Source organism: Rhodococcus sp. Eu-32 (assembly GCF_003336925.1).
Taxonomy (GTDB): Bacteria; Actinomycetota; Actinomycetes; order Mycobacteriales; family Mycobacteriaceae; genus Rhodococcoides; species Rhodococcoides kyotonensis_B.
Genome location: NZ_QGNK01000032.1, coordinates 1 through 47200 on the forward strand (window position 1 = coordinate 1; position 47200 = coordinate 47200).

At 66.7% G+C, this 47200-nt stretch carries 41 protein-coding genes and 1 pseudogene; 30 read left to right on the plus strand and 12 right to left on the minus strand.

Going from position 1 to position 47200, the window contains the following annotated elements:
• The 3 genes and pseudogenes from DK926_RS24880 to DK926_RS24890 all read left to right on the plus strand — a co-directional run.
• Positions 1-202: pseudogene (locus DK926_RS24880) on the plus strand (cytochrome ubiquinol oxidase subunit I); the annotation flags it as partial.
• A 134-nt stretch (positions 203-336) separates the two neighbouring features.
• Positions 337-1563, plus strand: coding sequence for a phosphoserine phosphatase SerB (gene serB / locus DK926_RS24885; protein ID WP_114332654.1), 1227 nt, complete (start codon positions 337-339; stop codon positions 1561-1563).
• Positions 1560-2324 carry an aminoacyl-tRNA hydrolase gene (locus DK926_RS24890; protein ID WP_243637013.1) on the plus strand — a complete coding sequence of 255 codons (765 nt, stop codon included), beginning with the start codon at positions 1560-1562 and terminating at the stop codon, positions 2322-2324. Before serB ends, DK926_RS24890 begins: the two co-directional genes overlap by 4 nt.
• 652 nt (positions 2325-2976) lie before the next feature.
• Here DK926_RS24890 and glgX read toward each other — a convergent pair.
• Positions 2977-5124, minus strand: a complete 2148-nt coding sequence (gene glgX, locus DK926_RS24900) for a glycogen debranching protein GlgX (RefSeq protein WP_243637014.1) — start codon at positions 5122-5124, stop codon at positions 2977-2979.
• Between the two features lie 31 nt (positions 5125-5155).
• Here glgX and DK926_RS24905 point away from each other — a divergent pair, with 31 nt between their 5' ends.
• From DK926_RS24905 to DK926_RS24925, 5 genes are read left to right on the plus strand one after another with little or no spacing between them, the layout of a single operon-like run.
• The gene (locus tag DK926_RS24905; RefSeq protein ID WP_068428365.1) at positions 5156-5998 is read left to right on the plus strand and encodes an ABC transporter ATP-binding protein; all 843 of its coding nucleotides are present in this window, start codon (positions 5156-5158) and stop codon (positions 5996-5998) included.
• Between the two features lie 38 nt (positions 5999-6036).
• Positions 6037-6864: an NUDIX hydrolase gene (locus tag DK926_RS24910; RefSeq protein ID WP_114332631.1), complete on the plus strand. Its 828-nt coding sequence runs from the start codon at positions 6037-6039 to the stop codon at positions 6862-6864.
• A 26-nt stretch (positions 6865-6890) separates the two neighbouring features.
• The gene (locus DK926_RS24915) at positions 6891-7670 is read left to right on the plus strand and encodes an enoyl-CoA hydratase-related protein (RefSeq protein ID WP_114332632.1); all 780 of its coding nucleotides are present in this window, start codon (positions 6891-6893) and stop codon (positions 7668-7670) included.
• Between the two features lie 52 nt (positions 7671-7722).
• Positions 7723-8751, plus strand: a complete 1029-nt coding sequence (locus DK926_RS24920) for a class I SAM-dependent methyltransferase (RefSeq protein WP_068428373.1) — start codon at positions 7723-7725, stop codon at positions 8749-8751.
• Between the two features lie 7 nt (positions 8752-8758).
• On the plus strand, positions 8759-9931 hold the full coding sequence (locus DK926_RS24925) for a class I SAM-dependent methyltransferase (protein ID WP_114332633.1): 1173 nt from the start codon (positions 8759-8761) through the stop codon (positions 9929-9931).
• Positions 9932-9946: 15 nt separating this feature from the next.
• Here DK926_RS24925 and DK926_RS24930 read toward each other — a convergent pair whose 3' ends face one another.
• Positions 9947-11215, minus strand: a complete 1269-nt coding sequence (locus DK926_RS24930; RefSeq protein WP_243637015.1) for a PQQ-binding-like beta-propeller repeat protein — start codon at positions 11213-11215, stop codon at positions 9947-9949.
• Between the two features lie 189 nt (positions 11216-11404).
• Here DK926_RS24930 and DK926_RS24935 point away from each other — a divergent pair, with 189 nt between their 5' ends.
• Entirely contained in the window at positions 11405-12181 is a 777-nt protein-coding gene (locus tag DK926_RS24935) for an acyltransferase (protein ID WP_114332635.1), read from the plus strand.
• On the opposite strand, the gene DK926_RS24940 is transcribed toward DK926_RS24935, so the two are convergent.
• From DK926_RS24940 to DK926_RS24950, 3 genes are read right to left on the minus strand one after another with little or no spacing between them, the layout of a single operon-like run.
• Entirely contained in the window at positions 12164-13411 is a 1248-nt protein-coding gene (locus tag DK926_RS24940) for a glycosyltransferase family 4 protein (protein ID WP_114332636.1), read from the minus strand. The two genes, DK926_RS24935 and DK926_RS24940, sit on opposite strands and share 18 nt — an antisense overlap.
• Positions 13408-14919: a glycoside hydrolase family 57 protein gene (locus tag DK926_RS24945; protein WP_114332656.1), complete on the minus strand. Its 1512-nt coding sequence runs from the start codon at positions 14917-14919 to the stop codon at positions 13408-13410. The genes DK926_RS24940 and DK926_RS24945 overlap by 4 nt, the downstream gene beginning before the upstream one ends.
• Positions 14920-14951: 32 nt before the next feature.
• A complete protein-coding gene (locus tag DK926_RS24950; RefSeq protein WP_243637016.1) occupies positions 14952-15752 on the minus strand; it encodes a class I SAM-dependent methyltransferase in 801 nt (266 codons plus the stop codon).
• 209 nt (positions 15753-15961) lie between these two features.
• Here DK926_RS24950 and DK926_RS24955 point away from each other — a divergent pair, with 209 nt between their 5' ends.
• From DK926_RS24955 to ligA, 8 genes are all read left to right on the plus strand, one after another.
• The gene (locus tag DK926_RS24955; protein ID WP_068428390.1) at positions 15962-16762 is read left to right on the plus strand and encodes an electron transfer flavoprotein subunit beta/FixA family protein; all 801 of its coding nucleotides are present in this window, start codon (positions 15962-15964) and stop codon (positions 16760-16762) included.
• 44 nt (positions 16763-16806) lie between these two features.
• Entirely contained in the window at positions 16807-17763 is a 957-nt protein-coding gene (locus DK926_RS24960; RefSeq protein WP_068428393.1) for an electron transfer flavoprotein subunit alpha/FixB family protein, read from the plus strand.
• 137 nt (positions 17764-17900) lie between these two features.
• Entirely contained in the window at positions 17901-18743 is an 843-nt protein-coding gene (locus DK926_RS24965; protein ID WP_114332638.1) for a GNAT family N-acyltransferase, read from the plus strand.
• Complete coding sequence (locus DK926_RS24970; RefSeq protein ID WP_114332639.1) at positions 18740-19657, plus strand: lysophospholipid acyltransferase family protein; 918 nt, start codon at positions 18740-18742, stop codon at positions 19655-19657. The genes DK926_RS24965 and DK926_RS24970 overlap by 4 nt, the downstream gene beginning before the upstream one ends.
• A gap of 61 nt (positions 19658-19718) precedes the next feature.
• On the plus strand, positions 19719-20957 hold the full coding sequence (locus tag DK926_RS24975) for a cysteine desulfurase family protein (RefSeq protein ID WP_114332640.1): 1239 nt from the start codon (positions 19719-19721) through the stop codon (positions 20955-20957).
• Positions 20957-22048 (plus strand): tRNA 2-thiouridine(34) synthase MnmA, encoded by a 1092-nt coding sequence (gene mnmA / locus DK926_RS24980; protein WP_114332641.1) that lies wholly within the window; start codon positions 20957-20959, stop codon positions 22046-22048. Before DK926_RS24975 ends, mnmA begins: the two co-directional genes overlap by 1 nt.
• Positions 22045-23064, plus strand: coding sequence for a methionine synthase (locus tag DK926_RS24985; protein ID WP_114332642.1), 1020 nt, complete (start codon positions 22045-22047; stop codon positions 23062-23064). Before mnmA ends, DK926_RS24985 begins: the two co-directional genes overlap by 4 nt.
• Before the next feature lie 51 nt (positions 23065-23115).
• Positions 23116-25251, plus strand: coding sequence for an NAD-dependent DNA ligase LigA (gene ligA / locus DK926_RS24990; RefSeq protein ID WP_114332643.1), 2136 nt, complete (start codon positions 23116-23118; stop codon positions 25249-25251).
• 4 nt (positions 25252-25255) lie between these two features.
• On the opposite strand, the gene DK926_RS24995 is transcribed toward ligA, so the two are convergent.
• Positions 25256-25906: an ACT domain-containing protein gene (locus DK926_RS24995; RefSeq protein ID WP_068428409.1), complete on the minus strand. Its 651-nt coding sequence runs from the start codon at positions 25904-25906 to the stop codon at positions 25256-25258.
• A gap of 51 nt (positions 25907-25957) precedes the next feature.
• On the minus strand, positions 25958-26101 hold the full coding sequence (locus DK926_RS26815; RefSeq protein ID WP_165839666.1) for a hypothetical protein: 144 nt from the start codon (positions 26099-26101) through the stop codon (positions 25958-25960).
• Positions 26102-26189: 88 nt separating this feature from the next.
• On the opposite strand from DK926_RS26815, the gene gatC reads away from it, so the two are divergent.
• The 3 genes from gatC to DK926_RS25010 are packed head-to-tail and all read left to right on the plus strand — an operon-like array spanning position 26190 to position 28988.
• Positions 26190-26489 (plus strand): Asp-tRNA(Asn)/Glu-tRNA(Gln) amidotransferase subunit GatC, encoded by a 300-nt coding sequence (gene gatC, locus DK926_RS25000; RefSeq protein ID WP_068428413.1) that lies wholly within the window; start codon positions 26190-26192, stop codon positions 26487-26489.
• Positions 26486-27958 (plus strand): Asp-tRNA(Asn)/Glu-tRNA(Gln) amidotransferase subunit GatA, encoded by a 1473-nt coding sequence (gene gatA, locus DK926_RS25005; protein WP_114332644.1) that lies wholly within the window; start codon positions 26486-26488, stop codon positions 27956-27958. The genes gatC and gatA overlap by 4 nt, the downstream gene beginning before the upstream one ends.
• A gap of 16 nt (positions 27959-27974) precedes the next feature.
• Positions 27975-28988: an alpha/beta hydrolase-fold protein gene (locus DK926_RS25010; RefSeq protein WP_114332645.1), complete on the plus strand. Its 1014-nt coding sequence runs from the start codon at positions 27975-27977 to the stop codon at positions 28986-28988.
• On the opposite strand, the gene DK926_RS25015 is transcribed toward DK926_RS25010, so the two are convergent.
• Together DK926_RS25015 and DK926_RS25020 are read right to left on the minus strand one after the other, a co-directional pair.
• Complete coding sequence (locus DK926_RS25015; protein ID WP_114332646.1) at positions 28985-30343, minus strand: alpha/beta-hydrolase family protein; 1359 nt, start codon at positions 30341-30343, stop codon at positions 28985-28987. The genes DK926_RS25010 and DK926_RS25015 overlap by 4 nt on opposite strands.
• Entirely contained in the window at positions 30340-30963 is a 624-nt protein-coding gene (locus DK926_RS25020; protein WP_068428425.1) for a hypothetical protein, read from the minus strand. Before DK926_RS25020 ends, DK926_RS25015 begins: the two co-directional genes overlap by 4 nt.
• Positions 30964-31148: 185 nt before the next feature.
• Here DK926_RS25020 and DK926_RS25025 point away from each other — a divergent pair, with 185 nt between their 5' ends.
• The 4 genes from DK926_RS25025 (at position 31149) to gatB (ending at position 35724) form a co-directional block, all read left to right on the plus strand.
• The gene (locus DK926_RS25025) at positions 31149-32342 is read left to right on the plus strand and encodes a histidine kinase (RefSeq protein ID WP_114332647.1); all 1194 of its coding nucleotides are present in this window, start codon (positions 31149-31151) and stop codon (positions 32340-32342) included.
• 10 nt (positions 32343-32352) lie between these two features.
• Positions 32353-33015, plus strand: a complete 663-nt coding sequence (locus tag DK926_RS25030; protein WP_068429131.1) for a response regulator transcription factor — start codon at positions 32353-32355, stop codon at positions 33013-33015.
• Between the two features lie 59 nt (positions 33016-33074).
• The gene (locus DK926_RS25035) at positions 33075-34106 is read left to right on the plus strand and encodes an ATP-dependent 6-phosphofructokinase (protein WP_068429134.1); all 1032 of its coding nucleotides are present in this window, start codon (positions 33075-33077) and stop codon (positions 34104-34106) included.
• A gap of 112 nt (positions 34107-34218) precedes the next feature.
• On the plus strand, positions 34219-35724 hold the full coding sequence (gene gatB / locus DK926_RS25040; RefSeq protein ID WP_114332648.1) for an Asp-tRNA(Asn)/Glu-tRNA(Gln) amidotransferase subunit GatB: 1506 nt from the start codon (positions 34219-34221) through the stop codon (positions 35722-35724).
• Positions 35725-35726: 2 nt separating this feature from the next.
• Here the strand turns inward: gatB and DK926_RS25045 are convergent, their stop codons facing one another.
• Positions 35727-36866, minus strand: coding sequence for a PQQ-dependent sugar dehydrogenase (locus DK926_RS25045; RefSeq protein ID WP_114332649.1), 1140 nt, complete (start codon positions 36864-36866; stop codon positions 35727-35729).
• Between the two features lie 114 nt (positions 36867-36980).
• On the opposite strand from DK926_RS25045, the gene DK926_RS25050 reads away from it, so the two are divergent.
• A complete protein-coding gene (locus tag DK926_RS25050; protein WP_114332650.1) occupies positions 36981-37886 on the plus strand; it encodes a DoxX family protein in 906 nt (301 codons plus the stop codon).
• A 52-nt stretch (positions 37887-37938) separates the two neighbouring features.
• On the opposite strand, the gene ilvD is transcribed toward DK926_RS25050, so the two are convergent.
• Together ilvD and DK926_RS25060 are read right to left on the minus strand one after the other, a co-directional pair.
• Complete coding sequence (gene ilvD / locus DK926_RS25055; protein WP_114332651.1) at positions 37939-39780, minus strand: dihydroxy-acid dehydratase; 1842 nt, start codon at positions 39778-39780, stop codon at positions 37939-37941.
• A 69-nt stretch (positions 39781-39849) separates the two neighbouring features.
• On the minus strand, positions 39850-40362 hold the full coding sequence (locus tag DK926_RS25060; protein ID WP_243637017.1) for a PH domain-containing protein: 513 nt from the start codon (positions 40360-40362) through the stop codon (positions 39850-39852).
• A 254-nt stretch (positions 40363-40616) separates the two neighbouring features.
• Between DK926_RS25060 and DK926_RS25065 the strand changes: the two genes are divergently transcribed.
• The 5 genes from DK926_RS25065 (at position 40617) to DK926_RS25085 (ending at position 46939) form a co-directional block, all read left to right on the plus strand.
• The gene (locus tag DK926_RS25065) at positions 40617-42584 is read left to right on the plus strand and encodes an acetolactate synthase large subunit (protein WP_068428439.1); all 1968 of its coding nucleotides are present in this window, start codon (positions 40617-40619) and stop codon (positions 42582-42584) included.
• Positions 42581-43084, plus strand: a complete 504-nt coding sequence (gene ilvN, locus DK926_RS25070) for an acetolactate synthase small subunit (RefSeq protein WP_068428441.1) — start codon at positions 42581-42583, stop codon at positions 43082-43084. The genes DK926_RS25065 and ilvN overlap by 4 nt, the downstream gene beginning before the upstream one ends.
• Before the next feature lie 57 nt (positions 43085-43141).
• Positions 43142-44143 carry a ketol-acid reductoisomerase gene (gene ilvC, locus DK926_RS25075; protein ID WP_174551464.1) on the plus strand — a complete coding sequence of 334 codons (1002 nt, stop codon included), beginning with the start codon at positions 43142-43144 and terminating at the stop codon, positions 44141-44143.
• A 148-nt stretch (positions 44144-44291) separates the two neighbouring features.
• Entirely contained in the window at positions 44292-45887 is a 1596-nt protein-coding gene (gene serA, locus DK926_RS25080) for a phosphoglycerate dehydrogenase (RefSeq protein WP_114332652.1), read from the plus strand.
• A 41-nt stretch (positions 45888-45928) separates the two neighbouring features.
• Positions 45929-46939, plus strand: a complete 1011-nt coding sequence (locus DK926_RS25085) for a 3-isopropylmalate dehydrogenase (RefSeq protein ID WP_114332653.1) — start codon at positions 45929-45931, stop codon at positions 46937-46939.
• The last annotated feature ends 261 nt before the right edge of the window (positions 46940-47200 follow it).

Below are 47200 nucleotides of genomic sequence, written 5' to 3' on the forward strand. Positions count from 1 at the left end.
GCCCCGTATCCGTTCCGAGCGTCCCGCGTTCGAGCTGCACTACCCACACATGGTCGAACGCATGCGCTCCGAAGCCCACGTCGGACCCGGCAGCCACGGCGGACACACCACCGAAGTACTCGAACAGGCACGCCGTGCACCCATCAGTACGAGCGACCACGAGCACTCCGGCGACCCGGATCCAGGCAGGGATCTGAAGTAGCAGGTATGCGATAGACCCGAAGAGCCCCTCCCGGTACCCGGGCGGGGCTCTTCGCTTGCAAGAATCGAAACCCACGACCACATTCGGACAGCGGATTCGCACGCGATGCGGATCCGCGCGTGAAGGGAGATCCGGTGGCGTCATCGGACACCGCTGTACTCGTGACGGTCACCGGGCCGGACAAGCCTGGCGTCACGTCGGTTCTGTTCGCTGCGCTCTCACGTCACGAGGTGACCCTGCTCGACGTCGAACAGGTCGTCATCCGGGGACGCCTGACACTGGGCGTACTGCTGAACTGCCCCCGAGATCCCGAACACCTGCAGGAAGAACTCGAAGAGGCCATGTCGACGGTCGGCGTGCACGTCGACGTCGAGATCGGCGCGGACCAGAACGGCAAGCCCGGACTTCCGACACACGTCGTCGTCGTTCTGGGCCGTCCGGTCACCGCCCGCGCGTTCAGCACCCTCTCGCGGGAGCTCGCGCGGCAGGGTGCGAACATCGACTCGATTCGTGGCGTCGCCGATTACCCGGTCACCGGCCTCGAACTGCAGGTGTCGACGACCAACACCTCGCCCGACGCCGATCGTCAGCTGCGCACGGGGCTGTCCGAGATCGCCGCGGGGGTCGGTGTCGACGTCGCGGTCGAACGGGCGGGAATCGCGCGGCGTTCCAAGCGGCTCATCGTGTTCGACGTCGACTCGACGCTCGTGCAGGGTGAAGTCATCGAGATGCTTGCCGCCAAGGCCGGTCGGGAAGCCGAGGTTCGCGCGGTCACCGAATCCGCGATGCGCGGTGAGATCGATTTCACCGAATCGCTGCACCAACGCGTCGCAGCGCTGGCAGGGCTGGACGCATCGGTGATCGACGAGGTGGGCGAGGACCTCGAACTCACTCCGGGTGCGAGGACGACCATTCGAACGCTCCGCAGGCTCGGGTATTCGTGTGGTGTCGTGTCCGGTGGATTCCGTCAGGTCATCGAAGGCCTCGCACACGAACTCGAACTCGACTTCGTTCGCGCGAACACTCTGGAGATCGTCGACGGCAAGCTGACCGGCCGCGTCGTCGGCGAGGTCGTCGACCGTGCCGCGAAGGCGATCGCTCTGCGAGAGTTCGCAGCCCAGTCCGGGGTGCCGATGGAGCAGACCGTCGCTGTCGGTGACGGCGCCAACGACATCGACATGCTCACCGCGGCAGGTCTCGGCGTTGCCTTCAACGCCAAACCCGCCCTCCGCGAGATCGCCGACACGGCGATCTCGCACCCGTACCTCGACGCCGTGCTGTTCATGCTCGGCGTCACACGCGGTGAGATCGAGGCAGCCGACGCCGTCGACGGCGGTGTGCGACGCGTTCCGATCCTGTGAGCGAGTCGCCGATCGAGGACACACCGCGGAGCACGTTCGCCGAACGACACGCAGTCCTCGCGCAGGGCTACGGGGGACGGCCGGACCCCGACGACCCCGCCGATGTCCTCGCGATGCCGATCGTGCTGAACATCCCCAAGGCCGATCCGCCGCCGCGCAGCCGGTTGCTCGAAGCGGCGGCGTCGGCCTCGGTCGCACTGTGCTTCGACGAGCGCGTCGGACCGGGCGGAGAGTGGGAAGAGTCGTTCCGCGCGTGGACGTCGTCACGCATCCGCAAGGTGGCCAGGCGAGCTCGTGGGGCCCATTGGACCGCCGCGCAGGATGTGCCCGGCGTGACCGTGGACGTCGGCGACGCGCAGGCCCGTGCCCTGGTTCCCGGACGCGTCGGCGACCTCGATTCGCGGATCAGGAGACTGCAGATCGGCGGCACCGATCTGAGTCACGACGAACCGGATCGGGTGGCCGACGACCTTCCGGTGCTCTGGATCGACCCGGCGCTCGAGATGACCGTGGGAAAGGCTGCAGCGCAGGTCGGGCACGCGTCGATGCTGCTTGCCGGAACGATGTCGACCGAGCAGTGCGAAGCATGGGCGGCACGCGGTTTCGCGTGTTCGGTCCGCGACGCCGACGCCCAGCAGTGGGCGACGGCCCGCGCACTCGTCGACGCCGGTCGCGCCGCAGCCGTACGCGACGCCGGATTCACGGAGGTGGCGCCCGGTTCGATGACGGTCGTCGGCGTCGCACCCGAGATGTGGCGATAGGGTCCACCGCTTCGAAACTGGCCGTTTCTGCGGAATCCAGTGTGCTCGACACTGAATGCATGCGTACATCGAACATCTCGTCCGGATCGGCCAGGAATCTCGTACTGCGCCTCGGCGCTCTGTACATCGGACTATGGCTGTACGGGTTGTCGATGGCCGCGATGATCACGGCAGGACTCGGCCTCGACCCGTGGGACGTCTTCCATCAGGGGATCGGTTGGCACGTCGATCTGAGCTTCGGGACCATCACGGCCGTGACGGGAATTCTGGTGTTGCTGGCGTGGATTCCGTTGCGCCAGAAGCCAGGACTGGGCACCGTCAGCAACGTCGTCGTCATCGCGATCGCAGTCGACGTGTCGCTCGCGTGGTTACCCGACGTCGATTCGCTCGCGGTACGCATCCCGTTGATGTTGGCGGGCATCGTGACCAACGGCTTCGCGACGGCGTTGTACATCGGTGCGGGCATGGGGCCCGGCCCGCGTGACGGACTGATGACGGGCTTCGTGGCGCGAACGGGCCTGTCGATCCGTCTGGTTCGCACCTGCATCGAGATCACCGTCCTCGCGACGGGTTGGCTGCTCGGCGGCAACGCCGGAATCGGAACCCTGTTGTACGCCTTCGGTATCGGGCCGATCGTGCAGTTCTTCGTCCATCACCTTCCGACGCTGCGCAGCACGAGCACGGTCGAACCCGACAGCGACAGTGGCGAACCCGCATCGATGGCCGTCGCGTCGACGGGCGTGCCGTCGGCAGTGCTGGAATCGAAGACGGCGACGAATCTTTCGGCCGCCCAGGGCGGGCACGCCAGCGATACTTCGGTCGGGCCGCCGGAGTGCAGGACGAGCAGCGAACTGGCATCGTCGACGCGATGCCCGTCCGAGGCGTAGGAGCGTACGTCGCCGCCGTCCACCCATGCCTGGATGGTGCGGATCGAATCGTCGTGCCACTGGTCGGTCGTCAGTTCGTTGCCGCGTCCGTCGAACCAGACGAGATCCGGCCTGCCGCTGGGAGTATCGCGCCCGAAGAAGAATTCCTGCTGGCGCAGTGACGGGGCGCTTCGTCTGATCCGCAACAGTCGCGAGACGAACGCGAGGAGATCGCGGTCGGCGGATTCCCAGTCGATGGCCCACGACCGATCCGCGGGTGCATCCTCCGGCACGCAGTACGCATTGTTGTTGCCGCCCTGCGTGTGTCCGATCTCGTCGCCGGCCAACAGCATCGGCGTCCCGGTCGACAGGGTCAGCGTGGCGAGCAGTGCGCGGACGTGGCGGCCCCGCGCAGCGATGACATCGGGATCGTCGGTCGGGCCCTCGACGCCGTGGTTCTCCGAGATGTTGTTGTCGGTGCCGTCTCGGTTGTCCTCACCGTTCGCGTCGTTGTGCTTGCGCGAGTACGACACCAGGTCGCGGGCGGTGAAGCCGTCGTGTGCGGTCACGAAATTGACCGAGGCCCAAGGCTTTCGGACGCCGCCGCCGAAGATGTCCTCGGAACCCGCTATGCGCGAGGCGAGTTCACGCACGCCGGTCTGTCCCGCCCAGAACCGACGGACGGTGTCGCGGTACCGGTCGTTCCACTCCGACCACATCGCGCCGAACCCGCCGACCTGATAGCCGGCGCCTGTCGCGTCCCACGGTTCGGCGATCAGTTTGCGTGTCGACAGCACGGGATCCGTCGCGATCGCAGTCAGAAGCGGTGCGCGCGCATCGAATCGCCACGCGGGGCGGCCGAGCGTGCTCGCGAGGTCGAAACGGAACCCGTCGACACCCATGTCCGTCGCCCAGTAGCGGAGACTGTCGCAGACCATGCGTACGACAGCAGGTGACGCCGAGTCGGTCGTGTTTCCGCACCCGGTCAGGTCGACGTCGTGGCCACGTCCGTCGAGAAGGTAGTAACCGGGCGCGTCGAGCCCACGCCAACTGATGGACGGACCGTCGACCGAGCTCTCGCACGTGTGGTTGTAGACGACGTCGAGTATCACTTCGATACCGACCGAGTGCAGCGCGTCGACCATCGTGCGGAATTCGGCGATCTCGGCTCCCGGCGTCGACGCGAACCGTGGATCGGGTGCGAAGAACGCGCCGGTCGAGTATCCCCAGTGATTGCGCATCCCCCGGGCACGGACGCCCGGCTCGGTGATCGTCGCATGCACCGGCAGCAGTTCGACGGTCGTCACGCCGAGGCGGGTGAGATGGTCGAGTACTGCAGGGGCCGTCAGTCCGAGATAGGTGCCGCGATGCTCGGCCGGTACGTCCGGGTGCCGGGCAGTGAACGCGCCGACGTGCATCTCGTAGACGACCGTTCGATCCCACGGGATGCCGGGCCGGGGTGCGCTCGGAGGTACGTCGGGCGCGGTAACGACCGCCAGCGGCACATGGCCCAGTGAATCCACGGTGTTCGGACGCCCGAACGGGTCGTCCTCGTAGGCGAGGAGAGCCTCCGCCGATCCGACGGTGCCGTGGATCGTGCGCGCGGCGGGATCGAGCAGAATCTTCTGCGGATTGAATCTGCGGCCGTCCGACGGGTTCCACGGGCCGTGCGCTCGGATTCCGTACTTCGTTCCTGCTTCGACGCCCTCGACGAACCCATGCCAGACGCCGTACGTACGGCTGCCGAGTGCGATGCGACGCTCGCCGCCGTCGTCGTCGATCAGGCAGATCTCGATGCCATCGGCGTCCGGCGAGTGGACTGCGAATTGCGTACCACCTTCGCCGACTGTTGCCCCGAGCGGGAAAGGGGACCCCGGTGCGGGACGGTTCGCCGAGTCGGGCTCGCCGACGGTGTGATGAACATTGGACGACACGCATACAGATCCTGCCGTGAAAGCCCGACGAATGTGGGACAAGATAGACCTCGTGTCCGAACCAGATCCCGATCTCCTCATCGACTTCGACGACGTACTCATCAGGCGAGGTGGTGTGACGCTTGTCGGCCCTGTGACCTGGCAGGTGGAGCTCGACGAGCGCTGGGTCGTCCTCGGTCCGAACGGGGCAGGCAAGACGTCGCTGATGCGCATCGCAGCCGCCGAGGTGCATCCCACCTCGGGCGTCGCACACGTGCTCGGTGAAGTGATGGGCAAGGCCAACGTCGCGGACCTCAAACCGCGCATCGGTCTGTCCTCCTCCGCGCTGGCCCACCGCATTCCGGCCGACGAGACCGTCGCCGATCTCGTCGTGTCCGCCGGGTACAGCGTGCTCGGCCGGTGGCGTGAGCGGTACGACGACATGGACACCGAGCGTGCCGTCGACATGCTCGAGAGCCTCGGTGCCGAACACCTCGCGAACCGCACCTACGGAACTCTGTCCGAGGGCGAGCGCAAGCGTGTGCTGATCGCTCGCGCCCTCATGACCGACCCGGAACTACTTCTTCTCGACGAGCCGGCCGCGGGTCTCGACCTCGGTGGACGCGAGGAGCTCGTCGCCCGCCTGGCCGATCTCGCCGCCGACCCGGACGCGCCCGCGACGGTGCTCATCACGCACCACGTCGAGGAGATCCCACCGGGCTTCACGCATGCACTGTTGCTCAAGGAGGGTGGAGTCGTCGCGCAGGGCCTCGTCGACGACGTCATCACCGCCGAGAACCTGACCGAAGCGTTCAGCCAGTCGATCACGCTCGATCGCGTCGACGGCAGATTCTTCGCGCGCCGTACGCGGGCCGGAGCACAGCACCGCCGCTGATGTGATGGCCGTTACGTAGGTCCGGTAGATTTCTTTCAATGTCCACAGCCAGCGGTGCCTCGACCCCGTCCGATCTCGCCGACGTCCCGGTGCGCGACGCGTCGACCGTGATTCTTCTGCGCGACGCGGCTGCGGGTATCGAGGTGTTCCTGCTGGAACGGGTCGGTGGCATGGCGTTCGCCGGCGGCATGACGGTGTTTCCCGGGGGAGGCGTCGACTTGTCCGACGCCGACACCGGACTCGAGTGGACCGGACCGAGCGCGTCCTGGTGGGCCGAACGATTCGGTGTGGACGAGCGCAAGGCCACAGCGCTCGTGTGTGCGGCGGCGCGGGAAACGTTCGAAGAATGCGGCGTCCTGCTCGCCGGACCGACTGCGGACTCCGTCGTTTCGGACACGCGCCGCTTTGCCGACGACCGCGGTGCACTCGAACGACGGGAGCAGACGTTCGGCGAATTTCTGACGCGCAACGAGTTGGTGTTGCGCGCCGACCTGTTGCGTCCGTGGTCGAACTGGATCACTCCGGTGGGGGAGAAGCGTCGCTACGACACCCGGTTCTTCGTCGCGGTGGTGCCGGAGGGGCAGACCGCGGACGGCGAGACCAGTGAGGCGGCGTCGGTCGGATGGCGTTCGCTGGATGCTGCGCTGGAGGACTGGCGTCGCGGCGCGACGATCCTGCTGCCTCCGACGTGGAGTCAACTCGCGGGACTGACGACGTTCGACGGTGTCGATGCCGTCCTGGCCGCGTCGCCCGACGTCACGCCCATCCAGCCGGATCTCTACCACTCCGACGGCGAACTACGCGTCGATTTTCCGGGCCAGGACGCGTACTACGCGGGCAGCACCCACCCGTGGGCAGACCGTTAGGTCCGCCTACCGGTAGCGTGAGCGCCATGGCTGAGTACGTGACTCTCGAGGTAGCAGACGGCATCGGCACCATCCGCCTGGACCGTCCCCCCATGAACGCGCTGAATCGTCAAGTGCAGGAAGAGATTCGTGACGCGGCCCGGGCGGCCACCGTCGACTCGTCGGTCAAGGCCGTCATCGTGTACGGCGGCGAGAAGGTATTCGCGGCAGGCGCGGACATCAAGGAGATGCTCGAGCTCACGGCCGCGCAGATGTCGGCCATCATCGGTGATCTGCAGTCCGCGCTCGGGTCGCTCGCTGCCATCCCGAAGCCCGTCGTCGCCGCGATCACCGGCTACGCACTCGGCGGCGGACTCGAGGTCGCGCTCGGCGCGGATCGTCGTATTGCGGGCGACAACGCCAAGCTCGGTGTCCCGGAGATTCTTCTCGGCGTCATCCCCGGCGGCGGTGGCACCCAGCGGCTTGCGCGCCTGGTCGGTCCGAGCACGGCGAAGGACATGGTCTTCACCGGTCGGTTCGTCGGAGCCGACGAGGCTCTGCGCATCGGCTTGGTCGACGAGGTCGTCGCCCCCGACGAGGTCTACAACGCCGCACGTGCGTGGGCGTCGCAGTTCACGACGGGTGCGGCCCGCGCTCTCGCCGCCGCGAAGGCGTCGATCGATCAGGGTCTCGACACCGATCTGAACACCGGTCTGAAGATCGAGGCTCAGCAGTTCGCCGCGTTGTTCGCCACGAAGGACCGCACCATCGGCATGGAGTCCTTCGTTGCCAACGGACCTGGCAAGGCGGAGTTCGTCGGCGAGTGAGGTCGGCAAAACTGGAACTTGTTCATTCACTACCGGATAGTAGGCTGCCCTCATGACTGCAAGCCCACACGACGGCAACTCCGATGCACCCGCATCGTCTGCCGCAAGCGCCGTGAACGATCCTGCTCCCAACCCGCACGCCACGGCCGAGCAGGTCGAGGCTGCCCGAAGCGACACCAAGCTCGCTCAGGTGCTGTACCACGACTGGGAAGCGGAGACGTACGACGACAAGTGGTCGATCTCGTACGACGAGCGCTGCATCGAGTACGCGCGTGGGCGTTTCGACCAGGCGGTCAGCGGCCAGCCGGGTGCGCAGGACGACCTGCCGTACGGTCGTGCCCTCGAATTAGGTTGCGGCACAGGGTTCTTCCTGCTCAATCTGATGCAGGCGGGCGTCGCGGAGAAGGGTTCGGTCACCGACCTGTCGCCGGGCATGGTGAAGGTCGCCCTGCGCAACGCCGAGCACCTGAACCTCGATGTCGACGGACGCGTCGCCGACGCGGAGACGATCCCGTACGAGGACAACACCTTCGACCTCGTCGTGGGCCATGCGGTGCTGCACCACATCCCCGACGTCGAACAGTCTCTGCGCGAGGTGTTGCGCGTGCTCAAGCCCGGTGGACGCTTCGTGTTCGCCGGCGAACCGACGACCGTGGGCAACTTCTACGCTCGCTGGCTCGGCCGTGCGACGTGGGAGACCACCACGCGTGTCACCAAGCTGCCCTTCCTCGCGAGCTGGCGCAAGCCGCAGGCCGAACTCGACGAATCGTCCCGCGCCGCGGCACTGGAAGCCGTCGTCGACCTGCATACCTTCGACCCCACCGACCTCGAGAACATCGCGCGGAGCGCAGGTGCGGTGGACGTACAGGCCCAGACCGAAGAGTTCGCCGCGGCACTGCTCGGATGGCCGGTGCGTACGTTCGAAGCCGCCGTTCCGGCGGAGAAGCTCGGATGGAACTGGGCCAAGTTCGCGTTCGGCGGATGGAAGACGCTCAGCTGGGTCGACGAGAAGGTCCTCAGGCACGTGGTGCCGCGCGGATTCTTCTACAACGTGATGATCACCGGAGTGAAGTCCGACTGATCGAATCATGAGTTACGGCTTCACCGGCGCCGACATCGACTTTCTGACCAGCGATGTCGGCGTCGCCGCATTGCGCGACGTCGACGAACGGCCGTTGGACTCGGCGTCGATGCTGTCCGACATCTCGATTCTGCGTGCCGCGCACGGAGATCGCACCGCCGCACTCGTCGAGACGACGCGTCTGCGGCGCAAGGCGGCTACCAAGATCGACGGAGCCGAGCGGTGGTTGCTGACCGACGACGCCGTCCAACAGGCGACACCGACACCTGTCGCCGTACGCCGCGCGCAGCGTCTCGAGGGTCGCGACGTACACGACGTGACCTGTTCCATCGGAACGGAATTGGCGGCGCTGTCGACGACTGCTCGAACCGTCGTCGGTAGCGATCTCGATCCGGTGCGCACACGGATGGCATCGCACAACGTCCCGGGTGTCGCGGTACTGCGTGCCGATGCCCTGACTCCGACCACTCGTGGAACGGTCGTACTCGCGGACCCGGGCAGGCGTGCCGGTGGAAGGCGCACGCACGATCCTGCAGCGCTCGAACCGCCCCTGCCGTCGTTGCTGGGCGCCTATGCCGGACGCGATCTGGTCGTCAAATGTGCGCCCGGTCTGGACTTCGACAGGCTCGGATGGGAGGGCGAAGTCGAAGTCGTGTCCCTGAGCGGCGGTGTGCGGGAGGCATGTCTGTGGTCGACGGGCCTCACCCATGACGGAGTGCGTAGACGCGCAACGGTGTTGGCGTCGGACGGTTCGTCGTTCGAGGTGACCGACGCCGAACCCGACGACATCGACGCCGGCCCCGTGGGCGAGTGGATCGTCGATCCGGACGGGGCGGTGGTGCGCGCGGGACTCGTGCGGCATTACGGTGCGCGTCACGGTCTGTGGCAACTCGACCCTCGAATCGCCTATCTGACCGGCGACTCGGTTCCCGAGGGCGTCAACGGATTTCGTGTGCTCGAACAAATCAAGTATTCCGAGAAGACACTGCGGCAGGCGTTGGCGTCGAGGCGCTGCGGCTCGGCCGAAATTCTCGTCCGAGGTGTCGACGTCGATCCCGCAGTGCTGCGACCGAAGCTCAAGCTGCGGGGAGACGTCGCCCTGTCGGTGGTCATCACGCGTGTCGAGCGTTCGGCGTTCGCGTTCGTCTGCGAAGCACGGCGCCCCGGTGGTTCGAGCTGATCCCGACGGCTCGAATCAGGGCGCGTAGGTGAAGATCTCGCCCAGATTGGTCGACGTCACCATCTGACCTTCCGGTCCGACCGACGTGCCGACCGTCGATCCCTGCGCGCCTGGAAGGGTGCTTTCGGACAGAGTCTCGCCCGACGAACCGTCGAGCGACGTCAGTACCAGATCGTCGCCGCGGCGGACGACCGTGTGGACGACACCGTCCGCGCTCTGCACGGGTCCGCCTGCCTGCTTCAGATCGTCACGGGCCCACACCTGCGTGGCGTGGTCGCCGTCGTCGCGGATCGACTGCACGATGCCGTCACCACCCGCGGGCACGATCGACCCGTCCGCCGACACGGACGGCGACGCCGACACGCCGAATCCAGCACCGTACGCCCACTTCGACGCCCCGTCGCCGGCGCCGTACGCGGTGAGACGGCCGTCGACGTCCGCGACGTAGACGGTCTGCCCGTCCGCCGACAGGACCGGGCTCGACGTGACCGCTGCCGGCAGCAGTTCCGAGGACCATCTCTCGGTGATGGAGGGAGTCGCATGCGCGTCGTAGGACAGCGACACCAGTTGCGGCGCAATGGCTCCCGGGCGCCACAGCACGAGGTAGATCGATCCCATATCGAGGTCGACAGCCGGGCCTGCGCCGACCGGGCATTCCGGGGATCCGATCGTGCAGTCGTCGAGACCCGTCGTCGGCGCGAGGAAGTTCGTGTCCGGAGACTCCAGGAAAGAAGGCGGCTCGATCAGATCGTGGATCGGCACGGTCAACTGCCCGGTCTGTGTGTCGAGCACGTTGACCTGGCCGAGATGCGTCACGGCGAGCACACTGCCGTCGCCGAGGAACTGTGCAGACCGGGGAACGCCGTACACCGGTGTCCGCCAACGTAATTGACCGTGCTCGTTGAACGACGAGAATCCGCCGTCGTCGCCGACGTACACATTGGCGACCGAGTCGACGAGAGGTGTGGCCGTCGGGACGGACGGTCCGACGCGGTTGCACCACCGCTTGCGGCCGGACTCCATCTCGAACGAGAAGAGGTTGCAGCCTGCGTCCGAGTACGTGCCGACGAACATCTGTCCGCTCGCGGCGATGGAGATCGGGGATCCCACCGCGCCACCCAGCGGGCGCGACCACTGCAGTTCGACGTCGGTCGATCCGTCGTGGCCGGTGGAGCTGCTGTTTCGAGAATCACCGTGCGCAGCGGGCCATGCTCCGGGAGCGAAGGCGTCGACGGTGTCGCTGCCTCCGCAGGCGGTGGAGGCGACCAGTGCGGCGGTTGCCACTGCCGCTGCTCGAGCGAACGTTGCCCTGCCGCCACGCACCGTGCTTTTCTCCCTCGTCTCAGGTCGCGTGCATGGTTCGCCGGGCACGCGCGTCGCACAAGAGACTATCCCGGCACCGATGTCCGCCGACGAAGCGGCCGTGCGGGGCCATGGTGGAGTGAGCGCGGCCGGTTATCTAAGGTGCTCGGTATGACGAGTATGTGGAACGCGCCGTTGCGTTCGCGCTGGCGGGGATCGAGACGGCGCGACGACGAACAGGCACGTTTCCTGACGCTCGATTCCCTGCGGTGGGTTCTGCAGAACAAGGCCTACACGCCGTGGTACCTGGTGCGGTACTACCGTCTGGCGAAGTTCAAGGCCGCCAATCCGCACGTGATTCTGCGCGGCATGGTGTTCCTCGGCAAGAACGTCGAGATCCACTCGACGCCCGAGTTGTCGAGGCTGGAGATCGGCCGCTGGGTGCATATCGGCGACGGCAATGCCATTCGGTGCCACGAAGGCTCGCTGCGGATCGGCGACAAGGTGGTGTTCGGCAAGGACAACGTCGTCAACACCTACCTCGACATCGAGATCGGCGCGTCGACGCTCGTCGCGGATTGGTGCTACATCTGCGATTTCGACCACCGCATGGACGACGTGACGACGCCCATCAAGGATCAGGGCATCGTCAAGGGTCCCGTCCGCATCGGCCCGGACACGTGGGTCGCGGCGAAGGTCACGGTGTTGCGCGAGACCAACATCGGACGTGGATGCGTGCTCGGCGCGCACGCGGTGGTCAAGGGAACGATTCCGGATTACAGCATCGCCGTCGGTGCACCGGCGAAGGTCGTGCGCAACCGCAAGGCCGACTGGGAAGCAGGCGCGGCGGCGCGCGCCGAGTACATCGCCGCGCTCGAGGACATCGAACGCAAGAAATCGCTGAAGGCAGCAGAAGCCGCCCGCGGCGACTCAGCTTCGTTCGGGTAGCGCGCGTTCGACGATGACCGGCCTGCCGAGCGGATAACGCACCTTCCGCTTGGCTTCGAGGTAGACCTGCGCGGTTGCCTCCGCGACGTGCTTCCAGTCGAAATCGACCGTCAACCGAGCACGCGCGGCCTCAGCACGTTCCTGCGCCTTGTCCACGTTGTCGAGAACCGACCGCACGGCGGTGGCCAAGCCGGCGACGTCGCCGGGCTCGAACGACAGGCCCGTCGTGCCGTGAACGATCGCTTCACCGAGCCCGCCCGCGGTCGACGCCACGAGCGGAGTTCCGGCTGCCGCGGCCTCGAGCGCGATGATGCCGAAAGGCTCGTAGCGAGAGGGCAATACGATCGCGTCGGCGCCGTGCAGCCACCCGAGGAGTTCGGTGTGATCGAGCGAACCGAGGAACGACACCGCACGTGCGACGCGGTGCGTGCGGGCCAGCTGCGACAGCCACGCGAATTGTGTTCCCTCACCGGCGATGTGAAGCGTCGTGCCGGGGTGACTACGACGGATGCGGGGGAGTGCAGCGATCGCGTCCTGGACCCCCTTCTCGTACTCCAGCCTGCCGACGTAGAGCAGCTTGGCCGGTTCCGAGCGCGGTTCGCGACGCCGAAAGCTCCACGTTCGGATGTCGATGCCGTTCCTGATGACGGTGACGGCGGCGTCCTTGATACCGAAAAGCCGTGTCACCTCGTCCTTCATCGATGTCGAACACGTGATGACGGCGTCGGAGTCGTTGGCCAGCCACCACTCGATCGAGTGGACCTGACGGTTGATCGGCCCCGAGATCCAGCCGCTGTGCCGCCCTGCTTCGGTGGCGTGGATGGTCGACACCAGTGGGACGTCGAAGTGCTCGGCGAGCGCGATCGACGGATGTGCAACCAACCAGTCGTGCGCATGGACGACGTCGGGTTGCCAACCGTCACCGAGTCCCGGCTTGCCGAGGGCGATACCCGCCCGAACCATCGCGTGTCCCATCGCAAGGGTCCACGCCGCCATGTCCTCACCGAACACGAAGTGCGCGGGATCCTCGGCGACAGCGACGACGAGGACGCCGTCCTCGATGCGGTGAAGGGTGGGGTGCGTCGAGGCGTCGGTACCCGTCGGGCGACGCGACAGGACCACCACCTCGTGGCCTGCCCGCACCAGTTCGGTCGCCAGATGATGTACGTGCCTGCCCAACCCGCCGACGACGACGGGTGGGTACTCCCACGACACCATCAGAATCTTCACTCGGCCGCCCCTTCGTCACGATGATCCCCACGCAAACGTCTGGCGTCGAGTCCGGGGAACAAGCCGTCGGCCCGATTCCACCGTTCGGCGAGTTCGGCGGCCCTGCCGACCGGACCCCGCGCGACCGCGTCGGCGATCTCCCGCAGCGCGTGCGCATGGATGTGCGCGCGGTCGCGGGCATATCCTGCGGCGGAGTCCTTGCTGACCATGAACGCCCAGTCGCTTGCCAGTGCCAACAGTGTCTCACGCAGAATCTGGTCGTCGACCCGGTTGCGCAATACGGGCCCGTCGGACTCGCGAGACGCGTTCTTGTCGATCGTGTCCAATGCCAGGGCCGAGACCTCGGCGTTCAGCGTCACCAGGTCGGCGACGGCGTCGCCCGCCCAGACACGCCAGTCCTTGCCCGATCCCCACGACGACTTCTGCAGGTCGACGGGCGTGCCGACGTAGCCACGCGTCCGAGCGTCGTCGAGCGTCCCGACGTCGATTCCGGCCTCCGGCAATGCGCGCAGTACACGCTCCAGCCACACCGGGCCCTCGAACCACCAGTGGCCGAACAGTTCGGTGTCGAAGGCAGCGACGACCAGGGCGCCTCGTCCGATTCGGTCGGACTCCTCGCGCAGGCGTCGTCGAACCGAATCGACGAAGTCGGCGACGTGCTTGTCGATGGCAGCGGATGCGCGTTCGGGATCGTAAAGTTCCTTGTCGGCGGAATCGACGGTCCGGCCCGTCACCCGTGCGTGCTTGAGCCCCGTCGCGTGGTCGTAGGTGTGGAAGTCGCGATACGCGGGGTGGCCCGGATATCCCGATTTCGGCGACCACACCCGATAACTGACCGTCAGATCGCGACCGAACGCGACGACGTCGGACTCGCGAACGGGACGGCCGAGTGTCGTGTCGCCGCGCAGCGCCGGGCCGTCGACCATGAAATGCGTCACCCCCGCTGCGGCATAACCGAATTCCATGCCCGGTGCGTAGGCGCATTCCGGAGCCCAGATGCCCGTCGGGCGGGTGCCCCATCGTGACCGGGCATCCGAAAGCCCCTCGGACAGCGAGAATTCGCGCAATCGCTCGTCGAGGAGAGGCTGGAACGGATGTGCGAGCGGGCCACCGAGCAACTCGACCGTTCCGGCGTCGACGAGTCGGCGAATCGCGGCGGAACCCCCATGGCGCCACTGTGTTTCGAACGTGTCGAGAGCGTGCGACGCGGCCCTGTGCTCACGCGTCGACAGTCCGCGATCGGTCGCCTCGTGCGCACGCAGCTGCCAATTGCCCAGCCAGTGATGCATGCCGGACAGGCAGTGCGGGTCGTCGAGTTGGGCGGCCAGCACGGGAGTGATGCCGAGCGACAGCAGGTTCGTGCGGCCCTCGTCGGCCAGCCGGCCGAGCATCTCCACCAACGGCAGATACGAGCCGGCCCACGACTGGTACAGCCATTCCTCGCCCACGGGCCACCGTCCGTGATTGGCGAGCCAGGGAAGGTGGGAGTGCAGAACCAGGGCGAACATCCCTGGCTCGGTCACCGGAGTGCGGCGTTCGCTCACTCGCTCACCGAGGTCGCAGGCTTCGTTGCGACGGCCACCAGATCGAGGCTGGCATCGATGTCGGAGGTGCGAATGTCGAAGTCGCACGAGCGAATTCCCGCGACATCGGCCGTCAGATCGTCGGGCCACGGCTCGCCCGCGAGTGCACGTTCGATCTGCGCGTCGATGAACGAACCACCGTGTTTGGTGTCCAGGGCGCGCAGGACCGAGCCGTGGTGCACGCCTGTCATCGTCTCGACCGTGAATCGAGCGTCGCCCAGCATTTCGGTGAGTTCGGCGGCATTCAGCTCACGGGTGTGGAACGGATTCAGGGGAGTGTCACGCCCGGGGGAGAACGTGATGCGGTTCGGCGTGCTGATCAACAGAACTCCGCCAGGGGCGAGTACGCGGTGGCACTCGGCGAGAAATTGAGCCTGGTCCCACAGATGCTCGATGACCTGGAAATTGACGACGACGTCGATCGAGTCGTCGGCCAGGGGTAGCTGCGCCAGGTTCCCGCGCAGCATTCCGACGCGGGGATAACGCGTCAGGACGTGCGCTGCCGCCGACGCGTCGTAATCGAGGCCGACGACGGACGTCGCGACGTCGGCGATCATGTTCGCGCCGTAGCCCTCACCGGAACCGGCCTCCAGTACGACCTTGCCCGCGCAACGATCTCGCAGGTGCTCGTAGACGACTTCGTGCCGACGGAACCAGTAGTTCTCCTCGGCGATGCCGGGAACCGTGCGCTCCCCGGTGAGGGGTAACGGTTCGGGCGCGCCGTCCACGACGGAACCTGCGTTCGATGAATCGCTCACCGACGAGAGGGTAATGCCTCTACTGCCCAGTAGGACAGCGACGGGCAGTCCCTGGCGTGGCCCTCCTGGATGTATGGTCAGGCGGGAAACGCAGTAAGTTACCCATCGGTAACTAGACATGGGGTAATCTACGGCCAGGTGCTAGAACTGCAAGAACCCATACGAACACTCGATTCAGCGGAACATGACCAGGAGGTCGACGCAGACCCATGACGAACATCGTCGTATTGATCAAGCAGGTTCCCGACACGTGGTCCGAGCGCAAGCTGACCGACGGTGACTTCACCCTCGATCGTGAAGCCGCCGACGCCGTGCTCGACGAGATCAACGAGCGCGCGGTCGAGGAAGCACTGCTCATCAAGGAGTCCAAGGGTGGTGAGGTCAAGGTGCTGTCCGCAGGCCCCGACCGCGCGACCGACGCCATCCGCAAGGCTCTGTCCATGGGCGCCGACAGCGCCGTCCACCTGAACGACCCTGCGCTGCACGGTTCGGACGCGATCCAGACCGCATGGGCACTCGCAGCGGCACTCGGCCAGATCGAGTTCGAGAACGGCGAGGCCACCGAGCTGATCATCGCCGGTAACGAGGCCACCGACGGCCGCACCGGAGCCGTTCCCGCGATCATCGCCGAATACCTCGGCATCCCGCAGTTGACGCAGCTGCGCAAGCTCGTCGTCGACGGCGACAAGGTCTCCGGAGAGCGCGAGACCGACGAAGGCATCTTCGGCCTCGAAGCCACGCTGCCCGCCATCGTCAGCGTCACCGAGAAGATCAACGAGCCGCGCTTCCCGTCCTTCAAGGGCATCATGGCCGCCAAGAAGAAGACGGTCCAGACGCTGACCCTCGCGGACATCGGCGTCGAGGCAGAGACCGTCGGTGTCGAGAACGCAGGCACCACGGTGACCTCGTCCACGCCGAAGCCTCCCAAGACTGCTGGTGAGCGCGTCACCGACGAAGGCGACGGCGGAGACAAGATCTCGGCCTACCTCGTCGGCCAGAAGATCATCTGATCGCCCACCCCAAGCAGCCAGACCACAAGAGGAGAAGCTAGAACATGGCAGAAGTACTTGTGCTCGTCGAGCACGCAGAGGGAAGCCTGAAGAAGGTCAGTCTCGAACTCATCACCGCGGCACGCGCTCTCGGTGAGCCGTCGGCAGTCGTGACCGGTCCGGCCGGCACCACCGACAAACTCGCCGACGCCTTGACCGAGGCCGGTGCCGAGAAGATCTACGCTGCCGAGTCCGACGACGTCGACGGCTTCCTGTTGACCCCGAAGATCGACGTGCTGTCGTCTCTGGCCGAGTCGGTCAGCCCCGCCGCGATCATCACCGCGTCGAGCACCGAGGGCAAGGAGGTGGCCGGACGTCTGGCTGCACGCCTCGGTTCCGGCCTGCACTCCGACGTCGTCGCGGTCAACGGTGACGGCAGCGCCGTCTACTCCATCTTCGGTGGCGCGTACACCGTCGAGGCCAAGGCCAACGGCGACGTCCCGGTCATCTCGGTGCGCCCCGGCGCAGTCGAGGCAGAGCCGAAGGCAGGCGCGGGCACCCGCGAGACGGTCGAGGTCCCGGCCCAGGAAGAAGGCGTCACCAAGGTCACCTCGCGTGACCCGATCGTCGGTGGCGACCGTCCCGAGCTCACCGAGGCGTCGGTCGTCGTCTCCGGTGGACGTGGCGTCGGCAGCGCGGACAAGTTCAACGTCGTCGAGGAGCTCGCCGATTCGCTCGGTGCCGCCGTCGGTGCATCGCGCGCCGCCGTCGACTCCGGCTACTACCCGGGCCAGTTCCAGGTCGGACAGACCGGTAAGACGGTCTCGCCGCAGCTGTACATCGCGCTCGGTATCTCCGGCGCGATCCAGCACCGCGCAGGTATGCAGACTTCGAAGACCATCGTCGCCGTCAACAAGGACGAGGAAGCACCCATCTTCGAGATCGCGGACTTCGGTGTCGTGGGCGACCTGTTCAACGTCGCCCCGCAGCTGACCGATGCGGTCAAGAAGCACAAGGGCTGACACGTCGTAGCCGAATCGGCCCCCGTACCCACTGGGTGCGGGGGCCGAACTGTGTGATACAGCCGTTCACACAACGTGTTCGGACACGTAACCCAGGTGATGCGCGGACGGTGCTGAAGCTCGTTAGACACAGCATCATGACCACTTCAGTCATGACCTCGGCCGCAGCGGAACTCGCGACCACCGCTCCCGCCGCGCCTGCCACCGACAGGTACTCGCTGGTCCTCTCCACGGACCGCTACCACCGGGAAGCCGCACAGCGGCTTCGCTACGACGTGTTCGCCTCCGAACCGGGGTTCGAGATCCCCGCCGACACGAACGGCCTCGACGCCGACCGATTCGACGACTTCTGCGACCATCTTCTCGTCCGTGACAACCTGACCGACGATTTCGTCGGCTGCTACCGCATGCTCCCGCCCGACGCCGCCGCTCGCGCGGGCGGCTACTACAGCGCAACGGAATTCGATCTGTCCGCACTCGATCCAGCGTCGTCCCGGGTCGTCGAGATGGGCCGGGCCGTCGTTCGTCCCGAGCATCGTTCCGGCTCGGTTCTCGGACTCATGTGGTCGGGAATACTGCACTACCTCGAAGTGACCGGCCTCGAATGGGTGATGGGCTGCGTGTCCGTACCGATGCAGGCCACGCCGGACGACGAACCCGGCGTCAACGTTCGCGGCGTGCGCGATCTTCTGCTGACCAAGCACGCCTCGCCGGCCGACCGGCGGGCGATCCCACACAATCCCGTCGTCGTCGACGGCCGTACGCTCGACGACCTCGTTCCCCCGGCCCGACCGTCCGTGCCGCCGCTGCTGCGCGGGTACCTGCGCTTGAACGCGACGATCTGTGGCGAGCCCGCTCACGACCCGGACTTCGGTGTCGCCGACTTCGTCGCGCTGCTCGGGCTCCGCGAAGCCAACACGCGATACCTCGACCGACTCAGAAGTGCCGCCGCGACCTACGACTCGCAGGCCGGCCGATGACACGCCGAGACGTCGCGGCGACCTCGGCCCCGCCCGAGATCGATCACGCGTGGATGCCGTCGAGCCCGTGCGGCGACAGCTGCATCGGACGTGACACGTCGGCGGCCCGGACCGTCGTAGTCGTTCTGCGAACGCTCCTCGCCGTCACGGCGCTGATGCTTCTGCCGATCCTGATTCTCGTCGGGGTGGCGTCTCCGCACGCGCGGCGGAGTGTGACGCGCTTCGGGGCCAGGATGCTGCTGTTCGCGATCGGGATCGGCCTGCGCGTCGACGACCAGCGGTCGGTGCGGGAGAAGTCCAGGACCGAGGGCGGCGCGCTCGTCGTGGCCGGCCACGTCTCGTGGGCCGACGTCATCGTGCTCACCGCGCTGCGACCTGCGACGTTCGTCGCCCGCGGCGATCTGATCGACTGGCCGGTTCTCGGAGTTCTCGCCCGCGCGATGAAGGTTCTGCCGATCCACCGACGCAGCCTGCGCGCACTGCCCGGCACCGTGGAACAGGTCGCGGACCGGCTGCGCGCGGGCGGCACGGTCGTCGCATTCCCCGAAGCGACGACGTGGTGTGGCCGTGCCTACGGGTCGTTTCGCCCGGCGATGTTCCAGGCTGCCGTGGACACCGAGACATGGGTTCAACCGGTCCGACTGCGCTATGTCGACGCTTCCGGTGAGCAGACGACGTCGACGTGCTTCGTCGGCGACGAGACGATCGGACAATCGATCTCGAGGATCTTCCGGCTCAAAGGGATCGTCGCCGAAGTCGGACTCGCGACGCCGGAACCGCCGGGAAACGATCGTCGAGACCTCGCGCGGCGGTGCGAGGCATCGGTGCGATCCGGCGATGCGCTGAGCGCCGACCTGCACGGTGTGATCGCCGGGAACGTCGTACTTCATTCGGCGATGCAGCAGGGCGCCTGACCCTCGGCGGAATCTCGCGCGTTCTTCCGGCTCACGCCGAGCGGCTATCCTGAACAGCGTTATGCCTTCTGCCCGCAGTTCGGCTGCTACCACTGCCTCGAGCGCACCCGTCTACCTCGATCATGCTGCGACGACGCCCATGTCGTCCGCCGCGATCGAGGCGATGACGGCCGTGTTCGCCACCGTCGGCAACGCGTCGTCGCTGCACGGATCGGGGCGCGCAGCCCGCAGGCGCGTCGAGGAAGCGCGCGAGTCCATTGCGGAGAATCTCGGCGCACGGCCGTCCGAGGTGATCTTCACCTCAGGCGGAACCGAGAGCGACAACCTCGCGGTCAAGGGCATCTTCGCGGCCAGGCGCGACGCCGAACCGTCGCGCACCCGGATCGTCGCGAGCTCGGTGGAACACCACGCGGTTCTCGACGCGGTGGAGTGGCTCGCCGCGCACGAGGGTGCCGACGTCACGTGGCTGCCGGTCGACGCGTCCGGACGCGTCCGGCCGGACACTCTGCGCGCCGAGCTCGCGCTGCACGGTGACGAGATCGCGCTGATCACCGTCATGTGGGCCAACAACGAGGTCGGCACCATCATGCCGATCGCGGAGCTCGCTGCCGTCGCGCAGGAGTACGGCATCCCGATGCACAGCGATGCCATCCAGGCCGTGCCCCACCTTCCCGTCGACTTCGCCGCCAGCGGACTGTCGGCACTCAGCATCGCGGCACACAAATTCGGTGGACCGCAGGGCGTCGGCGCGTTGTTGCTCGGCCGCAGCGTTCCGTGTGTGCCGCTGCTCCACGGTGGCGGGCACGAGCGGGACGTACGGTCCGGGACGCACGACACCGCGTCCGTCGTCGCCATGGCGGCAGCGCTGAAGGACACCGTCGACACCCGTTCCGCGCGCCACCGAGAGCTGACGCGGCTGCGCGAGAAGATGATCGCCGGAGTGCGGGCCATCGATCCCGACGTGATCGTCAACGGTGCGCAGGGCGACGGCGGTCTCGACAGCATCGCGCACTTCACGTTCCCCGGATGCGAGGGTGATTCCCTGCTCATGCTGCTCGACGCGGCCGGGATAGAATGTTCGACCGGATCGGCATGTACCGCGGGCGTCGCTCGCGCGAGTCATGTGCTGATCGCCATGGGCGCCGACCCGGTGACCGCGCGCGGATCCTTGCGTTTCTCGCTCGGGGCCGGATCGTCGGACGACGACGTGGATCGACTTCTGGCTGCGTTGCCACAGGTGACAGAACGTGCCCGCGCTGCGGGACTGGCGAGCGTAGGAGCTCGGGGAGGACAACGCTGATGCGTGTTTTGGCTGCGATGAGCGGCGGAGTGGACTCGGCTGTCGCGGCGGCTCGGGCAGTGGACGAAGGGCACGACGTCGTCGGCGTGCACCTCGCTCTGTCCAGTGACCCCGGCACGCTCCGGACCGGTTCGAGGGGCTGCTGCTCCAAGGAGGACGCGGGAGACGCCCGACGCGCCGCCGACGTCCTCGGCATCCCGTTCTACGTCTGGGATTTCGCCGACCGGTTCAAGGAAGACGTCATCGACGACTTCGTCGAGTCCTACGCGGCGGGGGAGACCCCGAACCCGTGCCTGCGGTGCAACGAGAAGATCAAGTTCTCGGCGCTCGCCGACCGTGCGCTGGCGTTGGGCTTCGATGCCGTCGCCACGGGCCACTACGCCCAGCTGCACGACGGTGTGCTGCGCCGCGCGGTCGACGCCGACAAGGACCAGTCCTACGTACTCGCGGTGCTGAACAAGGCCCAGCTCTCGCGTGCGATGTTCCCGATCGGTGACACGCCGAAGTCCGAGATCCGTGCCGAAGCCGCCGAACGGGGACTCGCCGTCGCCGACAAGCCGGACAGTCACGACATCTGCTTCATCCCGTCCGGTGACACACGTGCATTCCTCGGCGCGAAGATCGGCATCCGGCCGGGCAAGGTCGTCGACGCGGACACCGGTGCCGAACTGGCCGACCACGACGGAGTCCACGGATTCACGATCGGTCAGCGCAAGGGCCTCGGAGTGCAGGGTCCTGCCGCCGACGGCAAACCCCGCTACGTGACGGCCATCGAACCCGACAGCGGCAACGTCATCGTCGGGTCGGCAACGCGTCTCGACGTCTGGGGCATCACCGGCGAGCGTGCCATCTGGACCGACGGCGTCGCGCCGACCGGGCCGATCGAGTGCGTCGTCCAGGTGCGCGCACACGGAGGAACCACCGAAGCGGTCGCCGAGGCGACGTCCGACGGCGGTATGGACATCCAACTCCGCAGCGCGCTCACCGGTGTCGCGAAGGGACAGGCGGCCGTACTGTATCGGCGAGATGTGTTGGGCGACATCGTCATCGGTAGCGCCACCATCGCGGGCACCCGTTCCGAGAGCGAGTGAGCAGCAGCGTTTTCGCCGGACTCGCGACCGGAATCGGCTCGTGGCCCGGCACCGACGTGCGTGAGGCGACGGGCATCGTGCTCGGTGAATTGCCCGCCCTGCCCCATGTCGTCGAACTACCCGCCCGTGGGCTCGGCGCCGACCTGATCGGTCGTACCGGGGCGTTGATGGTCGACGTCGAACTCGATGTGCGCACGTCCGGATATCGCATCGCGCAGCGGGCGACACGGGCAGGGCGCCATGCCGAGGACCTGTTGAGTCGCGATCTCGACATACTCGAAGAGCTATGGGAGACAGGAGGTTTCGCGGCGTTTCTGCCGGTGCTGAAGGCGCAAGTCGCCGGGCCGTTCACGATGGCGGCCGAAGTCGAACTACGGAACGCGCATCGCGTGCTCACCGATCGGGGAGCCGTCCGGCATGTTGCGGAATCGCTGGCCGAGGGCATCCGTGAGCACGTCGCCGAACTACGTCGACGGCTCGGCGTCGACGTCGTCGTTCAGCTCGACGAGCCGAGTTTGCCTGCGGTGCTTCGCGGTTCGCTACCGGGTGTGAGCCGACTCGATCCCGTGCCCGCATTCCCCGAACCCGACGCGCTGGAACTGCTCGATTCCGTTCTCGGCTCGCTCGGGGTGCCTGCGATGGTGCACTGCTGCGCCGCGGGTGCACCCATCGATCTGATCCGTCGCAGCGCCGCGGACGCCGTCGCGCTCGATGCGTCGCTGCTGCGTTCTTCCGACCTGGACGCGGTCGGCGAGCTTCTGCAGGCGGGGAAGACGCTCGTCCTCGGCGTCGTCCCCGGTACGACGCCGGAACGCACTCCGACCTGGCGAGAGGCGGCGGCACCTGCGGTGACGCTCGTCGATCGGCTGGGATTCCCGAGGTCGACGCTGGCCTCTCAGGTGTCGGTCACGCCCGCGTGCGGGTTGGCCTCGGCGACCCCCGAATGGGCGCGCACCGCGCTCACGTTGGTCGAGAACGTCGCCGATGCGTTCGGTGACGCGCCGGACTCGCTGTAGGAGGTTCGTTCGGCGAGGTTTGGTGTCGGTGTATTCCGATAATCTTCGGGAGTGGACGAATCGACTGACGTACCTGCTTCGACCGACACCGCAGACGCCGTGGCTGCCGGCACACCGGCATCCAGCGAAGATCGGGAGCAGTGGCAGAAGTTGGCCGAGGAAGTGCGTGGCCACCAGTTCCGCTACTACGTGCGCGACTCGCCGATCATCTCCGACGGCGAATTCGACGCTCTGCTGCGCGATCTGAACGCGCTGGAGGAAGCACATCCCGAGCTCCGTACCGCCGACTCGCCGACGCAGCTGGTCGGGGGCGGGTTCGCCACCGAGTTCACCGCCGTCGACCATCTCGAGCGAATGTTGAGCTTGGACAACGTGTTCGACTACGACGAGCTTCGTGCCTGGGCCAAACGCATCGAGTCGGAAACCGGATCCGGTCTGCACTACCTGTGCGAGGTCAAGATCGACGGTGTAGCGCTCAACCTGGTCTACGAGAACGGCACACTCGTCCGCGGTGCCACGCGTGGCGACGGCCGCACCGGCGAGGACGTCACGTTGAACGCGCGGACCATCGACGACATCCCCGAGACGTTGACCGAGAGCCCCGATCACCCCATTCCGGCCTTGTTGGAAGTGCGCGGCGAGGTGTTCTTCCGGTTGGAGGACTTCCAGGCGCTCAACGCCGCGCTCGTCGAGGAGGGCAAAGCGCCGTTCGCGAATCCCCGGAACTCGGCAGCAGGGTCGCTGAGGCAGAAGAATCCCGCGGTCACCGCGCGTCGCCGACTGGGCATGATCTGCCACGGTTTCGGCCGAATGGAAGGGTTTTCGCCCGACTCGCAGCTGCACGCCTACGAAGCGTTGAAGGCGTGGGGTCTGCCCGTGTCGACCCACACCAGCCAGGTGGAGGGCATCGACGCCGTCGTCGAGAAGGTCGAGTACTGGGACACCCATCGCCACGACGTCGAACACGAGATCGACGGGCTCGTCGTCAAAGTCGACGAAATGGCTCTGCACCGCAGGCTCGGTACCACCTCGCGCGCGCCGCGCTGGGCCATCGCCTACAAGTATCCGCCCGAGGAAGTCACCACCAAGCTCCTCGACATCAGGGTCAATGTCGGCCGTACGGGCCGTGTCACTCCGTTCGCGTACATGGAACCGGTGCTCGTGGCCGGTTCGACGGTGTCGTTGGCGACGCTGCACAACGGGTCCGAAGTCAAGCGCAAGGGCGTGCTGATCGGCGACACCGTCACCATCCGCAAGGCGGGCGAGGTCATTCCGGAGGTTCTGGGGCCGGTCGTCGACGCACGCACAGGTGACGAGACCGAGTTCGTCATGCCCACCGAGTGCCCCGAGTGCGGGACCACGCTGGCTCCCGCGAAGGAGGGCGACGCCGACCTTCGCTGCCCCAATTCCGAGTTCTGCCCTGGTCAGCGTCGTGAACGCCTGTTCTTCGTCGCCGAGCGAGGCCGGTTCGACATCGAAGGTCTCGGTTACGAGGCGGCGACGGATCTGTTGAAAGCCGAAGTGGTGCTCGACGAGGGCGACATTTTCTCGCTCACCGAGGACGACCTGCTGAAGACGTCGATCTTCCGGACCAAGGGCGGCGCGCTGTCCGCGAACGGCCGACGGTTGCTCGACAATCTCGACAAGGCCAAGGACCGGCCGCTGTGGCGGGTTCTCGTCAGCCTGTCCATCCGCCATGTCGGACCGTCCGCCGGTCGTGCGCTCGCCACCGAGTTCGGCAGCCTCGAACGCATCGAGAACGCGTCGGAAGAAGAGCTGGCCGCGGTCGACGGCGTCGGCCCCACCATGGCCAAGGCCGTGGCCGAATGGTTCACCGTGCCGTGGCACCGAACCATCGTCGAGAAGTGGCGCGCCGCGGGCGTCCGGATGGAGGACGAGCGCGACGACTCGATCGTTCGGAACCTCGAAGGCATGTCGATCGTCGTCACGGGTTCGCTCGAGAACTACTCGCGTGACCAGGCGAAGGAGGCGATCCTCGCACGTGGCGGCAAGGCGGCCGGATCGGTGTCGAAGAAGACGGCGTTCGTCGTCGTCGGCGAATCGCCGGGAAGCAAGCACGACAAGGCCGTCGAACTCGGGGTTCCTGTGCTCGACGAAGCAGGTTTCACGCTGCTGCTGACCGAGGGTCCGGATGCTGTCCGGCCTGCCGACCCAGTCGACGAGTAACGCTTCAGCCCAGGACGGTGGCGACGATTCCGGCGAGGTAGCCGAGTCGCGCCACCTCCGACGGCCTGAAGTCGGGGCCGCCCGGACGTCCCAGCACGAGGACGGTCCCCGTCGACCCGAGCGGCGCTGCAGCGATCTTGGTGTCCATGTCGCGCCAGGCTTGCGGCACCCACTCGGCATCGCCGTCCAGCGCGGCCGGGTGCTGCAGTGGCATCCACGGCATCTCCGTGGCATGGGTTTCCGGGGCGCCGGAACTACCGACGACTCGGTATGTGCCGCGTTCGCCCGTGGCCACGACGATGCTGAACCCGACCCGCAGGACGCGTGGTGCCCCGTCGACGAGTACCTGTAGTCGGTCGTCGGTGGCCGCGGCGACGCTGTCGATCAGTTCGAGTTCGCGATGTGTGTCCAGCACGCCCGTGTAGGGCCGGATCGAGTCGACCCGTACGTGATTCAGGTTCTCCGCCGCGGTGATGAGCGTGTCGGGAAGGGATCCGGGCGCGACGTCGACGACCAGGTCGTCCACCGCGTACCCGTCGCCGCGTTCGATGACGTCGAGAGACAGAATGTCCGCTCCGACGGAACCGAGTGCGACGGCGAGTGCGCCGAGGCTGCCGGGACGGTCGGGAAGCTGGACGCGGAGCAGGTAGGACATGACGCTCCCTTTCGGTGACTCTCTTCGAACACGGACGATCCGTAGAGAACTCTAGGCATCCCTCACGCCGCACGTCGGGTCCGCGCCGCGCGCCGTCGACGCTTTCTCGGTCGTGCCCGGGTCGACCAGCACGAAGGTGGCGGTGATCTTGACGACACCATGGGCGTGTTCGGCCGTCGACAGCGGAAGGTCCACGGGTTGCGGCCGTTGCCGGACCTATAAGCTTGCACACGTCATGTGCCCGTGCGGCGCATCCTCGATTGTTGTGAAAGGGGTCCACGCGGTGCCTGATATCTCCCGCGACGAGGTAGCTCACCTCGCCCGGCTGTCTCGGCTGGCGCTGAGCGAAGCCGAACTGGACGAGTTCGCAGGTCAGCTGGATTCGATTCTGCACCACGTGAAGACGGTCGCGGAAGTCGCCGCGGACGACGTGCCGCCGACGGCCAACCCCAGCGCCATCACCAATGTGACGCGCCCCGACGTCATCGTGCCCGGCCTGACGCCTCAGCAGGCGCTGGCCGAGGCGCCGAACGCCGAGGAAGACCGTTTCGCAGTGCCGCAGATCCTGGGAGAGAGCGAATGACCGACCTGACCGCACTCGACGCGTCCGAACTCGCGACGCGCATTCACTCCCGTGAGGTGTCGGCCGTCGAGGTCACGCAGGCTCACCTCGACCGTATCGAGCAGGTCGACGGCGACTTGGGCGCATTCCTTCACGTCTCCGGTGCCGGTGCGCTCGTCTCCGCGAAGGAGGTCGACGCCTCGCTCGCCGCCGGCGACGTTCCCGCGTCGGCTCTGGCCGGCGTTCCGCTGGCGCTGAAGGACGTGTTCACCACGACGGACATGCCGACGACGTGCGCGTCGAAGATCCTCGAAGGATGGATCTCGCCGTACGACGCGACGGTCACGGCGAAGCTGCGTGGCGCGGGTATCCCGCTGCTCGGCAAGACGAACATGGACGAGTTCGCGATGGGCTCGTCGACCGAGAACTCCGCATACGGTCCGACGAAGAACCCCTGGGACACCACCCGCATCCCCGGCGGATCGGGCGGCGGAAGTGCGGCGGCTCTGGCGTCGTACCAGGCGCCTCTGGCGATCGGCACGGACACCGGCGGCTCGATCCGTCAGCCTGCCGCGTTGACCGGAACCGTCGGCACCAAGCCGACCTACGGCACGGTGTCTCGATACGGACTCATCGCGTGCGCGTCGTCGCTGGATCAGGGCGGCCCGTGTGGCCGTACCGTTCTCGACACGGCATTGCTGCACGAGGTCATCGCCGGACACGACCCGCGCGACTCCACGTCGGTCGACACCCCGGTGGCGTCGGTCGTCGCCGCTGCACGCGACGGTGCCAAGGGCGACCTGAAGGGCGTCAAGGTCGGCGTCGTCAAGGAATTGCACTCCGACAGTTACCAGTCGGGTGTCATCTCGTCCTTCGATGCCGCGGTCGCCACGCTGACCTCCCTCGGTGCCGAGGTCGTCGAGGTGTCGTGCCCCAACTTCGTGCACGCGCTCGCCGCGTACTACCTGATCCTCCCGTCGGAGGTGTCGTCCAATCTCGCCCGGTTCGACGGAATGCGTTACGGCTCCCGCGCAGGCGACGACGGTACGCACAGCGCCGAGCAGGTCATGGCGATCACGCGCGCCGAAGGATTCGGTGCAGAAGTCAAGCGCCGCATCATGATCGGCACCTATGCGTTGTCGGCCGGATACTACGACGAGTACTACGGCCAGGCGCTGAAGGTGCGCACGCTCATCGCCCGGGACTTCGACAGGGCCTACGAGCAGGTCGACGTGCTGGTCTCGCCGACGACGCCGACGACGGCATTCCCGCTGGGGGAGAAGGTCGACGACCCGATCGCGATGTACCTGAACGACCTGTGCACGCTGCCGACCAACCTCGCAGGCCACTGCGCGATGTCGGTTCCGTCCGGACTCGCGTCCGAGGACGGTCTGCCCGTCGGTCTGCAGATCATGGCACCCGCGTTCGCCGACGACCGCCTCTACCGCATCGGTGCGGCGTACGAGGCAGCACGCGGCGCTCTGAAGTGACACCGAGTTGATCGGGATGATGCACGACGTCGCGCTGGGCGTCGTGCACGTCCGGATCGACTCGATCGTCCTTCCCGCCCTCGCGCTGGCGGTGGTGTTCCTTCTCGGCTGGATTCTGTTGCGCCGCCGAGTCCTCGGGGTTCTGACCGTGCTCACCGTGGTCGGTGCGCTCGTCGCGGTGACGAACACGCAGGTCTGGAAGGTGCCGACTCTCGCTGCGGCGATGGGTCATCCGCCCGTCGGCACCGTCACCAGCGTCGACATCCCGGGAACGGTGTCGGGTTTCGAGGCCAGACCCGCGTCGGTCTACACCCCGCCGTTCTACCGCGCGGGCGCTCGCGGCGACAACCCGGTGTTGGTGCTGCTCACCGGCCAGCCGGGTCACGTCGTCGACTGGATCGAGGGTGGCCATCTCGCACGAACGATGGATGCATTCGCAGCGAACCACGACGGCCACGCACCCATCGTCGTCGTCGCCGATGCGCTGGGCGACGCCGACGCCAACCCCATGTGCATCGACTCCGATCTGGGCAACGTGTCGACGTATCTCGCCGTCGACGTTCCGGCGTGGGTTCAGCAGAACATGCACGGCTCCACCGATCCGCGAGAGTGGGCAATCGGCGGATACTCGTACGGCGGAACGTGTTCGGTGCAGACCGCGCTGCGCGTGCCGGACGTGTACCCGACGTTCCTCGACATTTCGGGTGAGGACGAGCCGCGACGCGGCACACGGGACGAGTCGATCACCGCGGCCTTCGGTGACGACAGCGACGAATCGGTGGCGAAGTTCGACGCCGTCGCACCTCTGACGTTGCTCGAGCAGAACGACTATCCGGACACAGCGGGTGCTTTCGTCGTCGGAGACGCCGACGAGGAGTTCCGGCCGCAGACACGTCGCTTGTTCGACGCGGCCGTTACCGACGGCATGGACGTGCGGTACGCAGAACTACCCGGTGGCCACTCGATGGACGTGTGGGCGCCCGCGCTCGAGATCGAAATGAACTGGCTGGCACATCGATTGGGTCTCTAGCATTCGCGCATGCTCGTACCCTGGTCGGTGTTGTACCGATGTCCGTGACCCGCGGGCGCGTTCAGTGCGGACAGCAGGTCGACGGTCGTCTGCAGGTACGAGACCACCGGAATCCATGCGGGGACGGGGGCGTCGACGCGGGCGTCGGTCAGGTCGGGACTTTCGTGAATCAGATCGGCCGACCACCAGACGACCGGATCGGAACTGTTGGCGAGTACGACGCCTCCGCCTGCGGTCACCTCACCACTGGGAGGTCCCGCCCATACCGTGCTGCACACGAAACTCGAATCACGGTGCACCGCAGCGCTTCCGGCGACCGATCCGAGGCTCTGTCCGTAGACGTGGAGCTCGGGACGCGACAGCGGATCGTACGTTCGCAGTCTGTCTCGCACTGCGTTCAACAGTGCGGTCGTCGCGTCGACGGCCGCGTCCTCGGCGAAAAGAAATGTCGCCCAACTGGGTTGGTCGGAGTACTGCAGAGCCACTGTCGCGACGTCGTCGGCGAATCGCTCCTCGATGCCGCTGACGGCGTTCTCGTCGACCCATCCCGATCCGGTCGGAACAGCGATGACGATGTGCTCCTTGTCGAATCCCCCTGCACGACCCAGTTCGTCGACGGCGAGTCGTGCTCGTTCGTCGACGGTCGCGGCGGATCTCAGTCCGACGTACGTCCGGATTGCCGAACCGTCGGCCCCGGCAGCGACGAACCTGCGGCCCTCGCGACCCAAGTCGTCCCACCGGATCTGCGACGCTGTGTTCGGAGCGGTGAGATCGGTGTCGACGACGGCGTCGGCAAGCGTGTAGCGAGTCTCGAAGGCGTGCCGAGCCCACGGAACCGCGAACACGAAGCCGACGACGACCACGACGAGCGCAGCGACCGTGACTCGCGCCGTGCCGACAGCTCGCACGCCGCGTGCCGATGCGACTCCGGCGACGATCAGCATCGCCGATATCGACACCGACCCGCACAGCACTTCGACCCAGTGCATCGCGCCGGTGGGCGGCTGACCCATCGCGTCACGCAGTCGGTTCTGCCAGTGAGCGGCGGCGACGACTGCTCCGGCCACGGCGACGATGCCGACCGAGGCTGCGACGCGTCGCGCGGTCGGCTGCGGGCCCCTGCAGTGCAGTCGCGTCGTGATCCGGTGGAGGACGGCGGACAGCAGCAGGGCCGTGGCTGCGAACAGCGCTGTCACGACCGCCTGGACTTCGGGTGCGCGAGGAAGCAGCGACGGGGCCAGCGATGCCACGGTCGCCGCCGACAGCAGAACCGACGTCGTGACGCGGGGAACGGCGGGTGGGCGTCGGGGAGTGTCGATCGGGTGGGTCGCCGGGATGACGAGAGTCGCGGTCATGCGTGTGCCTTCGCTCGGCGTGCGACAACGGCGGCCGCGGTGGACGCTGCAGCAGCACCGGCGGCGACGAGCGTGCCGGCAAGAAGGAACGGCAGAGCAGGTTCGGGGCCTGGGTTGCCGTACCCCTGGCGCCACGAGTTGAAATCGACTGCGGCAGAGGCGACGTCGCTCATCAGGTAGCAGACCGAACGGGAACCGATTCCGTCACGAACACGGCAGGAATCGTGCAGGGAAGTCCGAAGCGATGCGTCGAGGTCCTCGCGAAGTCGCGTTGCCGCCGGATCGCCTGTCGCAGCACCGTATCGGATGAGGTCGTACCCGAGATCGTGTGCCTTGCAGGCGGTGTCGAACTCCCGTGGGAGGGGAATCGGTGACGAGCACTCGCCCGTCGGGTTCACGAGCACACCGTTCTCGACGGCGGGCTCGTAGAACATCGTCCGAAAACCCGTGGGCACCCGGCCGGCCGCGAGAACGGCGTCGTTCGCGGTCAAGGCGTCGATGGCGACGGACACCGCCGAGGTGTGCGCGTCCGAGGCGGCGGCGGTGGGGAGTCCGATGCTTGCTCCGAGACCCACCGTGGTCAGAAGTGCTCCGATGGCGATCTTCGCTCTCGCTGTCATGACCCGAGACGCTAGGAACGCTCCACGTTGCAGGTCATCGGACCGAGGTCGCGATCCCGCGTCACACCTCCGGACCGACAGCCGGTCCTTCTGATACCGCGGTACGGGTCCTGATCTCACCCCGAGGTATGACGACTTTCGTCGCGTCGGTTCCTAGAGTTCACGGGGTGAGCAGAGGTAATGCGATGGGAAGCCCCGTGAACACGACCGTGGCAGGTGTGCGACGGCTCGTCGCGGGTCGAGTCGTCGATGTCGTGATCGTTCTCGTCACGGCCATTCTGTACGCGGTGGCATGGCCGACGCTGCAGTTGACGCATGACGTGTCGCCGCCCCTCATGCCGATCGTCGCTGCGCTCGCGGTCTTCCCGTTTCTGCTCGTGCGCGCCAATCCGGCTCTGGGATGGGCGATCTCGGCGGCCTCCGCGTTGGTCGTGCCCGTCGCGTTCGACAACGTTCCGGGCTACGACTATCCGTGGCAGGTCACCCACATCATGGTGATGTTGGTGCTGGTGTTCGCAGTGAGTCTGCGGTGTGCGATGCCGATCGTCGGCGTCGCCTGGGGGGCGACGGTACTGCTGTTCCTGTCGTTCACACCCGGCGACGACGGCATCGGCTGGGCCGTCGGGTTCACGGCTGTCGTCGTGTTCGGACTGCTCGTGCGATGGCTCGTGTTGTCGCGTCGTCAACTTGCTCGCCAGGAGGAGATGAGCGAACTCGAACGGGCGCGGCGCGCCATCCTCGAGGAGAAGGCGAAGATCGCGCGAGATCTGCACGACGTCGTCGCCCATCACATGTCTCTCGTGGTGGTGCAGGCGCAGAGCGCCCCGTATCGACTCGACGATGTATCACCCTCGGCTGCAGCGGAATTCGAGTCCATCGGCGCCACCGCGCGCGAGGCGCTCAACGAGATCCGCGGCATGCTCGGGGTTCTGCGCAGCGACGGTCACGTCGTCGACGACGCCCCGCAGCCCAGCGCGTCGGACGTCGACGCGCTTCTGGTGAGCGCGCAACGAGCCGGTGTTCGACTCACGTGGACGTCGACGGGACAACCGTCGCTCGTATCGGCCGGTACGGGTCTCGCGCTGTATCGCATTCTGCAGGAATCGCTGTCCAACGCCGCTCGCCACGCCCCCGACAGCGATGTGCGTGTGCGCCTCGACTACGGATCGGATCTGGTGTTCCTGGAAGTGATCAACGGGCCGTCACCCGCGGGCGTCGTCGCCGTCGAGAACTCCGGAGGCCATGGCGTGCAGGGTATGAGAGACCGAGCCCGCGGTGCAGCGGGGTGGCTCGACACACGTCCGCTGTCCGACGGCGGCTTCGAAGTCGTCGCCCGACTACCCGTCGACGCGATTCCGGTGGCGGCCCCGTCGGCATAGGGTGTCACCCGTGGCAATCACGGTATTCATCGCCGACGATCAGGCAATGGTTCGACAGGGATTCGGTGCATTGCTGGCCGCTCAGGCCGACATCTCCGTCATCGGGGACGCCGACAACGGAGCGAGTGCCGTCAGCGAAGTGACGCGGCTGCTCCCCGACGTCGTACTGATGGACGTGCGCATGCCGCAGATGAACGGTCTCGATGCCGCGCGCGCCATTCTCGGTGCGGGACTGCCACATCCGGTACGCATTCTGATGCTCACGACGTTCGACATCGACGACTACGTCTACGAAGCGCTCACCATCGGCGCCAGCGGCTTCATGCTCAAGGATGCGCCCGCCGAGGAACTGATCCGCGGCGTACGCGTCGTCGCCGCGGGGGAGGCATTGCTCGCGCCGTCGGTGACGCGTCGCCTCATCGCCGACGTGACGTCCAGGCGCGGAACACCCCGGGTGGAACCGTCGTCGCTGCGGGTTCTGACGCCGCGCGAACGCGAGGTGCTCGAGTTGATCGCCAAGGGGATGTCGAACACGGAGATCGCGCAGTCGTTGTTCGTCGCCGAGCAGACCGTCAAGACACACGTCGGCAAGGTGCTCGGCAAACTCGGTCTGCGGGACCGGGCGCAAGCAGTCGTGCTGGCATACGAGAGCGGCGTCGTCACTCCAGGCTGACCATCCGACCGTCACGAATTACGGTAGGAGGTATGGCCACGACGAAAGGCGAGAATTCGATGCGCATCGGTGTTCTGACCGGCGGCGGTGACTGCCCGGGACTCAACGCAGTGATCAGGGCGGTGGTTCGCACCGCGGATGCGCGCTACGGATCGACCGTCGTCGGATTTCTCGACGGATGGCGAGGGTTGCTGGAGGACCGGCGGATTCAGCTCCGCAACGACGACCGCAACGATCGGCTGCTGACCAAGGGCGGCACGATCCTCGGGACAGCACGGACCAACCCCGATGTGCTGCGCGCCGGGCTCGACCGGATCAAGCAGACGCTCGAGGACAACGGCATCGACGTGCTCATCCCGATCGGTGGTGAGGGAACTCTTACGGCCGCGAACTGGCTGTCCGAGGAAGGCGTTCCCGTCGTCGGCGTCCCGAAGACGATCGACAACGACATCGACTGCACCGACGTCACATTCGGCTTCGACACCGCGCTCACCATCGCCACCGACGCGATCGACCGGCTGCACAGCACCGCGGAGTCGCATCAGCGCGTCATGCTCGTCGAGGTCATGGGACGGCACGCGGGATGGATTGCCCTGCACGCCGGTCTGGCGTCCGGATCGCACATGACGTTGATCCCGGAGCAGCCGTTCGACGTCGACGAGGTCTGTGATCTCGTGCGCAAGAGGTTCCAGCGCGGCGACTCGCACTTCATCTGCGTCGTCGCCGAGGGGGCGAAGCCGAAGGAGGGGTCGATGTCGCTTCTCGACGGCGGTATCGACGAATTCGGACACGTGCGATTCACCGGCGTCGCGCATCAACTCGGTCAGGAAATCGAGCGGCGGATCAACAAGGAAGTACGCACGACGGTGCTCGGGCACGTGCAGCGCGGCGGGACCCCGACGCCGTACGACCGCGTGCTCGCGACGCGTTTCGGTGTCAACGCCGCCGACGCCGCCCACGCTGGGGACTTCGGCAAGATGGTCTCGCTGCGCGGGGTCGACATCGGGCTGGTCTCGCTCGACGAGGCCGTCAAGCAACTCAAGCGGGTGCCGGAAAGCCGGTACGTCGACGCGGCGGCGTTCTTCGGGTAGGCGCCTTCGGCGCCCGTGAGTACTTATGTATAGAGGGCTATGCATTAGTACTCACGGGTGCCGGAGGCGCCTCGTTACTGACGCGTTCGCACCAGCGCATAAACTGACGTGCATGACTGCTGCCACGGTCGATCTCATCGACTACGACGACGTGCTGACCCGATTCGACCCCGTTCTGGGTATGGAGGTCCACGTCGAGCTGGGCACAGCGACCAAGATGTTCTGCGGCTGCCCGACTGCGTTCGGTGCCGAGCCCAACACGCAGGTCTGCCCGGTGTGCCTGGGCCTCCCCGGCGCCCTCCCGGTGGTCAACTCCGCCGCCGTGGAATCGGCCATCCGCATCGGCCTTGCACTGAACTGCTCCATCACCCCGTGGGGCCGTTTCGCTCGGAAGAACTACTTCTACCCGGATCAGCCGAAGAACTACCAGATTTCGCAGTACGACGAGCCGATCGCCACCGAGGGCTACCTCGACGTCGTCCTCGACGACGGCAGCACCTTTCGCGTCGAGATCGAGCGGGCGCACATGGAGGAAGACACCGGCAAGTCGACGCACGTCGGCGGCGCGACCGGACGCATCGAGGGAGCGAGCCACTCGCTGCTCGACTACAACCGCGCGGGCGTTCCGCTCGTCGAGATCGTCACCAAGCCGATCACCGGTACCGGGGAGCGCGCTCCCGAGGTGGCACGCGCCTACGTCACCGCCCTGCGTGACCTGCTGAAGGCCCTCGATGTGTCCGACGTCCGCATGGACCAGGGCTCGCTGCGTTGCGACGCCAACGTGTCGCTCATGGAGAAGACGGCCACCGAGTTCGGTACACGCACCGAGACGAAGAACGTCAACTCGCTCAAGAGCGTCGAGGTCGCCGTTCGCTACGAGATGCGCAGGCAGGCAGCCGTGCTGCAGTCCGGCGGCGAGGTCGTGCAGGAAACCCGTCACTTCCAGGAGTCCGACGGCACCACGTCCCCCGGACGCAAGAAGGAGACGGCCGAGGACTACCGCTACTTTCCCGAGCCCGACCTCGCGCCCGTCGCACCGGACGCAGCCTGGATCGAAGAGCTCCGCGGCACGCTGCCCGAGCTTCCGTGGCTGCGCCGCGCCCGCATCCAGGCCGACTGGGGCGTCTCCGACGAGGAGATGCGTGACCTCGTGAACTCCGGAGCTCTCGACCTCGTCGCGGCGACCGTCGACGCGGGTGCACCCGCGCAGGCCGCGCGGTCTTGGTGGGTGTCCTATCTGGCTCAGCAGGCGAACGTCAAGGGCGTCGAGCTCACCGAGCTGGCCATCACGCCGGCTCAGGTCGCAGCTGTCGTCGCGCTGGTCGCCGACGGCAAGGTCAACAACAACGGTGCTCGTCAGATCGTCGACGGTGTCCTCGCCGGGGAGGGCGAACCTGCCGACGTCATGGCTGCTCGTGGTCTCGTCGTCGAGAAGGACGACACCAAGTTGCAGGCAGCCGTCGACGAGGCTCTCGCCGCGAATCCCGGTGTCGCAGACAAGATCCGCAGCGGCAAGGTTCAGGCGGCGGGTGCCATCGTCGGTGCCGTCATGAAGGCGACACGTGGCCAGGCCGACGCAGCACGAGTCAAGGAACTTGTGCTCGCCGCCTGCAGCTAGCTCTAGTCGAATCCGCCTCCGCCTGCGGGGACCGGAATCTTGACGACGCGATCGTCGTTGGGGCCGGGCGCGTCACCGTTCTTGTTGACGGTCCCGGCCCAGATCGTGCCGTCGCCCGAGATCGCGGCGCCGTTGAGCTGGCCGTAACGGTCCTGCGCGACGAGGGACGGCGCGGCGGTCACGGCTCCGGTGTTCTCGTCGGTTGCGAGCACGGCGACGGCCTTGCCCGTCGTCAGCGCGATGGCCACCGTGCCGGGGCCGGCCGCGCAGCCGGCGACACCGGGACGGTCCGGCCAGGTCCACACCGGTGAGACGACCGTGCCGAGTTGGTCGATGCGCTGCAGCCGATCCTCGACGGCCGTCCGGTCGGTGACCCAGATGCTTCCGGTCTGATCGGTGCAGACGTCGCCTGCGGTCCCGATACCGCTCAGTGCGACGGCCGGGGCAGGCGGGTTCGCGGACGGCGTCAACGAGTCGACGCGAAGCAACTTGCCGGAAAGTGACGCCGGATCCGTTGCGGCAGCAGGGTTTCCGGCATCGCCCGTCAGTACCAGCATCTGACTGGGGCTGGAGAATTCGATCGCACCTCGGTTGCTCACCTGGCCGCGCGGGATGCCTGTCAGTACCGGCTTCGGGGTGTCTCCGGCTGCGATACGGACGACACGGTTGTCCGAGCCCGTCGTGATGTAGGCGTAGATGAGTCCGTCCTCGGCGTAGCTCGGGGACAACGCCAGATCCAGCAGACCGCCGTCGCCGGACGCGTCGACGTCGACGCGCGCTACTTCCGTCGGCTGCTGCCCCTGGGCGACCTGCACTATCCGCCCGGTACGCCGCTCGCCGATCAACGCCGACGCACCACCGGGGAGCATGACGAGACCACCGGTGGTGTCGAGACACGTCGCGATCACGTTCGGGTCCGGGTCGACACACGGACCGGGAGGCGGGCCGGGAGCGGCCGAGGTGGACGTCGGAGGCGCGTCGGGGTCGACGGGTTCGATCTCGGCGGCGCCGAAGGACGGCTCGGGGCTGAACGGGGTGGATGCGGAGTCGTCGAAGCGTGCACATCCCGCCGCCATGATCGCGGTGACGGCCAGGACTGCGGAGGCGGTAGCTCTTCGTGACGACGCACGCACCAACTTCATGTACGCAAACGTTACGGAAACCTCGGCGCACTTCGCCAGGCGGTCCGGATCCGTGAGCGCCGCGCCCGACTCAATGTAGGTGCATCAGCGCCTCACCGCTCTAGTGTTGGAGACGTGACCGACAAGCCCCGTGACTCCGACAAGCCCGACTCCGGCTACGAGCCTGCGTCGAGCCCGTACGACCAGCCCACCGAACAGATTCAGCAGCCGCCGAAGACGCGCCCGGCCTCGGGTGACTCGAACAAGTTGCCACGTACCGACGACGACTTGGACTTCGGGAGCAGCACGGCGTCGTACCCGACCGAGCAGCTACCCGCGTTCCGCCCGTCGAAATACGAGGAGCCGACGCCGTCGGACACCGGATCGTCGTACTCCGACAAGCCGACGGAGGTGTTCGACCGCTCCCAGACGAGTGCGCCGGTCTCACCGGCACCGTCCGTGTCCCCAGCCGCTTCCGCGCCGGAACCCGTCGTGCGTACCGAGACGGTGCAGATCCCGGCCAAGCGCGGCACGCTGGATCTCGGATTGCTGTTGCTGCGTCTGGCAGTGGGTGGCATCTTCCTCGTGCACGGCCTTCAGAAGCTGGTCGGCTTGTGGAACGGCCCGGGTCTCGACGGCTTCCGCGGACTGCTCGAGGACACCGGCTACGAGCAGGCCAACATCCTCGCGATCGCGGGCGCGGTCGGCGAGACCGCGGGCGGTGCGCTGCTGATACTCGGACTGGCGACGCCGTTCGCGGGTGCCGCGGTTCTCGGCGTCATGATCAACGCGTGGTGCTTCAAACAGGCCGCCGACCCGGGTCTGCAGTTCTTCGCGCCGAACGGCGTCGAATACGAGAGCCTCCTGGGCGTTGCAGCCGCCGCGATCATTCTGACCGGCCCGGGCAAGATCGCGCTCGACGGCCGCAGAGGATGGGCGACGCGTCCGCGCTTCGGTTCGTTCCTTGCGCTGCTGCTCGGCATCGCCGGCGGCGTCTGCATCTGGATCTTCCTGAACGGTGCGAACCCGATAGCGGCGTAGCCGCATGTGAGTGGGAATGCGTACTGGAGTACGCATTCCCACTCACGGGGGCCTAGGGCACGTACCGCACTGCGCCCTTGTCGGCCGACGTCGCGAGAGCTGCGTACGCGCGCAGGGCCGTGGTCACCGTGCGCTGGCGATCCACGGGCTGCCACGGGCGCTCCGACGCCTCCATCTTGGCCCGTCGCGTCGCGAGAACATCGTCGTCGACGAGGATCTCGAGCGTGCGCGAGCCGACGTCGATGCGCACCTGGTCGCCGTTCTCCACCAGACCGATGACGCCGCCCGACGCGGCCTCCGGGGAGATGTGGCCGATGGACAGGCCGGACGTGCCACCGGAGAAGCGGCCGTCGGTGATCAGCGCGCACTCCTTCCCGAGACCGGCACCCTTGAGGAACGCCGTCGGGTGCAGCATCTCCTGCATGCCTGGGCCGCCCTTGGGGCCCTCGTAGCGCACGACGAGCACGTCGCCCGGCTTGATCTTCTTCTGCAGGATCGCCGACACGGCTTCTTCCTGCGACTCCACGACGAGCGCCGGGCCCTGGAACGAGAACAGTTCCTCGTCGATGCCCGCCGTCTTCAGGATGGCGCCGTCGACCGCGATGTTGCCGCGCAGCACGACAAGACCACCCTCGACGGTGTACGCGTGCTCCTTGTCGCGAATGCACCCGCCCGCGGCGTCGGTGTCGAGCGACGACCACCGGTTGTCCGTCGAGAACGGTTCGGTGGTGCGCACTCCACCGGGAGCAGCATGGAACAGCTCGAGGGCCTCGTCGGAAGCCTTGCCGGAGCGGATGTCCCAAGTGTCGAGCCACTCGTCGAAGCTCTTCGTGTGCACCGTCGAGACGTCGGTCTCGAGCAGGCCTGCGCGACGCAGTTCGCCCAGCAGCGCCGGGATTCCGCCTGCGCGGTGCACGTCTTCCATGTGGTAATCGGAGTTCGGCGACACCTTGGACAGGCAGGGGACCTTGCGGCTGATGGCGTCGATGGTCTCCAGATCGAAGTCGACCTCGCCCTCCTGGGCTGCGGCGAGCGTGTGCAGCACGGTGTTGGTCGAGCCGCCCATCGCGACGTCGAGTGCCATCGCGTTGCGGAACGCGGCGGGGGTGGCGATGCTGCGCGGCAGCACGGAGTGGTCGTCCTCGCGGTAGTACTTGAGCGCGGCTTCGACGACGACGGTGCCCGCCTTCTCGAAGAGTGCGCGACGCGCACTGTGCGTCGCGAGTGTGGATCCGTTGCCCGGCAGAGCAAGACCGAGGGCCTCGGTGAGGCAATTCATCGAGTTGGCGGTGAACATGCCCGAGCACGAACCACACGTGGGGCAGGCGCTGCGCTCGACCTCGTCGAGTCCTTCCTCGGACACGGACTCGTTGGCGCTCGCCGAGATCGCGGTGATGAGGTCGGTCGGTGCCTGCGCGACGCCACCGACGACGACGGCCTTGCCCGCTTCCATCGGACCGCCCGAGACGAAGACCGTCGGGATGTTCAGACGCATCGCGGCATTGAGCATGCCGGGAGTGATCTTGTCGCAGTTGGAGATACAGACGAGCGCGTCGGCGGTGTGCGCGTTGGCCATGTATTCGACCGAGTCCGCGATGATTTCGCGGCTCGGCAGGGAATAGAGCATGCCGCCGTGGCCCATTGCGATCCCGTCGTCGACAGCGATTGTGTGGAACTCACGTGGAACGCCACCGGCAGCGCGGACGGCGTCGGCGACGATTTCGCCTACGTTCTTCAAATGCACGTGGCCGGGCACGAATTGGGTGTACGAGTTGGCGATCGCGACGATCGGCCTACCGAAATCCGAGTCCGTCATTCCGGTGGCGCGCCAGAGCGAGCGTGCGCCCGCGGCGTTGCGTCCGACAGTGGTAACCCGTGACCGTAGCGGCGGCATGCTTCGATTCCTCAATCTGTGGAGCGAATACTTTTCAGCGGATATCGCTCCGGCAAGGCTACTCCCGTATCACGAGGTGCCCTTGTCCGGTCCGTCGTCGGTTTCCGAATCCTGCTCCGCCCGCTCGGCATCGGCCGCGGCGGCATCGGCCGCTGCTGCCGCGTACGGATCGGTGATGCGTCCACCGCTCGCGGCCGCCAACTGAGGCAGACGGTCGAAACGAACGAGAGGAAGTGACTTCTCGCTCTTGTCCTTCAGGACGACGCGTGCCCACCGACGGTCGGGAAAGTGGATGCCGCGGACGTCGTCCCACCCTATGAACTCGGAGCCGAGGAATCGACGCACCGAAAGACCGTCGATCGACACCACGGTCCTGACCCGAATCACCCACACGGCCACTACGATGGGGACCACGAAGAGCCAGCCGAGAGCGGCAGGCCAACTCGCTGCGGGGAAGAAAACTCCGAACAGGAGCAGGGCCACGCCGATCAGCGCGAGGCGGGGAAGCCGGATGACCTGTGGGGAGGGATCGGGCGTGTGGGATGATGTGTCCGGTGGTTCGGACTGCTGCGGAGACGACACCCATTCATCTTCGCATTGCAACTGCGCGATCTCACATAATGGGATTGCGTCGTGACGAGTTTGACTGTTCCCTATGCGCGCGCCTACCGTCGAGCGCGTGAAGCGGAATCAGATACTCGTAATCGGCCGGCGCGTCGTCGCCTGAGCCGGTTCATTCCAACTCGCATCGACGCGCCACCCTCGTACAGCCTCGGCTGGCGGGGGTTTTTTCTTGCCCAGAGATCGTCCAGTACCAAAACCCTGAGGAAGCCGCAGTGAGCGCACCAACCGCACGCCCAGGGCCCACGACACGTAAGTCGGGGGCAGTCAGCAGCTCGTCGACGCAAGAGACGCCGACGGTAGGCATCGTCGAAGGATCTCGCCGTCAGGTCGCACCCGAAAAGGTGACCGGCGCGCAGTCCGTCGTCCGAGCGCTCGAGGAACTCGACGTCGACACGGTATTCGGTATTCCCGGCGGCGCCGTCCTTCCCGTCTACGACCCGCTCTTCGACTCGAAGAAGGTCCGCCACGTCCTCGTCCGGCACGAGCAGGGTGCAGGACACGCCGCAACGGGTTACGCCCAGGCAACCGGCCGCGTCGGTGTCTGCATGGCGACGTCCGGACCCGGCGCGACCAACCTCGTGACCCCGCTCGCCGACGCGCAGATGGACTCGGTCCCGGTCGTCGCGATCACCGGTCAGGTCGCCCGCAGCCTCATCGGCACCGACGGGTTCCAGGAGGCCGACATCTCCGGCATCACCATGCCGGTGACCAAGCACAACTTCCTGATCACCGACGGGGTCGACATCCCGCGGATCATCGCCGAGGCGTTCTACATCGCCGCGTCCGGTCGTCCGGGCGCTGTCCTCGTCGACATCCCGAAGGACATCCTGCAGGCGCAGACGACGTTCTCGTGGCCGCCGGAGATGCGACTGCCCGGCTACCGTCCGGTGACCAAGCCGCACGGCAAGCAGGTTCGCGAAGCGGCGCGCTTCATCGCCGACGCGAAGCAGCCCGTGCTGTATGTCGGCGGCGGTGTCATCAAGGCCAATGCGTCGGCCGAGTTGCTGGAACTCGCGGAGCTGACCGGCATTCCGGTCGTCACCACCCTGATGGCGCGTGGCGCGTTCCCCGACACGCACCAGCTGAACCTCGGCATGCCGGGCATGCACGGAACCGTTGCAGCCGTTGCGGCACTGCAGAAGAGCGACCTGCTCATCACGCTCGGCGCTCGTTTCGACGACCGTGTCACCGGCAAGCTGTCGTCGTTCGCGCCGAACGCCAAGGTCATTCACGCCGACATCGACCCGGCCGAGATCGGCAAGAACCGATACGCGGACGTGCCGATCGTCGGTGACTGCAAGGAGGTCGTCGTCGAGCTGATCGAGGCCATCCGCGCGGACCGTGCCACCGGCACGACGCTGGACCTCGCGGAGTGGTGGACCTACCTCGACGGCATCCGCAAGACGTACCCGCTGAGCTACGACCGTCCCCAGGACGGGAGCATGTCGCCGGAATTCGTCATCTCCGCGGTCGGCAAGGCCGCAGGTCCCGACGCGGTGTACTGCGCGGGCGTCGGCCAGCATCAGATGTGGGCGGCGCAGTTCATCGACTACGAGAAGCCGCGTACGTGGCTCAACTCGGGTGGTCTGGGCACCATGGGGTACGCGGTTCCCGCAGCCATGGGCGCCAAGATGGGCGTGCCGGACACCGAGGTGTGGGCGATCGACGGCGACGGCTGCTTCCAGATGACCAATCAGGAACTCGCCACGTGCGCGGTCGAGGGCATCCCGATCAAGGTCGCGTTGATCAACAACGGCAACCTCGGCATGGTTCGGCAGTGGCAGACGCTGTTCTACGAGGAGCGTTACTCCAACACGAACCTCGGAACCCATGGCACGCAGCGCATTCCGGACTTCGTCAAGCTGGCCGAGGCTCTCGGTTGCGTCGGAATCCGGTGCGAGCGCGAGGAAGACGTCGACGACGTCATCGCGCAGGCCCGGGCGATCACGGACCGGCCGGTCGTCATCGACTTCATCGTCGGTGCCGACGCGCAGGTCTGGCCGATGGTGGCCGCAGGCACGGGTAACGACGAGATCATGGCAGCACGCGGCATCCGCCCGCTGTTCGACGAGGACGAGGCCTCGGTCGCCGAGCCGGCCGTCATCCACGAAGCCATGAACCGCGAGCAGGCGCACGGTGAGGCGCTGTCCGCGAACGACGAGAAGGGCACCGCGAAGTGAGCACGAGTCATACCCTCAGCGTCCTCGTCGAGGACAAGCCAGGTGTGCTGGCCCGCGTCGCCGCGCTGTTCTCGCGTCGCGGATTCAACATCTCCTCGCTCGCCGTCGGCGGCACCGAGATTCCCGAGATCTCGCGCATGACCATCGTCGTGACCGTCGACGAATTCCCGCTCGAACAGGTGACGAAGCAGCTGAACAAGCTCATCAACGTCATCAAGATCGTCGAGCAGGACGACGACACGTCGGTGGCGCGAGAGTTGGTCCTGATCAAGGTGCGTGCCGACGCAAGCGTGCGGAGCGAGGTCATCGAAACGGTGAACCTGTTCCGCGCCAAGGTGATCGACGTGTCGCCCGAGTCCGTCACGGTCGAGGCGACGGGCACCCGCTCGAAGCTCGATGCGTTGCTGAAGATGTTGGACCCCTATGGAATTCGAGAAATAGTTCAGTCGGGAGTCGTTGCCGTCGGACGTGGACCGAAATCGATCACTGCCTCGCGCTAGCCGCGAGCAGTACAGCGTAAAACCCAAGAGGAAAGGTAATAACCAGTGGCAGTCGAGATGTTCTACGACGACGATGCTGATCTGTCGATCATCCAGGGCCGCAAGGTCGCGGTCATCGGCTACGGAAGCCAGGGCCACGCGCATTCGCTGAGCCTGCGCGACTCGGGCGTCGACGTCCGCATCGGCCTGAAGGAAGGCTCGAAGTCTCGCGCCAAGGCCGAGGAGCAGGGACTGACCGTCGGTACGCCGGCAGAGGTTTCCGCATGGGCCGACGTCATCATGGTGCTCGCACCCGACACCGCTCAGGCATCGATCTTCAAGGAAGAGATCGAGCCGAACCTGAAGGACGGCGACGCGCTGTTCTTCGGTCACGGACTCAACATCCACTTCGACCTGATCAAGGCTCCTGCCGGCGTCACGGTCGGCATGGTGGCCCCCAAGGGCCCCGGCCACCTCGTGCGTCGCCAGTTCGTCGACGGCAAGGGCGTTCCCGCGCTCATCGCCATCGATCAGGACCCGAAGGGCGAGGGCCAGGCGCTCGCGCTGTCGTGGGCCAAGGGCATCGGTGGCACGCGCGCAGGCGTCATCAAGACCACGTTCAAGGAAGAGACCGAGACGGACCTCTTCGGCGAGCAGGCTGTCCTCTGCGGTGGCACGGAAGAACTCGTCAAGACGGGCTTCGAGGTCATGGTCGAGGCCGGCTACGCACCCGAGATGGCGTACTTCGAGGTTCTGCACGAGCTCAAGCTCATCGTCGACCTCATGTACGAGGGTGGCATCGCCCGCATGAACTACTCGGTGTCCGACACCGCGGAGTTCGGCGGCTACCTTTCCGGCCCGCGCGTCATCGACTCGGGCACCAAGGAGCGCATGAAGGCGATCCTGGCCGACATCCAGTCCGGTGAGTTCACCCGTCGCCTCGTCGCCAACGTCGAGAACGGCAACACCGAGCTCGAAGGCCTGCGCAAGGCCAACGCCGAGCACCCCATCGAGGTCACCGGCAAGAAGTTGCGCGACCTGATGAGCTGGGTCGACCGTCCGATCACCGAGACGGCCTGATCCGTCGTACACGAGTGAAGGGCATCCGCGAGGGTGCCCTTCGCTCGTTCGGTGAGGGTGAACCCCGTGCTGTTCGCCCAGGCCATTAAACTTGTCCCGCACTCGCACTCTTTCACCAGCTCGAAACCGACATAGGGGAGTTCTTCACGTGAGCCAGCCAGGCCGTCCTGTCGTTCTGATCGCCGACAAACTTGCGCAGTCCACAGTCGAGGCCCTCGGCGACGGCGTCGAGGTCCGTTGGGTCGACGGCCCGGACCGCCCCGCCCTGCTCGCCGCCGTCCCCGAGGCCGACGCGATCCTCGTTCGCTCCGCGACGACAGTCGACGCCGAGGTACTCGCCGCAGGCACCAAGCTGAAGATCGTCGCCCGCGCAGGCGTCGGCCTCGACAACGTCGACGTACCGGCAGCCACCGAGCGCGGTGTCCTCGTCGTCAACGCACCGACGTCGAACATCCACACCGCTGCCGAGCACGCCGTGACGCTGCTGCTGTCCGCTGCGCGTCAGATCCCCGCCGCCGACAAGACGCTGCGTGAGCACGAGTGGAAGCGCAGCAAGTTCAACGGCGTCGAGATCTTCGGCAAGACCGTCGGCGTCGTCGGACTCGGCCGCATCGGCCAGCTGTTCGCGCAGCGCCTCGCCGCGTTCGAGACCCACGTCATCGCGTACGACCCCTACGTCTCCGCAGCACGCGCCGCACAGCTCGGCATCGAGCTCGTCAGCCTCGACGAACTGCTCACGCGCGCCGACATGTTCTCGGTGCACCTGCCCAAGACCCCCGAGACCAAGGGCATCATCGGCAAGGAAGCCCTCGCCAAGACCAAGCCCGGCGTCATCGTCGTCAACGCGGCTCGCGGTGGGCTCGTCGACGAGCAGGCTCTCGCCGACGCCATCACCAGCGGCCACGTCTTCGCTGCAGGCATCGACGTCTACGCCAGCGAGCCCTGCACCGACAGCCCGCTGTTCGAACTGCCCCAGGTCGTCGTCACGCCGCACCTCGGTGCGTCGACCACCGAAGCGCAGGATCGCGCGGGCACCGACGTCGCGAAGTCCGTATTGCTCGCTCTCGCAGGCGAATTCGTTCCCGATGCGGTGAACGTCAAGGGCGGCGCGGTCGGCGAGGAAGTGTCGCCGTGGCTCGACATCGTTCGCAAGCAGGGTGTCCTGCTCGGTGCGCTGTCCGACGAACTGCCGTCGTCGCTGTCGGTCGACGTCCGCGGTGAGCTCGCAGCCGAGGACGTCGAAATCCTCAAGCTGTCGGCGCTGCGCGGTCTGTTCTCCGCCGTCATCGAGGATTCGGTCACGTTCGTCAACGCACCCTCGCTCGCCGAGGAGCGCGGTGTCACCGCCGAGGTCACCACGGCACCCGAGAGCGAGAACCACCGCAGCGTCGTCGACATCCGCGCCGTCTACGGCGACGGCACCGTCCTCAACGTCGCGGGCACGCTCACCGGAACCCAGCAGGTCGAGAAGATCGTCAACATCAACGGACGCAACTTCGACCTGCGTGCCGAGGGCAAGAACCTCATCATCAACTACACCGACCAGCCCGGCAGCCTCGGCCGCATCGGCACACTGCTCGGCGACGCGGGCGTCGACATCCAGGCCGCGGCGCTCAGCCAGGACTCCGAGGGCGACGGCGCGACGATCCTGCTTCGCGTCGACAAGGACGTGTCCGCCGAGGTCAGCGCGAACATCGCCTCGGCGGTCGGTGCGTCGACCATCGAGCTCGTCGACCTGTCCTGATCGTCTCTCACATCCATTCGCTCGAACAGAACGAGGAGTCAATGAAGCTCGCCGTCATCGCTGGAGATGGAATCGGCCCCGAGGTCGTCGACCAGGCCCTGAAGGTGCTGGACGTCGTCGTCCCCGGCGTCGACAAGACCGAGTACGACCTCGGTGCTCGCCGCTACAACGCGACCGGCGAGCTTCTCCCGGATTCCGTTCTGGACGAGATCCGGGCGCACGACGCAATCCTGTTGGGCGCCATCGGCGATCCGTCCGTGCCCAGTGGTGTGCTCGAGCGCGGACTGCTGCTGCGCGCTCGGTTCGCACTGGACCACCACATCAACCTGCGTCCGGCCAAGCTGTACCCGGGTGTCGTCGGACCGCTCGACGGCAACAAGAACATCGACATCGTCGTCGTCCGTGAAGGAACCGAAGGCCCGTACACCGGCAACGGCGGTGCGCTGCGCGTCGGTACGCCGAACGAGGTCGCGACGGAGGTCAGCGTCAACACTCGCTTCGGTGTCGAGCGCGTGGTGCGTGACGGTTTCGCGCGGGCCATGGGTCGTCGCAAGCACCTGACGTTGCTGCACAAGACGAACGTGCTGTCCTTCGCCGGTAGCCTCTGGGCACGCACGGTCGACGAGGTTGCCAAGGAGTTCCCGGAGGTCGAGGTCGCCTACCAGCACATCGACGCCGCCATGATCCACCTCGTCACCGACCCCGGTCGTTTCGACGTCATCGTCACCGACAACCTGTTCGGCGACATCGTGACCGACCTGTCCGCAGCCGTCAGCGGCGGAATCGGTCTCGCGGCCAGCGGAAACATCGACGCGACGGGTGCGAATCCGTCGATGTTCGAGCCCGTTCACGGCAGCGCACCCGACATCGCGGGCCAGGGCAAGGCGGATCCCACGGCCGCAATCCTGTCGGTGTCGCTGCTCCTCGCACACCTCGGGGACACCGCGAACTCCGAGCGCGTCGAAGCTGCGGTGGCCGCGGACCTCGCGTCGCGCGGAACTGCTCCGGCCTCGACGTCGGAAATCGGTGACAGGATCGCGTCGAAGTTGTAGTCGGGCTGGGGGTGTGGTGCACTCTTGGTTCGAGCGAAGGCCTCCTTCGGTCACTCAGAGTGACCGAAGGGGGCCTTCGGTGTGTTCGGGCCCGGGCCGGGGTTCATCGACCGAATGTCACCCTCGGTCGCTGTGGGCGGTTTCAAGCTGTCGCTGCACCAATGAGCTCTGCGAACTTTTCCAACGGTGGTCTGTAGCCTAGCGTCGCCCTGGGGCGCTCGTTCAATTCCAGGGTGACGCGGCGCAGTTCCTCGGGTGAAT

Bases quoted from the DNA above. Each gene is read 5' to 3' on its own strand.
- DK926_RS24905 (WP_068428365.1), top strand. From the start codon at position 5,156: ATGTGGGACAAGATAGACCTCGTGTCCGAACCAGATCCCGATCTCCTC.
- DK926_RS24910 (WP_114332631.1), top strand. From the start codon at position 6,037: ATGTCCACAGCCAGCGGTGCCTCGACCCCGTCCGATCTCGCCGACGTC.
- DK926_RS24915 (WP_114332632.1), top strand. From the start codon at position 6,891: ATGGCTGAGTACGTGACTCTCGAGGTAGCAGACGGCATCGGCACCATC.
- DK926_RS24920 (WP_068428373.1), top strand. From the start codon at position 7,723: ATGACTGCAAGCCCACACGACGGCAACTCCGATGCACCCGCATCGTCT.
- DK926_RS24925 (WP_114332633.1), top strand. From the start codon at position 8,759: ATGAGTTACGGCTTCACCGGCGCCGACATCGACTTTCTGACCAGCGAT.
- DK926_RS24935 (WP_114332635.1), top strand. From the start codon at position 11,405: ATGACGAGTATGTGGAACGCGCCGTTGCGTTCGCGCTGGCGGGGATCG.
- DK926_RS24945 (WP_114332656.1), bottom strand. From the start codon at position 14,919: ATGTTCGCCCTGGTTCTGCACTCCCACCTTCCCTGGCTCGCCAATCAC.
- DK926_RS24955 (WP_068428390.1), top strand. From the start codon at position 15,962: ATGACGAACATCGTCGTATTGATCAAGCAGGTTCCCGACACGTGGTCC.
- DK926_RS24960 (WP_068428393.1), top strand. From the start codon at position 16,807: ATGGCAGAAGTACTTGTGCTCGTCGAGCACGCAGAGGGAAGCCTGAAG.
- DK926_RS24965 (WP_114332638.1), top strand. From the start codon at position 17,901: ATGACCACTTCAGTCATGACCTCGGCCGCAGCGGAACTCGCGACCACC.
- DK926_RS24970 (WP_114332639.1), top strand. From the start codon at position 18,740: ATGACACGCCGAGACGTCGCGGCGACCTCGGCCCCGCCCGAGATCGAT.
- DK926_RS24975 (WP_114332640.1), top strand. From the start codon at position 19,719: ATGCCTTCTGCCCGCAGTTCGGCTGCTACCACTGCCTCGAGCGCACCC.
- mnmA (WP_114332641.1), top strand. From the start codon at position 20,957: ATGCGTGTTTTGGCTGCGATGAGCGGCGGAGTGGACTCGGCTGTCGCG.
- DK926_RS24995 (WP_068428409.1), bottom strand. From the start codon at position 25,906: ATGTCCTACCTGCTCCGCGTCCAGCTTCCCGACCGTCCCGGCAGCCTC.
- gatA (WP_114332644.1), top strand. From the start codon at position 26,486: ATGACCGACCTGACCGCACTCGACGCGTCCGAACTCGCGACGCGCATT.
- DK926_RS25010 (WP_114332645.1), top strand. From the start codon at position 27,975: ATGATGCACGACGTCGCGCTGGGCGTCGTGCACGTCCGGATCGACTCG.
- DK926_RS25015 (WP_114332646.1), bottom strand. From the start codon at position 30,343: ATGACCGCGACTCTCGTCATCCCGGCGACCCACCCGATCGACACTCCC.
- DK926_RS25020 (WP_068428425.1), bottom strand. From the start codon at position 30,963: ATGACAGCGAGAGCGAAGATCGCCATCGGAGCACTTCTGACCACGGTG.
- DK926_RS25025 (WP_114332647.1), top strand. From the start codon at position 31,149: ATGGGAAGCCCCGTGAACACGACCGTGGCAGGTGTGCGACGGCTCGTC.
- DK926_RS25035 (WP_068429134.1), top strand. From the start codon at position 33,075: ATGCGCATCGGTGTTCTGACCGGCGGCGGTGACTGCCCGGGACTCAAC.
- gatB (WP_114332648.1), top strand. From the start codon at position 34,219: ATGACTGCTGCCACGGTCGATCTCATCGACTACGACGACGTGCTGACC.
- DK926_RS25045 (WP_114332649.1), bottom strand. From the start codon at position 36,866: ATGAAGTTGGTGCGTGCGTCGTCACGAAGAGCTACCGCCTCCGCAGTC.
- ilvD (WP_114332651.1), bottom strand. From the start codon at position 39,780: ATGCCGCCGCTACGGTCACGGGTTACCACTGTCGGACGCAACGCCGCG.
- ilvC (WP_174551464.1), top strand. From the start codon at position 43,142: ATGTTCTACGACGACGATGCTGATCTGTCGATCATCCAGGGCCGCAAG.
- DK926_RS25085 (WP_114332653.1), top strand. From the start codon at position 45,929: ATGAAGCTCGCCGTCATCGCTGGAGATGGAATCGGCCCCGAGGTCGTC.